Annotated in this window: 41 protein-coding genes and 1 pseudogene (2 of these 42 cut by a window edge); 9 read left to right on the top strand and 33 right to left on the bottom strand. The window is 41.7% G+C overall.

Annotated elements, in window-relative coordinates; all coding sequences use genetic code 11:
- From NSQ99_RS07635 to NSQ99_RS07585, 11 genes are all read right to left on the bottom strand, one after another.
- A protein-coding gene (locus NSQ99_RS07635) for a tRNA dihydrouridine synthase (protein ID WP_340838756.1) crosses the window boundary here: on the bottom strand, window positions 1-910 show its 5' portion. Its footprint begins 11 nt before the window's first position; the window shows 910 of its 921 coding nt (coding positions 1-910); its start codon is at window positions 908-910; its stop codon lies beyond the left edge, outside the window.
- 301 nt (window positions 911-1211) lie between these two features.
- Window positions 1212-1721 carry a YfiT family bacillithiol transferase gene (locus NSQ99_RS07630; protein ID WP_340836018.1) on the bottom strand — a complete coding sequence of 170 codons (510 nt, stop codon included), beginning with the start codon at window positions 1719-1721 and terminating at the stop codon, window positions 1212-1214.
- Between the two features lie 205 nt (window positions 1722-1926).
- On the bottom strand, window positions 1927-4071 hold the full coding sequence (locus NSQ99_RS07625; RefSeq protein ID WP_340836017.1) for a transglycosylase domain-containing protein: 2145 nt from the start codon (window positions 4069-4071) through the stop codon (window positions 1927-1929).
- Window positions 4072-4217: 146 nt separating this feature from the next.
- The gene (locus NSQ99_RS07620; protein ID WP_340836016.1) at window positions 4218-5267 is read right to left on the bottom strand and encodes an S-layer homology domain-containing protein; all 1050 of its coding nucleotides are present in this window, start codon (window positions 5265-5267) and stop codon (window positions 4218-4220) included.
- Between the two features lie 98 nt (window positions 5268-5365).
- Window positions 5366-8164 (bottom strand): cohesin domain-containing protein, encoded by a 2799-nt coding sequence (locus tag NSQ99_RS07615; protein WP_340836014.1) that lies wholly within the window; start codon window positions 8162-8164, stop codon window positions 5366-5368.
- 276 nt (window positions 8165-8440) lie between these two features.
- The gene (locus tag NSQ99_RS07610) at window positions 8441-9268 is read right to left on the bottom strand and encodes a carbohydrate ABC transporter permease (RefSeq protein ID WP_251668073.1); all 828 of its coding nucleotides are present in this window, start codon (window positions 9266-9268) and stop codon (window positions 8441-8443) included.
- Window positions 9265-10149 (bottom strand): carbohydrate ABC transporter permease, encoded by an 885-nt coding sequence (locus NSQ99_RS07605; protein ID WP_340836012.1) that lies wholly within the window; start codon window positions 10147-10149, stop codon window positions 9265-9267. Before NSQ99_RS07605 ends, NSQ99_RS07610 begins: the two co-directional genes overlap by 4 nt.
- 70 nt (window positions 10150-10219) lie before the next feature.
- The gene (locus NSQ99_RS07600; RefSeq protein ID WP_340836011.1) at window positions 10220-11554 is read right to left on the bottom strand and encodes an ABC transporter substrate-binding protein; all 1335 of its coding nucleotides are present in this window, start codon (window positions 11552-11554) and stop codon (window positions 10220-10222) included.
- Between the two features lie 146 nt (window positions 11555-11700).
- A complete protein-coding gene (locus tag NSQ99_RS07595; protein ID WP_340836010.1) occupies window positions 11701-12855 on the bottom strand; it encodes a response regulator transcription factor in 1155 nt (384 codons plus the stop codon).
- A gap of 17 nt (window positions 12856-12872) precedes the next feature.
- Window positions 12873-14678 carry a sensor histidine kinase gene (locus NSQ99_RS07590; RefSeq protein WP_340836009.1) on the bottom strand — a complete coding sequence of 602 codons (1806 nt, stop codon included), beginning with the start codon at window positions 14676-14678 and terminating at the stop codon, window positions 12873-12875.
- Window positions 14679-15145: 467 nt separating this feature from the next.
- Window positions 15146-17794, bottom strand: a complete 2649-nt coding sequence (locus NSQ99_RS07585) for an S-layer homology domain-containing protein (protein ID WP_445670490.1) — start codon at window positions 17792-17794, stop codon at window positions 15146-15148.
- 306 nt (window positions 17795-18100) lie between these two features.
- On the opposite strand from NSQ99_RS07585, the gene NSQ99_RS07580 reads away from it, so the two are divergent.
- From NSQ99_RS07580 to NSQ99_RS07570, 3 genes are all read left to right on the top strand, one after another.
- Window positions 18101-20527, top strand: coding sequence for a helix-turn-helix domain-containing protein (locus NSQ99_RS07580; RefSeq protein ID WP_340836006.1), 2427 nt, complete (start codon window positions 18101-18103; stop codon window positions 20525-20527).
- A 172-nt stretch (window positions 20528-20699) separates the two neighbouring features.
- Complete coding sequence (locus NSQ99_RS07575; protein ID WP_340836005.1) at window positions 20700-22331, top strand: extracellular solute-binding protein; 1632 nt, start codon at window positions 20700-20702, stop codon at window positions 22329-22331.
- Window positions 22332-22434: 103 nt separating this feature from the next.
- On the top strand, window positions 22435-23049 hold the full coding sequence (locus NSQ99_RS07570; RefSeq protein WP_251668391.1) for a PH domain-containing protein: 615 nt from the start codon (window positions 22435-22437) through the stop codon (window positions 23047-23049).
- A gap of 132 nt (window positions 23050-23181) precedes the next feature.
- Here the strand turns inward: NSQ99_RS07570 and NSQ99_RS07565 are convergent, their stop codons facing one another.
- The 4 genes from NSQ99_RS07565 to NSQ99_RS07550 all read right to left on the bottom strand — a co-directional run bounded on the left by NSQ99_RS07565 (window position 23182) and on the right by NSQ99_RS07550 (window position 27153).
- The gene (locus NSQ99_RS07565) at window positions 23182-24900 is read right to left on the bottom strand and encodes a copper amine oxidase N-terminal domain-containing protein (RefSeq protein ID WP_340836003.1); all 1719 of its coding nucleotides are present in this window, start codon (window positions 24898-24900) and stop codon (window positions 23182-23184) included.
- A gap of 210 nt (window positions 24901-25110) precedes the next feature.
- The gene (locus NSQ99_RS07560; protein ID WP_340838755.1) at window positions 25111-25911 is read right to left on the bottom strand and encodes a sensor domain-containing protein; all 801 of its coding nucleotides are present in this window, start codon (window positions 25909-25911) and stop codon (window positions 25111-25113) included.
- A 134-nt stretch (window positions 25912-26045) separates the two neighbouring features.
- Window positions 26046-26567: a methylated-DNA--[protein]-cysteine S-methyltransferase gene (locus tag NSQ99_RS07555; RefSeq protein ID WP_340836002.1), complete on the bottom strand. Its 522-nt coding sequence runs from the start codon at window positions 26565-26567 to the stop codon at window positions 26046-26048.
- Window positions 26568-26571: 4 nt separating this feature from the next.
- Window positions 26572-27153: a bifunctional transcriptional activator/DNA repair enzyme AdaA gene (locus NSQ99_RS07550; protein WP_340838754.1), complete on the bottom strand. Its 582-nt coding sequence runs from the start codon at window positions 27151-27153 to the stop codon at window positions 26572-26574.
- Window positions 27154-27290: 137 nt separating this feature from the next.
- Between NSQ99_RS07550 and NSQ99_RS07545 the strand changes: the two genes are divergently transcribed.
- Window positions 27291-28181: a DNA-3-methyladenine glycosylase 2 gene (locus tag NSQ99_RS07545; protein WP_340836001.1), complete on the top strand. Its 891-nt coding sequence runs from the start codon at window positions 27291-27293 to the stop codon at window positions 28179-28181.
- A gap of 144 nt (window positions 28182-28325) precedes the next feature.
- On the opposite strand, the gene NSQ99_RS07540 is transcribed toward NSQ99_RS07545, so the two are convergent.
- On the bottom strand, window positions 28326-29204 hold the full coding sequence (locus NSQ99_RS07540) for a putative RNA methyltransferase (protein WP_340836000.1): 879 nt from the start codon (window positions 29202-29204) through the stop codon (window positions 28326-28328).
- Between the two features lie 304 nt (window positions 29205-29508).
- Window positions 29509-30153 (bottom strand): TetR/AcrR family transcriptional regulator, encoded by a 645-nt coding sequence (locus NSQ99_RS07535; protein WP_340835999.1) that lies wholly within the window; start codon window positions 30151-30153, stop codon window positions 29509-29511.
- Between the two features lie 230 nt (window positions 30154-30383).
- Here NSQ99_RS07535 and NSQ99_RS07530 point away from each other — a divergent pair, with 230 nt between their 5' ends.
- Window positions 30384-30779, top strand: coding sequence for a VOC family protein (locus NSQ99_RS07530; protein WP_340835997.1), 396 nt, complete (start codon window positions 30384-30386; stop codon window positions 30777-30779).
- Between the two features lie 106 nt (window positions 30780-30885).
- On the opposite strand, the gene NSQ99_RS07525 is transcribed toward NSQ99_RS07530, so the two are convergent.
- The 3 genes from NSQ99_RS07525 to NSQ99_RS07515 all read right to left on the bottom strand — a co-directional run bounded on the left by NSQ99_RS07525 (window position 30886) and on the right by NSQ99_RS07515 (window position 32934).
- Complete coding sequence (locus NSQ99_RS07525; protein ID WP_340835995.1) at window positions 30886-31422, bottom strand: GNAT family N-acetyltransferase; 537 nt, start codon at window positions 31420-31422, stop codon at window positions 30886-30888.
- A 15-nt stretch (window positions 31423-31437) separates the two neighbouring features.
- A complete protein-coding gene (locus NSQ99_RS07520) occupies window positions 31438-32499 on the bottom strand; it encodes a phosphotransferase enzyme family protein (RefSeq protein ID WP_340835994.1) in 1062 nt (353 codons plus the stop codon).
- A gap of 162 nt (window positions 32500-32661) precedes the next feature.
- A complete protein-coding gene (locus NSQ99_RS07515) occupies window positions 32662-32934 on the bottom strand; it encodes a CD3324 family protein (protein ID WP_340835993.1) in 273 nt (90 codons plus the stop codon).
- Between the two features lie 632 nt (window positions 32935-33566).
- Here NSQ99_RS07515 and NSQ99_RS07510 point away from each other — a divergent pair.
- Window positions 33567-34403, top strand: coding sequence for a malate synthase (locus tag NSQ99_RS07510; RefSeq protein WP_340835992.1), 837 nt, complete (start codon window positions 33567-33569; stop codon window positions 34401-34403).
- Between the two features lie 94 nt (window positions 34404-34497).
- Here the strand turns inward: NSQ99_RS07510 and NSQ99_RS07505 are convergent, their stop codons facing one another.
- Entirely contained in the window at window positions 34498-34866 is a 369-nt protein-coding gene (locus NSQ99_RS07505) for a WGxxGxxG family protein (protein ID WP_340835990.1), read from the bottom strand.
- Between the two features lie 214 nt (window positions 34867-35080).
- Between NSQ99_RS07505 and NSQ99_RS07500 the strand changes: the two genes are divergently transcribed.
- Window positions 35081-36225, top strand: a protein-coding gene (locus tag NSQ99_RS07500) for an IS3 family transposase (protein ID WP_340835988.1) whose coding sequence is annotated in 2 segments (ribosomal slippage) — window positions 35081-35354 and window positions 35354-36225 — 1146 coding nt in all. Because the reading frame shifts where the segments join, the coding sequence is not laid out codon by codon here.
- An 84-nt stretch (window positions 36226-36309) separates the two neighbouring features.
- Here NSQ99_RS07500 and uidA read toward each other — a convergent pair.
- From uidA to NSQ99_RS07470, 6 genes are all read right to left on the bottom strand, one after another.
- Entirely contained in the window at window positions 36310-38118 is a 1809-nt protein-coding gene (gene uidA, locus NSQ99_RS07495) for a beta-glucuronidase (protein ID WP_340835987.1), read from the bottom strand.
- Between the two features lie 34 nt (window positions 38119-38152).
- Window positions 38153-39757 carry a response regulator transcription factor gene (locus NSQ99_RS07490; RefSeq protein ID WP_340835985.1) on the bottom strand — a complete coding sequence of 535 codons (1605 nt, stop codon included), beginning with the start codon at window positions 39755-39757 and terminating at the stop codon, window positions 38153-38155.
- A 3-nt stretch (window positions 39758-39760) separates the two neighbouring features.
- Window positions 39761-41458 carry a cache domain-containing sensor histidine kinase gene (locus NSQ99_RS07485; protein WP_340835984.1) on the bottom strand — a complete coding sequence of 566 codons (1698 nt, stop codon included), beginning with the start codon at window positions 41456-41458 and terminating at the stop codon, window positions 39761-39763.
- A 191-nt stretch (window positions 41459-41649) separates the two neighbouring features.
- Window positions 41650-42984 (bottom strand): ABC transporter substrate-binding protein, encoded by a 1335-nt coding sequence (locus NSQ99_RS07480; protein ID WP_340835982.1) that lies wholly within the window; start codon window positions 42982-42984, stop codon window positions 41650-41652.
- Between the two features lie 37 nt (window positions 42985-43021).
- Window positions 43022-43864 (bottom strand): carbohydrate ABC transporter permease, encoded by an 843-nt coding sequence (locus NSQ99_RS07475; protein ID WP_340835981.1) that lies wholly within the window; start codon window positions 43862-43864, stop codon window positions 43022-43024.
- 15 nt (window positions 43865-43879) lie between these two features.
- Window positions 43880-44821: a carbohydrate ABC transporter permease gene (locus NSQ99_RS07470; protein ID WP_340835980.1), complete on the bottom strand. Its 942-nt coding sequence runs from the start codon at window positions 44819-44821 to the stop codon at window positions 43880-43882.
- A 204-nt stretch (window positions 44822-45025) separates the two neighbouring features.
- Between NSQ99_RS07470 and tlp the strand changes: the two genes are divergently transcribed.
- A complete protein-coding gene (gene tlp / locus NSQ99_RS07465; RefSeq protein WP_251671563.1) occupies window positions 45026-45241 on the top strand; it encodes a small acid-soluble spore protein Tlp in 216 nt (71 codons plus the stop codon).
- A gap of 97 nt (window positions 45242-45338) precedes the next feature.
- Here the strand turns inward: tlp and rarD are convergent, their stop codons facing one another.
- The 5 genes from rarD to NSQ99_RS07440 all read right to left on the bottom strand — a co-directional run bounded on the left by rarD (window position 45339) and on the right by NSQ99_RS07440 (window position 56366).
- Window positions 45339-46229 (bottom strand): EamA family transporter RarD, encoded by an 891-nt coding sequence (gene rarD / locus NSQ99_RS07460; protein WP_340835978.1) that lies wholly within the window; start codon window positions 46227-46229, stop codon window positions 45339-45341.
- A 147-nt stretch (window positions 46230-46376) separates the two neighbouring features.
- Window positions 46377-46535: a hypothetical protein gene (locus NSQ99_RS07455; protein WP_340835977.1), complete on the bottom strand. Its 159-nt coding sequence runs from the start codon at window positions 46533-46535 to the stop codon at window positions 46377-46379.
- A gap of 110 nt (window positions 46536-46645) precedes the next feature.
- A complete protein-coding gene (locus NSQ99_RS07450) occupies window positions 46646-47851 on the bottom strand; it encodes an S-layer homology domain-containing protein (protein WP_340835976.1) in 1206 nt (401 codons plus the stop codon).
- Window positions 47852-47995: 144 nt separating this feature from the next.
- Window positions 47996-48565 (bottom strand): SF0329 family protein, encoded by a 570-nt coding sequence (locus NSQ99_RS07445; protein WP_340835975.1) that lies wholly within the window; start codon window positions 48563-48565, stop codon window positions 47996-47998.
- Window positions 48566-48764: 199 nt separating this feature from the next.
- Entirely contained in the window at window positions 48765-56366 is a 7602-nt protein-coding gene (locus NSQ99_RS07440; RefSeq protein WP_340835974.1) for an immunoglobulin-like domain-containing protein, read from the bottom strand.
- A 217-nt stretch (window positions 56367-56583) separates the two neighbouring features.
- Here NSQ99_RS07440 and NSQ99_RS07435 point away from each other — a divergent pair.
- Window positions 56584-56941 (top strand): annotated as a pseudogene (locus NSQ99_RS07435) (DUF1801 domain-containing protein).
- A gap of 92 nt (window positions 56942-57033) precedes the next feature.
- On the opposite strand, the gene NSQ99_RS07430 reads toward NSQ99_RS07435, so the two are convergent.
- Window positions 57034-57671, bottom strand: the end of a protein-coding gene (locus tag NSQ99_RS07430; RefSeq protein WP_340835973.1) for a hypothetical protein. It continues 1084 nt past the right edge of the window; the window shows 638 of its 1722 coding nt (coding positions 1085-1722); the start codon falls outside the window, past its right edge — the gene reads right to left on this strand; its stop codon occupies window positions 57034-57036.

The raw sequence follows: 57671 nt of genomic DNA, 5'->3' as shown, positions 1-57671 counted from the left end.
CATCCATATTATCTTCAGCGCTTTTAATCAATGCGCGAACTTCATCCGTAGACTTTGTGCTCATCATTTGATGTCTTAGCTCACTAGCGCCGCGGAAGCCTTTCACATAAATTTTGAAAAAGCGCTGAAGCCCTGACATTGCACGTGGCAGCTCCTCGATATATTGATCATGAAGATCAAGATGCAGCTTTAGAAGCTCCAAATGCTCCTTCGGACTGTGCTGCTTTGGCTCCTTCTCAAAAGCGAACGGATTACTAAATATTCCGCGTCCAATCATTATGCCGTCTACACCATACTGCTCTGCAAGCTTTAGCCCGGTTTCGCGATCAGGAATATCCCCATTAATAGTTAGCAGCGTATCAGGTGCAACTTCATCACGCAGTTTTTTAATTTCCGGAATCAGCTCCCAATGCGCTTCCACTTTACTCATTTCCTTCGTTGTACGCAAATGAATAGAAAGGTTCACAATATCTTGCTTGAAAATATGAGTTAACCACTCTCGCCACTCATCTACCTCGGAGAATCCAAGTCTAGTTTTCACGCTAACAGGCAGTCCACCCGCTTTTGCTGCTTGAATAATATCTGCTGCAATGTCTGGACGAAGAATAAGGCCACTGCCCTTCCCTCTTGATGCGACATTTGGAACTGGGCAGCCCATATTAATATCTATTCCTTTAAAGCCCATCTCTGCCATTCCGATGCTCATTTGACTGAAATATTCGGGCTTATCTCCCCATATATGCGCAACAATTGGCTGTTCATCCTCTGTAAATGTCAGACGCCCACGCACACTTTTGATCCCATCTGGGTGACAGTAGCTCTCCGTATTCGTAAATTCCGTAAAGAACACATCCGGTCTACCCGCCTGACTTACGACATGACGAAACACTACGTCCGTCACATCCTCCATCGGTGCAAGGACGAAAAATGGTTTCGGTAAATTACGCCAAAAATTATCTTTCTTATCTATCTCTATCACCCTTAGCTCATATCCTCTCGATTTGATTATATTAAATACAAATAGACCGCCCCGGCAAAGGAATCGGTCTATTTAGTCTGCTTGTAATTACAAATATGATAACACGCATGACTTTGCACTTTCAAGAGCTTCCCAGCCTTTTACTAGCTGTACCACATCTGCTAAACCGCACTAGTTTTACAAACGTATGGCTAATGGAACCGGGCAAGCTACTTCTATATACAAGGACTGATTATTTAGTCAAAGCAATTTTTATATGAGCTAAGTGATGCTCCTCATGCCAAGCTAGCTTTGCAACCTTTGTAGCTACTTTGATCTGACCGTTCGTTTGGTGCGTAAACACACGCTCCAGCTGCTCCTCAGTCAACGTTATCCCTAGCGCAACGACACGCTCGTTAATCCCCTCAAGCATTCGGATAGAGCTTTCAACAGGAAGCTCGTTATCCGGTAACAGCACCCACTTCTCTTCATCAAATGCAGGTACGATTGGGTTATCATCCGTTAGAGCTAATTTCAAGCGTTGATACATATTTAACTGAGAATCTGCAATGTGATGCACAAGCTGACGAACGGTCCATGCACCCTCGCGATAGGTTTTGTTCAATTGTTCTGCATCTAATGAGTCTACAGCCTCTCTCAATCGATGGGTATAGGAACCGATTTGCTGAAGCCACTCCTGAACATTTTGTTGCGTCACCTTGTCAGGAACCTGCAGCTTTCCAATTGGGAATTTCACATCCATTTTCAGACCTCATTTCTATATTAGTTTTACCGATTAACGTTTAATATACCAATCGTCCAAGCTAATGTAAACCTCCAGCACAACCTATTGTAAACCTTATCTCGACCACTGTAACCCTCAGCTTATCCCTGTGAGCAAGGTACATGCTCGTAGACATTCGCTTATAGAGGATAATGCCGCAGATGACTTTACACCGACAGTGTGCTTAATCATTATTATGCCTTTTCTTTCTCTCTTCTTCACGCTTCTTATTCTCTTCCTTCTTCTTCTTTCTTTCCTCTTCCCGCTTCTTCTTCTCTTTCTCTTTTTCTTTCTCTTTCTTCTTTTTCTCCTCCTCTTTTTTCTTCTTCTCTTCCCCTTTTTTGTTTCCCTTTTCCCCAAATATAGGACCTGCATTGTCTTTCGCTTTCTCGATTGTAGGCCGTGTAAACTCAGATATAGGTACGTCCTGTAACGCAAGGGACATCATTTCTCGGAAAATTATAGCCGGGTACTGCCCGCCGGATGTTGTTAAATAATGATTGCGATCCGTCTGATCGTAGCCTAACCAAACCGCCCCTACAAGCTCAGGCGTATAGCCGACAAACCATGCATCCTTAGCACCGCCAACTATGCCTTCGAACTGTTCGATTCGCGGAAGCTGCGTCGTTCCTGTTTTCCCAGCCATCGGACGATTGAGTGCGGCATTCTTTCCTGTACCTTCTCTTATTACATCTTGCAGCATCTCCGTCATCGCATAAGCGTTTTCTGGAGACATAACCGCAACCGGTTGGTGTTCAGCCTCAGCTAAAACCTGTCCGTCCACCGTTGTAATTTTCGTAATCGTATGTGCTTGAATCTGTTTGCCAAGATTAGGGAACACGCTATAGCCCTGTGCCATGTGAAGTGGAGACACCCCTTGCGATAATCCGCCAAGCGCCAAGCTTAAATTACGATCTTCCTCGACTAGCGGAATACCGAGCTTCTCCACAAACTCTATCCCGCTTTGAAGTCCAATTTCGTTCAACAGCCATACGGCCGGAATATTTCTGGAATAAGTAACCGCCTCTTGAAGCGATACTTCCCCTAACGTACGGTTATCTACATTTTTGGGACGGTAGCCTTGAATATCTAATGGGCCATCATACAGCCGTGAATGCTTATCGTAGCCTAATTCCAAGGCTGGTGCGTACACACTTAACGGCTTAAATACTGACCCAGGCTGCCTCACCAGCTGCGTAGCATGATTGAAGCCGCGGAAGGTATGCTCTCCTCGCTGTCCGACGATTCCGCGTATCCCCCCAGTCGATGGATCCAAGATGACGGCTCCGCTCTGCAGCAGCTGATCGGATGCACTTTCTGGGAACAGCGCATCATTGCGGTACGTTGCTTCCATCGCGTTCTGAACGACTGGATCCAGCTCCGTGTAGATGAGCAGATCTCCAGCTAACAGCTGACGCTCGGTAAATCCATATAAACGAATGGCCTCATCAATCACTTCATCCATATAGGATGCATATTGACCGAGCAAATGGTTAAGCTGCTCCTGTGGAATTTCCTCGAGCACTTGAATCGGTTCTGCCTTGGCATGCTGATATTCGGCTTCAGTGATAAAGCCTTCAGCCTTCATTAGACCAAGCACGAGATTGCGTCGCTCCAAAGCGAGCTCCTTATTCCTAAGCGGAGAATATCGGGTTGGAGCTTTCGGTAATGCTGCAAGCAATGCGCTTTCCGCCAACGTCAAGTTCTCCGTTTGCTTGCCGAAGTACCGCTTGGCTGCTCTTTGCACTCCCCACTGACCCTCACCGAAATAAATTTGATTCAGGTACATTTCGAGAATTTGGTCCTTATCATAAAGTGTCTCGATCTTAATGGCATAGGCAGCTTCTGTCATCTTACGGGAGAACGTTTTTTCACCTGTTAAAAAGACATTCTTAGCAAGCTGCTGGGTAATCGTGCTTCCCCCTTGTACTGCACCGCCTTCCTTCACGTTACGAAAGGCTGCGCGAATAATGCCGAAGACGTCCACTCCGGTATGATCATAATATCTTTTATCTTCTACTGCGACGATGGCCTGCTGAAGATGCTGCGGAACTTGATCGATAGACACATAATCGATCTTAGCAGTGGTGACCTCGGAGCTGACCTCACCGTATCGATCGATGAATTGTGTCGGAGCCGCTATTGGTACAGCTAGCTTAGCGATATCAAGCGAATGAATCCAATTAGCCCCGATTGCTACTAGTGACAAAAATAAGAGCACCATCGCGATGATCCATATTCGGAATCGCTTCATCAGCCTAAAGATATCGGATGGTCCGCGGCGTCTTCCCTCTTTTTTATGTAAATGATCTTTTTTATGTTTATTCATAGCTGCCTCCCATTGCAATAACACACTGTCTGAGCTGTAGACATTCTATTATAATGAGGAGGTTTTGAATGGTAGTCAAATTAATATTTTGTCATAAAGATATGCAAAAAGCTCAAGATAAGCTTGAGCTTTTTGGTTTCAGTATTCTAATTAACCTTGGATGTTGAAGCAATGTGGTCCACTATTCTCAAAAGCAAGGTAACAGCTTCAGCTCTAGTTGAGTATCCGCCTGGTGCAAATTTGTTGTTGCTCCTTCCCTTAGCTATACCTATATCCGTAGCTGCTGCAATGGCCGGGTATGCCCAATCTGGAATTTGGTCCACATCATCATACGTAAGCGTAGAACTCGAATCCTTCGTGTCTTCATAGCCTATTGCACGCATGAGCACGACCGTCATCTCAGCGCGGTTGATCCATTGAGAAGGTCTGAACGTTGCGTCATCATATCCTTTCACCAATCCAGCAGCAACTGCTTGCGATACGTGAGCTTTTGCAAACGGTGGAATTTGTGCATCATCCTTGAACGTTTGTGCTCCTTCAGAGGAAGCTGGCAATGCCAGTGCACGAGAAAGCATAGTAATAAATTCTGCTCGAGTAACCTCTTTGTCTGGAGCGAATCTCCCATCTGGGTAGCCCTTCACCCATCCCTTCGCGGTTGCTCTGTTAATGCTTTCCTCGGCCCAGTGACCTTCCGTATCTATATAGTTCGTCGATATACTAAGCTTCGATATTAAAGCTGGCTCAGATGTGATGCTGCTACCATCTCGGTCAACCAGTTTCACTCGCGTTAATTGAACGAGAGCTTCGCCTTGTCCAATAGCTTTGAATTTTAACGAGGCAAAATGCATTTTTCCATTTTCGCCTAAGGTATCACCAACCTTAGTATGAGCGAATATTATTATCCCGTCCTCAACAATCGGAGGAACCGTAAAGCCTTCCCAAGTCGTGGATGCTTGACTAAACTTCAATATGTTAGGGTCGTAGGATAGACGAAGCTCATATCCAAAAACGTTTTTCGTGCTATCGCCTTCGACCGATACTACTACTTCTTCGCCAACTATTGCATTGCTGGCGGAGCTATTTAATGTAAATGAGGAGTTATTCTCAGCATGTGCCATAATCGGTATCAAGGTAAATAGCAGTAGCACGGACAGTAGAAGCTTGGACAGCAGCAACGGCAATTTTTTTATTTTCAATTGAATCGTCTCCCTTGTTCATATAATGGTTAGGAGAGAAACAGGTCCAAGGGTATCGACTGCACTAAGCTTTGATACCCTTGGCTGTTTTTCAGTTATTAATTAGTCAGAATGAGACGCGCCAATGCGACAAGGTCTTCAATGTCGATTGTTCCATCATTATTGATGTCGTATTTCTTCACTTGATCCCAATCTGGGCTATCTGAAGATTTGCCATAAGCTTTCGCAACTAGAGCCAGGTCACCAACGCTTACTCTATCATCATCGTTGACGTCACCTGGTAGTACAGGCTTGCGAATCTCAACTGAATGCGTATCTCCATCAATTTCCGCCTCTACTCCTTCACCGTCTGCAAGCCCAACTAGCGTAACTGCGATATCCGCAATACCAGCTGTCTGCTTTGCTTTGAAGCTAAGCTTAAAGAGAGGTTGATTAGGATTATTTACGCCTTCATTTAAGTGAGTGCCTAAAATTCGAATACTTCCTTCTTGGCTATCTGAGCCTACAATTATAAACTGCTCAGAATCAACGGACACTGGCTGACCAACAAGCTCTAGCTTATCAGCGTCGTATGCGATTGTAATGTCTTGTGCATATACTTCCTGATTCAAGCTTTCAAGACCGTAGGTCACATCGAATGTTTCACCGAACTGCACTACCGCTGGACCTGACAACGTTGCTGAGCTGGTTATACTACCTCTGCTCTGTGCGAACATCCAATCAAAGATGTTCTTATCTGCATACGCTTCTTGGCTTGCACCATATCTGAAGCTGGCGTTTGATTGACCAAGAAGGTTGCTGTACACTTGGGCTTCGGTTTCGTGCGGCGTCCAGTCAAAGCCGTAGTAAGGGAAATTAAAGGCCTGGTTCGTTTCCAGAACGTTTACGTTAGCATTTGAATACAATCCGCTAGCGCCAGCGCCTGTACTGAAATACTGTGTCCATGAATTACCAGCGCCGTCATTCTTATGTGTATGCGCCCATATGGAGGTTTTTGTTAACTCAGGGTTCGCCGTAAGCTGTTCCTCAGTTGGCAAGCTGCCTCCTGCAAGCGGAACAATTGCTGCGAGAAACTCAGGATTGCGACTATAGAAGCCGAGCGTATACATGCTGCCCATCGAGAAGCCGGACATATAGATACGGTTCAGATCCACCTTGCCCTCATCGGCCAGTTTCTCGATATATGCCATAAGTGCCTCATTATTGGCCTGATTGTTTGCGTGGTTTTGCGTTGCTATAATGTGCGCGTTGTACTTGCCAGGGTTCTCCAGCTGACGCTTGGATAGTACGGCTGCTCCGTTCGCGGTTTGCACTGGAGCGAAGAAGTCCCCAGAAGGGCCTCCACGGCCGCCGCCATGGTTGTAAATAAACAGTGGGAGAGGACCGAGTTCTTCCCATGACTCGTCGATCGAGATCAGGATGTCCATGCTGCCTGTGCCGCTCGGGTTCGTTTTGTCAGGGACAAACTTGTCGAGCGCCGGGTTGACTACAGCTGATTGAGTGAATCTCGGGGTTATCGTGGTGCCGTCTGTCAGTTTGATCTCACGATCTACGTTGACGCGGTAATTGAGAAGTGCAGAGAAGGCGTTTTGCAAGTTGCCTGATACCATTGCGCCGGATGTATAGCCATTGGTATTCCAGAACTCAAATTCAATGATGATGTAGCGACCACTCTCCGGAGTATCCGTTACGAGGTCGTCGGAGCCCGGTGCGGGGGATATATAGCCAAGCGGCTCCGGAGCACTGTTTACATACACCCTAGTGATATTGCGCAAGCCGTCGAAAATCACGGTTGAGCCGTCAAGTCTTGTATTTCTAGCAGCCGCCGTGAACATATCGGAGCTAAGGTCAGCAAGGTTGGCCTCGTTGCCTTCGCCAAGGTCGATGATGACCGCTGTCGTGACGTTACCGACAGAGAATATATCGTTATACACGGTGAACGGTAAATCTGCTGCGTTTGTAAGAGGCTTGAATGTTACGTGGATGCTGATGCCGCTTTCGGTGACATTCCTTATTGTATATGTGTTGTCTGTAACAGCTACTTCTTCATTATTAACTGTAACTTTATCCACTTCAAACCCAAATGCAGGGTTTAACGTGAAGGTTACGTCTTCGCCATCATTTACCCAAACATGCCCTGCTAGGGAGGATGGACTTATACTGCCGTTCTCGCCAGATGATGTCATAACGTAGTGCTGAACGCCAACACTAACGTTTGGTTCATACAGTCGTAAAGCCGGTGATTCCTGCATCTGCTGAAGCAGTTGAGCAGCGCTCGTCGTGTTCGCCGCCTGGCTCTTCGCTGTGAAGCCGTCTTCCGTACTCGTCAAGGCAAAGTTCCACTGGTTGTTCCCACCCCAAATGTACAGAGACACGGTGCCTTCCTGTTCATCCAGTACATGCAGCAACATGCTTTGCTGGTTGCCATTGATCGCTGCGCCAGTCGTGTTGAGGGGTGCATGCTGCGCGTTGAAGCTGGATTCCCTTCTCAAAGGCTCCGTGCCTCCGCCTGCGCCGGGTGCGTCATTCAATACATAATAGCCTGGGCCGTCACCAAGACCGCCGGATGCCGCCGCAGTATTTGCACCAAGGCCAAACTGCCAGATCATGTCGTCCGTCACTTCGGATGTAATTAAACCCTCTTCAATCGTTACGGGCTTGGATGCCATACCAACCTGAGTATCGCCGGTCACATCGCCTGGTGTGCTGATTGTCGCTTGAGCGTTAGTAAGTGCTCCGTGCTCGGAGACAATAAGATAACTTCTGCCAATCTGGACATCAGCTGGGTCGACCTGTCTCCATGTTTCGTTCGGTTCCGCAGCTGTATCTGCCTTGGCCTCGGGTAAGTTAGATACCATTAGAACGGATACCATAAGAAAGCAAACCAAGAAAGACATCACGAATCTTGTTTTACGCATTACCTACAACACCTCTCTCTTATTCTTTGTCTCTTTGCCTTTCAGACGACATGACTATAAGATCGTCTACATCAAGAAAACATCTTAATCACCCCCCAAATTTGATAAGAGTCGTTAGGGAATCTTAAGATGTTTAACCGTTCTAGAATGTCCCTAAGACAGTTGAATATCATAACGGTAATGATTAGATCGTAGAGTATCGTTGCATAGGCTTTGGCATGCGTTTCGGTTATTCGACGCTTGTTAGTTTATTATCTAACCCTTGACAGCGCCGGCGGCGATCCCCTTGACGATATGCTTTTGCATAACAATAAAAAAGATGAATATCGGCACCAATGTGATAACCGTAAGTGTCATGAACATCGGCCAATTAACGGTAAATTCGCCTTTCGCTTTATAGATTTGCAGAACAAGCGTCGATTTGGACGCTGAATTCAAGAACAGCATAGGTGCCAAGAAATCGTTCCATATCCACATCGTCTGAAAGATGGTGCTCGTAATTGTAATCGGCTTCAGCAATGGAAAGATGATTCGCCAGAAGATCCCCCATACGCTGCAGCCATCAATGACAGCTGCTTCAGTCAGCTCCCGAGGAATCGTCCTCATATATCCCATCATTAGGAAGAAGACAAAGACAGATCCGCTCGTATACAGAGTAATCAAGCCGTATAGTTTATCGATTAGGTGCAAATCACTCATCAGCTGAAATAAAGGAATGAGTGTCGCTTGGAAAGGAATCATAAAACCGGCAAGCAAATACAGCATCGCAAACCTTGTTATTCGATTCGCATTGAATACAACCGGGTATGCCGCCATCGCACCAATCAAAACAATCAATGCGACAGAACAGACGGTAATGGTTAGCGTGTTCCAGAAGCTGCGTATAACCGAGGTGTCCTCAAAAACCTGAATGTAGTTTGTGAAGATCCATTTTGAAGGGAGAGCCATAGGGTTCTTTGCAGCATCCTGCATCGTTTTGAACGTGTTGACGATAATCATATAAAACGGGAAAAATGCGATTATTCCGGCCGGGAGCATCAATATGTCCAGAATCCACAACCGTTTTTCAGAGGTTTTCTTCATTGTAAGTCCTGCTCCCTTCGTTGCATTACTGTAACTTGGAAGATTGCAATGGTTAGTACGATTAAGAAAAAGACGAATGACATGGCCGATGCTAGGCCGTACTGTGTTTCAGATATTCCCCTTTGCACGATTACCTGGGTTATCGAGTAGGTTTCATAGCCAGGCCCGCCCTTTGTCAAGGCGAATGGAATCTCAAAAACTTTGAGCCCGCCGGTAAGCAGCAGCATGACGCTGACCGTCATTGCAGGTGCGAGAAGCGGAATCGTAATAAAGCGAATTTGCTGCAATCGGTTCGCTCCATCTATTGAGGCTGCTTCGTAATAATCTTTCGGAATGGATTGCAAAAATGCTAGATACAACACTGCATGCCACCCTGTTACTGCCCATGTTGCCACGACGATCGTAGATAGCTTCGCTAGTAATGGGTCGGACAACCAAGGCTGCGGCCCCATGTTAAACACTTCTCTAAGTACGGTGTTCAGTATGCCTGAACCGATCGGCGCCAGGATAAATCCCCAAATATAGGCAAGCAGCAGGCCGCTTGGAATAGATGGGAAGAAAAAAATTGCACGTTGAATGTTTCTAGTTAAAAACTTTTGATCCAATATTAAAGCAAGCGGAATCGCTAAAATCGTAACAAGTATTGCTTTGCCAAAAGTAAAAAATAACGTATAGGTAATGGCGGATGTGATCGCATCATCCACGAATATTCGCGCATAGTTTTTCAAGCCAACAAAATCATACACCTTCGTATATCCATCAAAATTAGTAAAACTTAAGAAAAACGATTTGATAAGCGGATAGATCGTAAACAATGAGTAGATCGCTAGAATCGGAAGCAAAAACAATTGAAACTGCAGCTGACGAACAAATTTGACCATAATTTGCCTCCCTTAAAAAGTGAGGAGAGGGGGTAGGTTTCCCTGTACCCTCTCCTTACCTAATCGAGGATTATTTATTTTCCATTTCTTTCAGTTTGTTGTCCAAAGAGGCTGTAGCTTCCTCCGGTGTTATTTTGTTAACGGCTATATCTTGAATGGATACAAGGAATTGGTTACGCAGCGCTTCTTGATGCCTATCCCATGAAACCATTGGCAAGTAAATTTTACCTGCAATTAGCCCATCTCTGTATGCTGGCTCATATGCCGGATGCACTGTACTATCATAGCCATGAACCGTAATGATTCCGCCTGTGCCTTCCTCGAATTGCTTCAGCCCTTCATGTGTTGTCATGTACTCAAGGAATAACATCGCTTCATCCTTGTTTTTTGTTTTACTGTTAATCGCAAAACCAACACCAGGCGCACCATTATAATATTTGTTGCCAGGTTCTTTACCTGGAATCGGCATAATTTCGAACTGAAGATCTGGATTCGTTTGCTCGATTGTAGGGATATTCCAAGGGCCGCCAGGGAACATAGCGACGTTACCAAGGGAGAATTCGTTAAGCACCTGGTCACTGGTCAATCCGATCATGTCTGGCGTCAAAATTTTATTGTCGATAAGTCCTTCCTTCCACATCGTTAACACTTCAGTCCAGCCTTCTGCGAAAGTTGTCTCGCCCTTAAATAGCTTCTCATCGAACGTTGGGTCCTTCGATAGCACATTACTACCGAACATAGCAGAATGAATGATTGTAATATCATGCATTCTGTCATAAAGCGGTAAGATGCCCGCTTCTTTTAGCTTCAAGCATGCCTCAATGAATTCATCCCATGTCTCTGGCAATTGAGTAATGCCTGCCTGTTGAAACAATTCCTTGTTATAAAACAAGCCGCCTGCCCATCCAGTTTGTGTAAAGGCATAGGTGCGTCCATCTTTACTAAGCATCGGCTTATTGCTGTCTAGCATCACTTCCATAAACGGTTCGTCCGTCAGATCAAGAGCGTAGCCGCCGTCTATGATCTCATTGCGGTTTTCTGCTGCGATGATGAATATATCAGGCGCCGTATCTGACAACAACATCGTCTGAAGCTTAGCAATGTAATCTGTTACAGGAGGCGCAAATTGAAAATCGAATGTAATATGCGGATATTTTTCAGTAAAGCCGTCGATCACAGGTTTCATTTCTTTTTCATTATTCCATGCCAGAATACTAAGCTTAACTGGTTTAGCTTCATTATCTTCCTTTGCTGCATTGCTCAATGAACTTTCATTGCTGGTGTTCTCTGAGTTGCTTTTATTACTACTATTGCTGTTGCTGTTACCGCTGTTATTGCTGCATGCGGCAAGTACTACTGACAAACAAAGGACAGTGATTAATAGCAAAAAGGACGATTTCTTCATGCTTGGCTTACCCCCATGTCATCATTTTTTATAATAAGCACTTGTTGTAAGCACTTACAATTAAAGTGTAGTATGAGCTCACTTTTATTTGAATTCATATTGTTGCATCATTTGTTGCCAATTGTTGCACTTGCAGCAAGTTCAGCTTAGTTCGGTCGAATAGGTGATGTGCGGTACTCTTTGGGTGTAACCCCGAAATACTTCTTAAAAGCTCGACAAAAGTGACTCTCATCTAGAAAACCAGTATGCTCTGCGATATTAATGTTCTTCCAATTGGTTGCAACGAGCAGTTCTGCTGCTTTTTTCATCCGCACCTGCGTCACATAAGCCCAATAATTTATTCCGAATTCCTGCTTGAATGCACGACTTAATTGATATTTGTCAATCTCAAAGCGATCAGCCACGGATTGCAAAGTCAAATCCTCATGAATTTCACTTTCTACATGCCGTTTAATGCGCCACACAGCATCCTGAAGCTTGGATATTGTTTCTGTAGCGGATGCCCGTACCGCCCGTGCGCTCTCAGCAATGAGCTGTGGCAGGGATGCCGCATCTTGCGCTTGAGCAATTGAGCTGATTCCAACAGTCAATGTGCAAGGCGCTGTTGTTACGGTTACCTTTTCTATTACAGCTTCACTAAGCTCACGTAGATGACGGCTAGTTAGCTCCTCTCCACCACCGACTAGCACCACTTGCTGCTCCTTACGGTTGTTACAGCACATCACACAGTCGATTCTCATAGCCGAATGCTCTTGCAGCAGGGCGGAGCATTTATTCTCCGAAGCGCTGATGCCCTCAAAGGTCACGATAGCAAATCTTTGGATGGAGAGTAGTGCTAGACCGTTTTGGAATTTAATCAACGAATCCCCTTCGAGCTGTTCAGAGTATAGCGTTCGTTCTAATTCAGCTTGTAGCCATTGCTTAGCTTCAGTTTTCGATTGGTGAATGAGCTCGCTTAAAGCATCCCTAAGCAGTCCGGCGTCGACTGGCTTTAACAGGTACTGGGAAACTTGAAGCCTAAGCGCTTCTCTGGCATAACTGAATTGATCGTAGGCGCTTAAAATGATTGTGCGTGGAATTTCATCCATGTGCTGGATTCGTTTTAACGATTCGATCCCATCAAGCAGCGGCATATGAATATCCATAATCATCAAATTAGGTCTGAGGGTTTCGATCATGTCGATAGCTTCTTCCCCGTCATATGCATGTTTCACATCTGCAATTCCTAGATCTGTCCAGTCCATCACTTTATCTAGATACCGATGCAAAGATAATTGATCATCTACAATAAGTAGCTTCATGCAACTTACCTCCCTATTCATATCATGGGTAACACGATGTAAACTGTTGTAAATACCCCCTCCATGCTTCTAATCTTCAAGCCGTAATCAGGTCCAAACTTCAAACGGATACGCTGATTAACATTGAATAAACCTATACTCTCAGCCTTAAAGTCAGGTTGTTCCAATTGTCTACTCAATTGACGAATTCTGCTTCTCGATATCCCTTTGCCATTATCTTTGATAACGATCAATATTCCTTTCTTGACTCTTACAACCTTAATCGTCATTTTTGCCGATTGTGGGTTTTCAACAAATCCGTGAAAAATTACGTTTTCTACCAGTGGCTGAAGAATCAACTTAATTGTTCTGTTTTTTAGAATCGATTCGTCCTCAATAAAAAACTCGATATCTATTCGATCATCGTATTTTTTGTTCACGATATAAAGGTAATCCCTGACGTTCTGAATTTCCTGCTCGAGCTCTACCATCTCCTCTGATTGCTTCATGGAATATCTTAATAGACTGCTGAGTGACAACACCAAATGGTTGGAGTCCTCGGTACTGCCACATACAATTTCAGTTTGCAGCAGTTGCAGTGTGTTAAATAGAAAGTGTGGATTAATTTGGGACTGCAGTGTTTTGAGTTCTACCTCCTTCAGTGCAATTTCCGATTGATAATTTTGTTTGATCAACGATTCGATACGAATGACCAATTCCCTAAATTTTTGGCTAATCAAATTCAATTCGCGATACTTGTATTTATTTTTAATGATATAAATGCTGTCTCCCCCAATCTTGTCCAATGTAGATAGCAATCGTCCAAATGGGCGGGATATTCGGGCAGTAATCAAGATGGATATAAAAATATTGAGAATCAAACAGAGATAAATAAAACCAATCAAATTTGATTTCAGCGAATCTGCTTGACCTTTGATGACGGACATGGGAACGGTAGAGATCATTCTCCAGCCTTGAACAGCAGTAGGGTGGAAGATGACAAGCGTCTCCCTTTCATCAAGCATGGTAACTAAGCTTCCTGAATCACCTTCATAAATTTGCTCGATACCAGTAAAGTTAATTTTTGTGCCAATTGCAGTGCCCTCTTTATGAGCGATGATGGTCTGCTGATCATCGATCATAAATATGCTTTCATCGTTTTGATAGGAGCTTAATTCAAACATGGTGTTGACTTTGGTCAGATCGACATTGGCAACGACAGCGCCTAACGTTTTATAGTTGTAATCCCTAACCGGAAGGGCAATCGATAATGTCGGCTTGTTATATTTTGAAATATTTTTTTCTAAGTAGTAATCCTGTTTATGAAGTCCAAGTGTAATGAAGCCTTTGCTTGGACGATCCGAAATTGCCTGCTTAAACCAAGTCTGTTCGGTGAAAGGATAATCCCACAGCAGTGATATTCTGCCATCAAGATTGTTTACGTACCCATTTTTGCCCAATATTAATACGTCACTAACTATCGATTGCAAGGATGATACGCCAAAAGCTACCTCTGCGATATTCCTCTCATGCTGGATCCGCCCCGCAATATCCATTTCCCTTCCCGGATTCATCATACTGCCAACCGAGTAATGACCTGCTAATAGAACGAGTGGGCGAGTCGCTTCTTCGAGACTGAAGCTCAGCCCTCGCGCTGCTTGCTCCATCACTTTGTAGCTGGATTGAGTTACTTCCTTTGTCAGACTTGTCGTTGAATCGCGAACGGATAACATTCCAAGAAGCAATAATAGAAGGATGTTCAATACGAGATAGGAAAACATAATCGTTCGAATGATGGTTTTCCCCGCTAAGAAACGAATTAAGAATCTGAATGTGTTGTTCATGATCCTTCACCCTTTCTTTCCCATTATTCTTTGATCGGAGAACACTTGCCTTCTGATCATAAATGAATGATGGGAATTTTTTGTTTTATATTATAAAACTACGTTCTCAAAGTATCGTACAAATTATCTCCACTCTCATTCCGTTCAATGGAAGTTAAGAGTAGAGAAAGACAATACAATCATGATCTTTGAGAGACGATTACTTAGGGGTACTTCCACAGATGACTAAGATTTGAAACCGCTTTCTTACTCGCTAGATAAATGATAGCAAATCCAAATTATGGTGTCTATCTTAAAGATATCTAATAGACAATCCTATCGTTTTCTATCTTTATCTATATCACCAGACCTTCGTGAAAAGAACGATATTTTAATTGATAGTGTTCATAAATTTTCTATTTAAGTGAGCACAAAAAAACTGACAACACATGAATTGTCGTCAGTTTTTTTGTTGATTTAGCTATCTATTACTTTGCTACAACCTGTGCAATGACACGATCATGTTCATACGTAACATTTACATCATAGCCATCTGCTGTTATGCTACTGAATTTACCATTAATCGCATCTGCAGTGATCAAAGTAATAGCTTTAGCACCCTCAAGCTTATAATTTGAGAAATCTAGCTTTAAGTCTCCACCGTCAATGTTTACTGCTCCCGCTGCTGTTATTTGACTACTATCGTCATCCATCACCATGTTCAGCTTACCAGCTTTCATCGTGAAGTCACCACCAAGCGCCAATGCTCCATCAGCATTTACTACAATTGTTCCATTCTCTACACGAAGCTCACCTGTACCAAAGGCAGTTGTTGATGCGGCTTCTAGCGTACCGGCTTGCAGTAATGTACCGCCAGTATAGCTATTATCACCTGTCAACGTAAGTACTCCTGTACCTTTTTTCGTAAGCTTACCTTGGCCTGTAATATCATTTCTCCACCAGTCCTGTGCATTGAAGCGACCTTTGGAAGCATCCATATCAACCGTTACATCCTTTAAGAATGCACCGTATCCATCGGCTGCCGTTACAAGGTCAAGTCTACCCCAGCCCTGTGACTCGTCGATTACAGGATAACCTGAATCAATGGAGGTCGTATATAATACATCTCTACGCTGCTCGTCTGTAAGATACGGTTGACGAGTTTCTAATAGAGCCTCTGCACCCTCTGGCACGACAGGCGCTAAGCCTTTAATTCCCGTTTGTGGCAAACCATAAGTAAGCTTCTCTCTATAGAACTTTTTATTCGCCTCGTGATCCTCCCATGCCGTCTCATCATAGGCACTTTCGAATGCATAATCCTCTGTTACCGTATGCGCATACTCATACAGACTCATGTTGTTAGCTTCTGCTAATGCACCGAACACATCTCCGGAATTTTTATAGGCTTTATCTAATACTTCTCTATTTTCTTCCTTATTGAGCGCATAGGCAGTCATAGCTGTAGCTTGAATTCTTGCACCGATTACATCAAGCGGTGAGTGCATTCCCGTTACAATTCTATTCTCACCCATTACGGCCGCTCTCGTTAAAAATTCAGAATAACGTTCAGGCGTTGCATATGCAAAACCAAAGGTTGATAGGTACGCTGCACTTGTATGTCCGCTTGGGAATGCTCCATCCTTGCCTCGACCATCCTCAGCGATTCTTCTTACATATTTTAATGCAGGAATGATCTCTACTTTTGTTTCATATTGCTGGTAGTGCTTCTCTCCTGTTGTTTTCTTTCCTCCTGAAGCTAATGGCTCTTCTTTCTTTTCACCACTGCCTAGCGTTTCCCATACAGGTAGTCCATTCCGATCGACGATCTCAACTACTTCACCGTTCGAATTCATTCTCCAAGGTCTAGGAGAAGAGTAGAAGTATTTAGCTGGATTAGAAGAAGCCGGTGTTCTGAATCTAATTAATGCAACGAGATCCAGCATATCAGCAAGCTCAGATTCCTCCCAATTTGCCCCCATGCCTTGGCTTTGGTCTTCTGCTGTTTCTTCTTCTAATACGATATTCATCTCATCCAACGTTCTTACAACATTTGTCGTTGGTTTCACGATATCTACATAAGCATTCGCTAAAGGTCCGAACGCCTCCATCATACTGTAGATCTTATCTCTTTGGTCGTCATAATATGCTGCTAGAGCCTCTTCATCTGTACGATTTTGAGTAACCTCTTCTACATATCTGATATTAGCAACCCAAGTCGCTGCATTTCTAATTTCCTCATTCGCATATGTGTTTTTATGTGCAACTACTGCGTTTTTATCATTTTTATAGCCATCGTAATATGGTGTCGGCCCATCTCCATATTTGGCAGTCTCTCCATTTACGCCAGGCTTAGTTAACGCTGTTCCGTCTCTCCAGGCTGGTTGGTTTAGCGACCACACCTGATCAAACCCGTCTAAAATTTGTATAAATGGATTCGTTGCCGCGATATTTTTCAATGTCGCATCATCCGCATTACCACCATACTTCACCGCGGATAGAGGAGACTTAACAAAGTTAAACGCATTGTCAAGTGCAGCAACCGCTTCTGCACGAGTAATTGGATTCAGAGGCTTGAAGCTTCCATCGGTATACCCAGCCATAATTTCTTCTATGGCTACAGCACCGATTGCACCCTTGCTCCAATCTGCAATAGAGGATGAATCAGTAAAAGTATTAGAAGCATCTATATTACTCACCATATCTTTAATCTTCGTGATCATGATGGCTGCTTCCTGACGCGTAATCGGAGCTTCCGGCTTCACCGTTTGATCCAAATAGCCATCAATATATCCCGCTTCACTAGCAATTGCTACGGCATCGTAATACCACGCATCCTTAGACACATCCTTAAAGCTTACAGGTGCTTGTCCTGAATAGCCAAAGGCTTGATTGACCATATGCATAAATTCTGCTCGTGTAATGATCTGGTCAGGTCTAAAGGTACCGTCCGAATATCCATTGATCAAGCCTTCATTACTCCATGCTAGAATCTGTTCTTCTGCCCAGTGTCCCTTAATGTCAGAGAACTTCTCCTCCTGCTTCGCAGCGTAGCTCTCACCAGAAAACGTTGGGATTGCAATAGCTAGCATGAGTAGTAATAGTAATGCCTTTTTTAGTTGTCTCTTTGTACTCTGCAACAACATGATCCTCTCCTCGATAACTTGTTTTTGGTTTGCACCATTACTGTAGCATCAAGGCAGCTTGGGCATCTATAGAACAATTTCCGCTTTATATCACAATCGTACGCTCTGGCTTATCGCATAGACAACATATCATTTTTTCTCCTGTGCGAGAAATATACACGCCTGCCTATTATTAAGAAATGATTAACGCGCAGCGTATTAAAGCCTTCAAATGTTAAATTATGATTAAGACGATCACCAGTTCCGGTGCTATTGTATAATGATGTTGTTCTGAAGCTAGATGTGAAGGAGGAGAAATCGATGCGCAAGCCATTTCAATCTGTATTGTCCAAAATGGTCCTGTCCTATCTTGCTGTCGTGCTTGTCATTGCGCTTCTTCTCAGTTCATTCTTCTATCTATTCTTCGCTCGCCAATATAGTGAAGAAATTAGAATTAACAACGAGATGATGCTTAACAATACGGTCAATCAGATCGAGAGCTCCGTCATTCAGAGAGTCCATCAAATCTATCTATCTCTGGCACTCGGAAGCCCCGTTAATATTCATATGGATACCCTAAATGGGAATCACAGCAAGGTTGTAGACATACAGCAGCTGCTTAATAACCAGGTGCATAATTATTCTGATTTAATCCACGCGATTCATCTGTATGATGCGGAGAAACGTTTCATCATCTCATCTGCACATGGCCTGCTGCTCGAGGATCGTATCTCTTCTGCTGCAGGAACTTCGGTCGCTTCGGTTGTGGGTGCTTCTAGTGTAGATGCTTCTAATATAGATGCTTCTAGGGTAGATGTTTCTGGTACGGGTGTTACAGATCTAGTCACCTCTGATGCTGACAGCATGCATGCTTGGATAACGGCGATGCAGGATCGCGAGGAAAGCTCCTTATGGCTACAAACTCGTTTGGTACCTCAGGATCCTTATCTACAATTAACGAAGCAAAGCAGTATGATACCGTTAATGACCTACGTCCGCAGCTATCCGTTTCAAGCTGCAGGGCGAGACTCTGAGCTGCTGCTAGCCATTGATGTTAAAGAAGCGGCTATTAGCGAGATCATCGAGACAATGATCCCTGCGAGTTACGATCATACCTTTATAGTCGATCAGCATGGGATCGTAATTTCTGCTGCGGACAAGTCCTTGCTCGGTAAGCCGGCGCAGGATCCTTCACTAATCCAATCGTTGCACTCCCACACTTCGTCAGATGGGAGTCTCACGAATACATTTGACTATGACGAATACGTTGTTTCCCATAATCAGATAGCTGGAAACGGGTGGAGTATCTACACGACAACTCCCACTTATAGCTTCTATTACAAATTAGATGGGTTAAAGGATGGCGTATTTATCCTCTGCTTGCTCGCTGTCGCAGTTGGCATTGCGATGTCTTTCGCGTTTTCGGCTGCCGGCTACAGCCCGCTTAAGCGAATTTTAAATACAATCAAAAGCCGGCAAGGCAGCTCCGTTAGCTTGAAGCAGAATGAATATCGATTCATCGATACTGCAATTAACAGTCTAACCAATCAAGTGGACAGTCTTGAAGAAACATTACAGGCTAATCAAAAGGTCATTAAGCATAATATTATTCTCAATATGCTGAATAACCGTTATACGTCGGATGAGCTGACAGAGCAGCTGCATTCTATTCAGGTGGAGATGGACTATTCCCGCTTCCAATGTATGCTTATTGACCCAGTCAGTGAAGGGTGGAAGGAGCTACAGCCCAAGCAGCTGCAGCATATGACGTACAGTATCATTCAACAGCTAGAGTCATTAGATTTCGAGGAAACTCAGCTGCTTGCGGAGGAATTGCAGGATCATAAAATTGTCGTTATTCTGTGTACGAACAAAACGGATAACTCTTTCTCCAAGCAGATTGCCGATTTCATTCTCTCCGAGGTGAAAAGCAGATTCGGCCTAGAACTCGGCCTATCATTAGGAAGCTGGGCAGAGCAGCCGATAGAGATACATACGAGCTATCGTGAAGCTAAAACGTTAATCCGTTACAGCTACTTCTTCCCTGAACAGCCTATCCTTTGCGATCTTAAGCTGCTAAGCAGAGAAAGCAGCATCCTTGAGCTGTCCGATTCGTATCTGGCAAGCTTCGAGAAGAAGCTGCAAGCCCGTGATCTTACTGGCACCGTGCAAGCGATTGAGGACTTGATGCTTGAGCTCAAGAATGGGTTGTATTCAGCAGAGTACAGTCACATCCTATTATTAAAGATGGTCTCGATCTACTCTGACTGCATCAGTGGAGTGCGATGGCAGCCTGTTGAGGCAAGCTCATTAGATCTGTACAAGCAGTATCGGTCGATCTACCATATTGACCGATACTCGGAGTGGATGATTAATCTCGTGACCGAGTTTATTCACCATATGGAAAAACGCAGCCAAGTAAGAAGCATTGATACGATCACAGCGGTGAAAGCCTACATACGCAACAATCTATCCGGCGATCTCACGTTAGATCATGTCTCCGAGCAGGTGTTCATTAGTCCAAAATATCTAAGCAAGATCTTCAAGGAAGAAACTGGAGTATCGTATTCAGATTATGTAACGAATCAGCGGATGGAACGGGCACGGGAGCTTATGTCCGAGCGTGAATTAACGATCGAGCAGGTTGCTAGCACTGTTGGCTACAGCACGTCTGCTTATTTCATAAAGAGATTTAAAGAAATTCACGGCTGCACACCAAAGAGCTTCATGCGCGGCCTAATGAATTAATGATGTCAGTCTATGACTTTGTATGAACACGTATGACCATGTACGACTACGGATGACCATAAGTCACTAGATATGACTGTACAATGAACACCATGGAATGGAATGCGTACGTAGGTCAAACCTGCACGTATGACACGATTCATCAGTTAAAGCATGTTAGGAAGGATAGTCTATGAAACTCACCCCTTCAAAAGCAATAATTCTATGTGCTGCATCGCTTATGATACTTGTATTCATAAGCGGTTGGAACGTTATCGGAGGAGAACTAGAGGATAGAGTACAGCAGCCAATCGCCCTCGTCAGCGACAAGGAAGATACAGCTGAACCTTATACGATTAGCTGGACGATGCATCAAAACATCGCTGTCCCTGAGGATGCGGAGATGATCGCATATATCGAAGAGCTCTTTCATGTCGATCTGGATATATGGAATCTTGAGAACAAGCACTATGAGGAGCTGCTCGACTTGGAGCTTGCTCAAGAAAGAATCCCTGACCTGTTCCGAATTAGGCAGTCGCATGATCTGCTGAAATATGAGATGCAAGGGGTGCTTGCGGACATTCCTGAGGATGTTCTGAGAGAGCATGCGCCTAATATTGTGCAGCGTATCGAAGACTTCGATCCCCGTTACTTGGAATACGGTAAGATAAACGACGCGCTATATGGCATACCCGTCATCAATCAGACGAACGTATACCGAATCCCTATCATTTATCGAGAGGACTGGCTACAGCAGTTAGGACTAGACGTCCCCGAGACACTAGATGAATTTGAGACCGTTATGTATGCATTTGCAAGCGATGATCCTGATGGGAATGGTAGAAAGGATACGTACGGTCTATCCAAGGAAGGCTTAAATGTTGTGTTCGGAGCCTTTGGACAGGCTGTATTTACAGAGCAGCTGTACTTTAATAAGAAGGATAATGAGCTAATTATCGGCGCGTTAGAGCCCGAGATGAAGGAAGCGCTAGCCTATCTCCAAAAATGGTATCGTGACGGGATTATCGATCCTGAGTTTATAACCGGTGAGAACAAGGGCGGCTATAAGCATTTGTCCCACGCATTTATCAATGGCAGAATTGGAATGACCTCGAAGGGCAACTATTATCACTGGATTGAGGACGGTGATTATAGCGTGATCAATGAGCATGATGAAGAAGTTCCGATCAAAGCCACATTCAATGTGTATGAGCTGCAGCAGAAAAATCCAGCTGCCAATGTCGTAATCGGTCCCCCTGTTATTGGACCTTATGGACATAGCGGTTCACAGGCTTATAATATGCTGATGAGCTTTGTCGCCATCGGTGCTAATGCTGTAAGTGAGCCAGGGAAGCTCGAAAAGATTCTCGAGATACTCGATTATGTCAGTGCCAACACCGATCCGGTAGAGCAGATCAAAATGCTGCACGGCCTCCCAGGTAAGCACTGGAGCTGGAGTACTGAATTTGCAGGTGAATATCATATTCTTCCACCGTTTAATCGTATGGATAACTACACCAATAAGATTGGCTCCAGCATTGGCATGGCGGTACCTAGCCAGCTTTCAGAGCGCCGAGAAAAGTGGGCTGCGACCTTGGGGCTGGATCAGCACGGTATATATAATCGTCTCGAGGTGGCAACGCCCTCCCTCATTCAATATACTCCGGAGCTGATACGGATGAGAGATAAAGCATACATCTCGATCATCACTGGCGACCAGCCTGTCGACTACTTCGATACCTTCGTCGTTGAATTCATGGAGGCTGGCGGTAAACAAGTGCTGCACGAAGCTAATGAATGGTATAAACGTCACACCATCGAATAAATTAGTCTTATTGAATGATTGTGGTATTAACGGTCCCTCTGCTACAATGACAACGGGCAACGGAATCATTCTAATTATGTTCGATGGAGAGGATGTTGATATTATGTTTAAGAAATTAGCATCAGAGGCACTCGGTTTAAGCGATATTGGTAAGGTTATTGATCGTAAAGACTTCGATAAGGTAGATACTGATGATTATGTCATGCATGAAGACGGAGAAAAAATCTACTTCATTATTAAGTCTAAAAAGGATGAATATTGCTTTACCAATCTTGCGTTAATCCATCTAGATGGTGAAAGTGCAATTAGCAGCAAGCGAGTACTGAAGCGCTATAGCTATTCTTCTCATGAAATTTCGAAAGTGATGCTAGAGACAGCAGGAACGGTCGATCTAGATGTCGAGATTAAGTTTCACATCGGCAGTGAAAGCTTCTCCATTGATGTCGATAAAAAGCAGCTAGAACAAATTAAGGATCTCTACAAAACGCTGTACAAAATTTCTGAAATCGTCGCAACCAACGAGAAGCTTTATGACTACGCGGTGTCTAGCGTACATATTGCGAAGGAAAGCCTTGGCCGACTTTCTACGCAGGGCGCGTCAGCAGCAGAGCAATTCACAAATATCAATGAGTATGCCTTTGATTGGATGAAGGCTAAGCATGATGAATATAAAATCAAAGACTTTGGCTTCGTATTCGAGAAGTATATTAATCAGTAAACTTCAACGTATATGAAAATGAGCAACCAAAGGAGAGGCTCGAAACCTCCTCCATGGTTGCTCATTTTAGTTTTAAACGCTTTAGCTTACTTCTTGCTTGTAATTTATCCCTCGACTGAGGACTTAGATCTATTATCGATACGGATTAAAAATCCAAAATTCCAGCTCAGCGCCATCCAAGGCATCATCTCCTGCTGTCGTCTTTAGTTCGCTCAATACAAGGTCGGGATAACGATCCCATTCCTCCTCTAGTAATTCAGCTGATACAATAAATACAGCCAGCAGTTCAGCAGATTCCCCTGCCTTCAATACAGAATTAACTTTAGGCGATAGACTCGGCGATGATTGCAGATACCCAGCGTCTACCCAGATCACGCTTTTTAGCGTGGACAAATCTACATCCGACGAGGATTGGTTGTTAACCGTATACTTTGCTGTTATTGCGACGATCACTCCGTCACCAATGCCCTTGAAGGATGAGACGTAATCTGGACTAATGTCGAGCTCCGCCCATTGATAGCCGTCTAACGTAATGGCAATGCTGCCTGTTTCCTCTTTGCTTTTCGGTAATTCCTGATGAATGTTCTTCTTCACTGCAATTTTGTCGGTAACTAGTAGATCTTTGTACGGTTCCACAGTCCCAGCAGAATTCTCTGTGGATTTGGGCGGTGTGCTAGGCTGTTCGTTAGGATCATAAGAATCATCGAACAGGAAATCCCTCCCCCCGATCTTCAGCATCCTCTCGTTCCGGTCAGGACGGAAGAACATATAGACTTCCTTCGTACCATCATTATATTCAAGCAAGATCGTGTAATTAATAATCGTATATCGACCAGCAGACTGAGACTCATCCTGAATCGTGAATGAAGTGCCGGAGCCATCTCCAGTCACATCCGAGCCGCTTGACATTACACCAATCCAGTAGTCATCAATGAACGTGCCATCTGGTCGAAAGATCATCGTGTTGGATGAAGAAAAACCAACACCCAGGTTACCACTAACATAGCTAGAAGCATCATACTTTCCATCCAGCTTCATTCGATGCAACGGTTCGTGCTTGAAATAATAATCCCCATCGAGATAAAGTCCATCTTCTTTCACTTCTATTGAATACGTACGATCATTTTCGATAATTAGTTTTCCGTCCTTCATACTGTAAGACAAGCAGGTGTCCTTCGCGCAATCAACCGTGTCCCAACCATTATCAGGCATCTTCTTCACTAGCTGATGATCATTAATAAAATATATATAGTCCCAGCACATCCCACGGCATCCTTTGTAGCCTGTCAAATCTGCCGACGAATGCACATAAAAGCCTCTTAATGAATTTGCTGATGCCTTCGTATCCCAAGTAACACCGGCATTGACCCGCTTCTGTGCTTCAGCTCTGGTGATGCCTAGAATCTCAATATATTCGCTGCTGAATATGCTAATCGTTCTCGTCTTCCCATACCAGCCTACGACAGCCCCTGACGCTTCGCCAATGAAGCGTAGAGGAACCAAGGTATGGCCATTCACCACTCTGCCAGGCACCGCAAGTTCAACCTGCTTTCCATTCACTGTCGCTGTTCGTTGACCGATCGTCAGGCTGAACGAAGAAGCTCCTTTCTTCCCTGTCACCGTCTTGGTGCTGGCATTCCACTTCACCTCAATGCCAAGCGATTCAACTAACGGACGAAGCTGCACCAGCGTTGTCCCGTCTTTGATTGTCGGTTCGACTGAAAACGGAACCTCATTTTTATCTGTATAAACCGAGCTCGCTGCAGATACAGTTTGAGCATTCAGAAGTATAAACGTAATGGCAGCGACCGTAAACAATAGTCCTGTCATGAACCACTTGTTCAATTTCATTCCTTGAAAATAGTTGAATTTGATTCAAATCTCCTCCTTATATCGATGAGTAATCATCGAAAATTATGCGTGCGTGTCGCATCCAATGTATAATAATGTAAAAATTGGATGTCCGTCAATAAACAAGAAGTAACAAATCCGCGACTCCGCATAGGTGTATAGCCCCTTAGTTAAATGAGTAAAGTCGCATTTAAACGAAAAAAGAGAGCTCTAAAGCTCTCTATAGGTTGGCTGCATAAATTCTTGAGTCGGCTGTTCCACAGTCTGCTCATAATATGGTGGCGGTTGAACCGACGATTGCATTTGCTCATAATAGGGATCTGCCTGTTGAGCTTGCTGGTATGGTTCATCTACATACATCATTTTGCGTTGAATTTGCATTAGTCCGTTTACGACACGAAGTGCAATCCAATACAGCACGAGGCCAGCACCTACGTAAAATAGATATTGCTGATTGTAGGTCCAATCAATATGAAAATAAGTGAACAAGCTATGCTCTAATATATCAAGCTTAATTTCATTCATTAATATAATATGCACGACAGGCAATGCAATAAAACCAAGCGCTAGTGCAATAACCGTTACTGTAATTGAAAAGAACACAATGCCCGTTACAAATCTTAATAATACGAGCAGCAGATTTCGAATGAATAACCCGCCATCGAAGCCTCTCACCATTCGCATAAACCAGCCTTGTCCTTCTACAGACTGCTCATTGCTAATATAAGGAGCAGGGGCAGCTGGTAAGCCTAATATCTGGCGAATCATGCTTTGTTCAAAGCTTACAATCCCATTTAGCAGCTTTGCCACTCCGAAAAATAGAGGAATTCCGATAAATATCGGAGTTAAACCGATCGATAGAGTAAGTCCAGTAATCGCTATCGTAAAATAGATAATCCCTAACGGCAATGCCAGTAAGAAATAAAGAATGGTTGCATACGTTTTAGGATTAAAAAGCACCCAATTTACTTTACCTGTCGGTTTTTGGGCACTCGCTTCCGATGACATCATCATTAAACACTTCCTTTGGATTCATTAGCTCACGCTCTTAGTTATGAACCCATTATAACCGTCCGATCAGGCTAACATAACCGTCTTAAGAACAGTCTAAGCCCCGCCTTAAGCCTAGGAGTTAACCAGCCCTCTTAAAGTAGTTGTGCTTCCATATCTAGTAGCTTCTCCTTCATATCTAAGCCGCCTCTATACCCGGTAAGTGCTCCTTTTTTGGCAATGACCCTATGGCAAGGTACTGTAATTAAGAGTGGGTTTTTACCAATCGCTGCCCCTACTGCTCTTACTGCAGACGGTCTACCAATTTGGCTAGAAATATCTGAGTAGGATCGAGTTTGACCATAGGGAATATGAAGAAGTGCTTCCCATACCTCTCGCTGGAACGCCGTTCCTCGAAGATCCATAGAGATCGTAAAGCTTGTTCTTTCGCCCTTAAAGTACTGGGCCAATTGATGAACATACGGCTCACATTTTACGTCATCTCTAATCAGCACACCATCTGGATTCCGCCTGCTTACCCATTCTGCCAAATCCTTATCGTCCATATTGGGTGACCCAACGAAGCACAGTCCATCTTCTGTAGCTGCTATAATTAATTTCTTCTCCTCGTATTTAACCCAAGACCAAAACACTGTAAATTTACCTGCATCTAGCATTAGGTTACCTCCTATCCGTCTGAGCATTTCTATATAAATATCGATATTCGCCCGGTGTGTTGCCCGTCATTTTTTTAAATAAGGTGATGAAATAAGGAGTATTCGGTATCCCTACCGACCTGGAAATTTCATGCACCGATTGATTCGTTTCAAGCAAGGCTTCGATGGCTTTCTCGATTCTTCGTCGCTGAATGTACTCCGTAGGAGTGATTCCACTAATTCGCTTGAAGGTTCGATGCAGATGATGAGGACTACCGTGGCACATGTCAGCGATTGTTTGTAACGTAAGTGGTTCTGTGTAATGATCATGTATATACTTCATAATCTGATTCACCCATGCTTGATCAGGCAGATGCTCATCGGTTGGCTTACATCTTTTGCAAGGACGGAAATTTGCCTCGAGTGCATCGGTCGCATTATGAAATATATAGACATTTTCCATATTAGGAATCCTCGACTTACAGGATGGTTTACAGAAGATCCCTGTTGTGACGATTGCATAAAAAAACTTATTGTCGTAGGAGCCATCATTGCTTACGATCGCGTTCCATATTTCACTTGATATTCGTTCGGGCTTCACCATCATCACCTCATAGTTATTATACCCGTCGCTGTCCACGATGTAAGTCAATAGGAATATAAAAGCAAGATATTGAAGCGATATGTTGGAGCATTTATGTTAAAACATGTAGTAAGGGGTATAGAAGCAAAGGAGGCCTAATCATGAAAGTAAAGCTACCTAACGATTTCAACTTCACGCATAACCTAGACTACCTCTCTAGTGCCAAGGGAGAATGTCTCTACGTAATCAAGGATGGGCGAATTTATAAAGGGTTACAGCTTGGGCAAGAGGCAGCTGTGGTCGAGATTAGCTACGATGACAAGCATTGCTTTAGGCTGCGCTTTCTCGGACAGCCTGATATAACTCCTCGATATCAAGCGATTAGAGACTATGCGGTCCGATATGTAATCGATTGGTTCGATTTACATACCGATCTGACGCCTTTTTATGAATTAGCACTTGCTGATGAAATATTACATATACCGGTCCGTAGATTTCACGGACTTCGCAACATCGGCATACCCGATCTATTCGAGGCGATCTGCTGGGGCATTATCGGACAGCAAATCAACCTTACTTTTGCCTATACGTTGAAAAGACGATTCGTTGAGAGATTTGGCACCTTTGTTGAGATTGAGCACGAACGCTTCTGGAGCTTTCCTTCCTCTCAGAAGGTTGCTTCGTTGTCTGTTCAAGACTTGATTCCCCTTCAGTTTAGCGCTAGAAAAGCGGAATATTTAATCGGTGTGGCTAAGCATATGGAGAGTGGCACACTATCACGGGAAGTACTACAAAACTCAGCATATGAAGATGCAGAAAAGCAGTTAACCAGCATAAGGGGCATTGGCTCGTGGACGGCCAATTATGTGCTCATGCGCTGTTTGCGGTTCCCTATGGCTATCCCTATAGCTGATGTAGGTTTACACAACGCGCTTAAATTCGCAATGAACGTAGAGAGTAAACCTTCAATTGAACAAATCAAAGAAATTTTCTCGAAATGGAATGGGTGGGAATCGTATGCCACCTTTTATCTGTGGCGATTACTCTATTAACAGAGCTCTCATCCGAGCTGAATCAGAAGGCAACATTCTGAAATCGACTTGTGTTAAACTTTGACATTATCTACACCGGTTGCCGCTCGCAGGAAAAGGCGCATGGAATACATGCGCCTTTTCTCCTTCTACATACACCAGCAATCATTTTCTACCAAGCATAATTGAAAAGTCAAAAGTGATCTCTAATTTATTTTTAGCCAAGGCTTGCTGTACAAGCTCTGCCGGTGCACCCCAAGATAATGGAGTCATATGCACCAATTTTTCAATATCCTCATGCTCCATCGTCACCCTGTATTGAACATGCTGGAAGTCAACAAGGTTAAAATTACGTTTAAAATGCTCTATCGTATGCTCATTTGAATAAATTGATCTATCAGATTGTTTATATAATATCGCCCTTAGCTCTTGAAGATACTTTCTCTCGGGGATTACCTTTACAACCATCCCCTCATCGTCAAGCATTCTATGAAACTCAGAGTAGTTAGCGGGTGATAATATATTTAGGATGAAATGGAACGATTTATCGGAAAACGGACTTTTTGCAAGATCCCCCACGCACCAAACTGTATCGGAAACTCCCCATGAGGCAATAGTTATTCCTTCCTTGGCAATATCTATCCCTACCCCGAACACCTCACGATCAGCTTTCTCTATTAATTTCTGCAGAGTATACGTCAGATGTGAACCTTCACCGCAGCCAGCATCCAATATCTTTATTGGTGATTGTGAATCCGTTAATAATTGCTCACTTGCCATCATCACACAAATGCGATCCAACAACGGCTCAAAAAAACCTTTTGCACTAATTGCTTTACGTGCTTCAAACATCGCCTTGTCATATTTTGTTTTTAGGGAGTGAGTTAGAAGATTAACATACCCCTTCTTATTAAGATCAAAGCAATGATTGTTGGTACAAATGAAACTCTTCTGATCTACAAGCGACATCGCGTTCCTACATATCGGGCATTGAAATATATCTTCATATTTTGAGAAAAGAACTGTCCTTTCGTTTTTAGACAACACAAAAAACACCTCATTCATTCGAATTGTGCAAATGAAAAAGGCACAGCTAAATAAACCCAAGCGTCATAGTAAAAAATGACTTGAGCTTAACAGACTGTACCTCTCATTAACGCAAACGAATGAATTTGATGATCACGAATAACACCTCATATGACTCATAATAAAGAAAGCATCTGGCGCCTTCATCACTAAGTATAACGTTAATTCCACATAAACGAAAGAATAGAGTAGGGCGAACTCAAAGCTTCTGCCTACTTTATCTGATGATGTTATCGACATGGTTATCTCTTATTGCGCGAATTTATAACGACTCATTGCTGTCTACCTTGAATATACGTTCACTAATTACTCGCAAAAATTGTGCCCACTTTTGCTGGAACTCAGGATCCTCAGCATGATAGCCTGTGATCATTTTTGTTACGTTACTATATATGGTGGGATAGATCGTCAGGCTGGATATCATCAGAGTAATCAGTGATGGATCCAACTCCTGTGGAACAAGTCCCATTTCTTGTTTGAACTTCATATCCTCATTGTATGAATGAAGCACATGTCTTCTGCTATCCTCACCGTTTTTGTTCTCAGGTAGTTTTTCGACGGCTTCCCAAGCTGTATATTTCAGAAAATCCAATAAACTGGAAATGTTGGCCTTATATCGAAATTCTGCAATGTCTACCGGATTAACAGGTAATGTAAAAGTACCCAATGGCATTGACTGTATAAAATCAGTAATGGTTTCGTTCATTAACTCGTCCTTACTCTTAAAATAATGATAGATTAATTGCTTGTTTATACCTGCGCGTTTAGCTATAGATTCAATTCTCGTTCCATTGAACCCCTTCTCGAAAAACTCCTCTCTCGCAGCTAAGAGTATCGATTTACGTGTACGTTCAGCATTACGAATTTCTCCCATTACAATCACCTTTCCGTTATGTCTTCCTGTCATTTTAATGGATACGCCCCCATAATTCAATTTAGTTTTAAATCTATACAAACACTACTTTACAACTGTAAAGTTATGTTATAAAATCCAATTATAACTTTACAGTTGTAAAGTTAAATACATGTGAAGGGGTTATCTTTAAGATTAGAAGGTAGTGTGGTTCATTGTGTCAAAGTGATTTTGTCGTATGCCATGAAAGTCAAAAAAACAAAAGTAAAGGATGGTTAGTATTTATGGGAGTACAACTTAACACATATTTGATGTCAGAGGATGCAAGAAGTCAGGCGAATTTTTACATTCAATCACTTGGTGGCGAAATTCAATTTCTTACTACATTCGGTGAAACACCAGGAACACCTGAGGCGATGAAGGATAAAGTTATGCACTTAGCTTTAACAATAGCGGGAACAAATACGCTAATGATGGCTGACTCCTTCGAACCGGTTAACTATAACCGAAGCATCAGCATTTCTTTGAGCTATGATGATGTAACAGAAGCATCAACGGCTTATGAAAAGCTAAGCGAGAATGGGGAGAAGAGGTATCCTTTCGCTCTACAGCCTTGGGGTGCACATTATGGTGAAGTCACAGATAAGTTTGGTGTCACTTGGATGATTACTAAGCAATAAATCTTTTAGTCAAGCTCTTTCAAGAAAGGAACCCTAGGGGATGACCGATCATCTTCATAACTTATATCTCCCCTAGGTTTTTAATAACTGATATGGAGTCCGGTATTTAGTTAGTAAAGCGAAATATTATTTTATCTTCTGCGTCCGGATACTCCCCACTCACTTCTGAATATTGTCCATTTGTGTAAGCATTTAACGTTTTACGCCAGAACATTTGTGCTCTCACATTTCGCTCCATTTTGGCTGTCTGAACTTCCCAATTCCCTCTAAACCGATTAAAGACCTGCCTAGCTGCTTCTTCCCCCACTCCACTACCGCGGAAAGGGCGTAAGAGGAAAAATTCATTCAAATAATAGTTGATATTCGGCGGGCATGGTATATATGGCGGGGTTGCAACGAAAGCAAGTCCCGCGGGTACATCATCAACCGTGATCAGGAATGGAAACAATATTGATGGCTTCTCCCACCAGATATCAAACACTGTATTTTGCTCGGTCAACGTCATCATATCGTTATCTTCATATATGCCAAAACGATTGGGCTTGTTCCCCCATATTTCGGATAAATCGTGCAAATAGAGTGGGTAGATGTTATTGATAATAAACTTATTATCAGCAGTACTGAGTTGAAGGTTAATATTCATATTGAGCTCCTCTTTCTATTTTTCATTCTCGTCGCTTTCTATAGGCGTATTACGATTGCTATTTGTGCTAACAGGCTCGACCACCTTAAATAAAAATGACCTCCCATTCAAATACTCTCTTAAGTACGCTAGAGCGTACTGTTGTTCCTCGATTAAACTAGCTATTTCTCTTGGATTTGAGGCATGATGGCTATAATTCTCAATCATGAACATGATGAAAAAACATTCCAAATCCTGAGTATAGTCCGATTCCAACTTTCTAACACTCTCGTAGCCTTGGATAAGCATCCATCGATGTTTAGGCCATAGCTCTAATAGGGTGCCTGCCATATCGTAGAGATAATACCCGTAACCACACCTGCCGAAATCAATCGGATAGGGCTGATTTTCCTTAAAGACCATATTACCGGTATGTAAATCAGCATGAATGAGCCCATAGTTATGTTCACTTGGATGCATAGTAGCAAGTTGGGACACAACCTTCTTGGCTCCCGCTCGATATAGCTCCCATCCCTCTTCGGATAAAAAACGTTCATAATAACATTCCAACTTAGCCATATCACGTTTAAAGCTTTCTACTCCCCAAATAGGTCTTACAAAATCAGAGGGTGAAACAAAATTTCTGGCTGCTGCATGGAGTCTACCAATTAATACGCCGATGTTATAAGCACAGCTATCGGTAAAGTCTCCTGTTGCATGTTCGCCCTCTATCCACCGCATCATCGTTACATAAGGGCGTCTATATCCTATTTCTGTTTCGATGTCCAATACGTAATTACCATCACAACTAGCTATTCCTTCTGGTACATATAAACCTTTCAATTCGTTCAGTACTTGTAAAAGTAGGAGTTCCGAAAGGATTTCCTCTCTGCTCAATCGATCCGAATGGATACGAAGTAAATAATTTCCAGTTGTGTTGGTTTCAATTTTATACGTAATCGTGCCGGATAATTGAATAAATTGAATACGCTCCCATTCTAAGTCATACTGCTGAATTGCTGATAGAGCGACTTTCCTTGCTCTGACTAATAGCGCCCGTCTTTCTTCATCGGTATCGAATTTAAAAAAATCAATCATATATTCCCCCCTGCCCCTTTGGTCTTTTATAAAGTAAATTAACTTACATCTACTATATGTGATAATAACGAGAGCAAAGGGTTAGATATATATAGCAAACCATTTAAACTATTTTTTATACAAAAAAGCCACGTTGGAGTTTCTAGCCAACGCAGCTTTTAATTAAACTATTTTTTTTGAGTAAACAATTTTTTTAATACTATCAATAGAAAGACAAAATTGGTCCGAAAGTTGTTCGATTGTGTTACCACCAAAAAAACTTTGCCGGATTTCATCATTTCTAACATTTAAAATTTCTCTGCTGCCTGAATTTTCTCCCCATTTCTTATGCATACCTTTTGGTTTAGGGACATAAACCATTCCACCTTGTATATACTTTTGTATTTCGATCAGTAATTCTTCTGGGAAGATGATATCAGCATTTACATATTTCATGATAGCTCCGCTCCTTAAAATTGTTAAATTTTAAAGGTAGCAAAGTCTACACTACAACATTTATCACTGTAACGACGATTTAAGCGGTCACTTCATCTTATTAGCTCTATACAAACAACCGCTATTGTTGTTTATAGAATAGACTTTGCACAGAGCATATCTTAAATCTTGCCAATAGTACTTCTCCCTCCTAATATAAAGTTAAAATGCAGAATTCATAGCTGGGCTTATTACATACAACTATACAAAAAATGGATTTTTTGTTCATTAGAATTATAATATCATCCTAGTTGTAATATTACTAGACAAAGCTGCTCGATTCGATCATTATGACGCTATGGATGAAATAATGCTGGGCTTCATCTTTATTGCTCTTTCGCACCTTAAACGAAAAATATTTAATTATACGATACCGAATAATCCCTGTCAATATTAAGATTTGAAAAAATTTAAATTATATGGTAAGATAGTATTATATGAATTTTGAGATAATATTCGCTAATCGTGCACAACTTCTTCATGACAGAATTTGAGTGCGGTTTTTTTGATTTAGAAAACCATTTTCACACTCCATTTCTTCAAATTTCAATTAAAACAAGCTTTCAAAAATATTATATGAGGAGAGTGGTTCTGTGAACTTAATAAATAAAGAAATAACCCATAAGGTCTTTGGTAATGGCAATATCGTGGAACAAAATGATTCCGTCATTACTGTTCATTTTAATGATGGTATTAAAAAATTTGTATATCCCGATGCCTTTGAGACGTTTATTAGCCTAAATGACCAGGATACCGCGAAGAATCTACAGAAAATCATTGCCGAAAAGGAAATAGAAAAACAAGCATTAGAGAAAAAACTGAAAGAGGAAATTGAGCAGCAAGTGCTTGAGCAGCAGCGTAGAGACAAAATTAAGAACCTTAAAATTCACGAGAGCTCGCAAATTGTGCTATGGCTGGATGAAGAAGAACAGCAGGTTGTATTTAACGATTGGCAAGTGTCTAGTGGCAAGGTTCAAAACGGAGCGAATCAAGGTCAGCCAAATAAAGTCGCTCGTTTGCGTCCGAATAGTGCCTGTCTCCTTACTGCAAGAGATTCGGACCAACCGGAAACAGAGAGACGAATACTTGGCCTCTATATGGTAACTGAATCATTTGTCGGCGACGAGCTTAATGATGGAATGATCCCAGCTCATGCTGAATTTAGAATCAAGCTCTCAGAACAGGAAGCAGCGACAATGTACTTCTGGAATTATTACGTTAACAAGAACTTTCCTCATAGAATGACTTGGAATTCTGGTAAGTTCCGTTACTTCGATAATGTTTGGACTGCTCAAATTTTAAAGGATATCATCGCATCAAGTTCAGATAAAGAAAACATCGAACAAGCAGAACGCTTTCTGGAATACTTCTGTGAGATGAATCAGCTTGATATAAACAACATCCCTGATAAGAGTGGAGCTTTAGTGTAATAACTGTTTATACAATATACAGGGACGGAGTCCGAATCATCTAATCATTAGATGAACAGACTACCGTCCCTTTTTTGTTACCTCGTATTAATGGTTAGGTACGCTCTCTCGAACGACTTCTCAAACCTAACAGACCAGTCAGACCAAGAAGACCAAGCCAGCCCCAATCCGTGCCTCTGTCGTTATCTACAGCAGTAGCTCGGTAGTTAGTCGAATTTGCATTGTATCTACCCGTTTGATTATTCATCATATTGTTATTGTTGTTCGCTCTAAGTTCATTATTAGCATTTCCATTAACATTACCATCGTCATTTGCTCTGTAGTTATTCATGTTGCTCTTCGTTGAATCTGACGCTCTCGATTGCTTATGATCCATTGGATTGTTATTCGATGCATATGCCGAGATTGATGTTAAAGAAAAAACTAAAGCAAAGACAACAGCTAAAGACCATACTTTTTTCATTATCTAATTCCTCCTAATTTTTTTTGCTTGCCCTAATAAGATTCCCGTAAGCAAGGCGGATATTCTGAAAATTTATTGGTAATGAGATGTGTACAATACAAAAAAATCCTCAGAGCATAGGGAACTGACCCCATAACGTGAGACACATCAAAACACCTTCAAGAAATGTAAATCATGTCGTAAGATATGAGTACAACTTGGAGGTGTATTTTTTATGAGCACAAGAGTAAGTTATCCTGTTGAAGTTAAAATGAAAGCAATAGAAATGAGACTTCAGGGGTTCCCTGTTAAACAAGTGATGGAAGAACTGAACATCCGAAATAGAAGTCAACTAAAAATATGGATGAAATGGTATCGTGAGGGTCAGCTTCACCGTTTAGATCAGCCTGTAGGGAAACAATATTCGTATGGAAAAGGTCCGGAGTTTGCTTCTGAAACGGAAAAATTACACGCAGAGATTCGGTTCTTAAAGCAACAAATAGACGTGCTAAAAAAGTACAAAGCGTGGGAAAGGACGTGGATAGAGAGGTAGCCACTAGCTTTATCAAACATCATGTAGAGCTGCCTGTTAAACTAGTTTGTGAGATATTAAACATATCAAGAGCGACGTATTATCGTTGGAAGAAACATCAGAAGAGCGAGCAAAATGAAACACTTGTTATGCTTATTCGTCAGTACTGTATGTCACATAAATTTAGATTAGGTTATCGTAAAATTACAGCGTTGATCAATCGGACCATTCATGTGAATCACAAAGTTGTACAACGTATTATGCAGCAATATGGCTTACAATGCCGTGTAAAGCCTAAGAAACGCAACCTAATTGGACAACCATCCACCGTGGCAGAACATATACTTAAACGTGAATTCAAGGCAGAACGTCCCCTTCAGAAACTCGTTACGGATATTACTTACTTGCCATTTGGACAGCAGATGTTGTATCTTTCGAGTATTAAAGACTTGTATAACGGTGAAATCATTGCCTATACCATCCGTTCGAAACAAGATACAGATTGTGTACTTGATACACTGAATCAGCTTCCAGAGTTACCCTCCGATTGTTTATTACATAGCGATCAAGGTTCGGTATACACATCGAATACTTACCAAGATGCGGTAAAACAAAAAGGCATTACCATGAGCATGTCCCGTAAAGGTACACCCGCTGATAATGCCCCCATTGAATCGTTTCACGCCTCTCTAAAGTGCGAAACATTCTATCTCGACCGTTTGACCTGTACGACGACTGCAATCGTTGAACAGACAGTCAGAGAATATATTTATTATTATAACCATTTTCGCATTCAAGCGAAACTAAATAACCAGTCTCCGATTGAATTTCGGAAACTGGTTGCATAGAAGGTGTTTTGATCCCTGTCTCAAAAACGGGGGTCAGTTCCTAGTCTCTGAGGATTTTTATTATTGATAATAAATTTGTGCTCCCTACTTCATTGGTTTATATCCGAAGTCTGGAATATCTGTCCAACGTTTGCGTAATTCATGTGCTGCTGCCTTTGGTTTTCTTTCACGAGTAAAGACGCCTTTTTTATTCCCATTCACCCTGCGAATGCTAGCGCTAGTTGCAAAATCAGCAAAATTCCATACATGCTCGCCGATAAAGGTGTCGATACCGTCGAATACCTTATGGCTCATGCGAAGGTAATCGCATTGGAACTCTTCCGTAAATAATTCACCATTCACTTCATGCATCCCTGCGACCGTGTCTGCGCCATATTCCGTCATAATCATTGGCTTATTAGGATAGCGCTTCTTCCAAGCCTCAAGCTCTGCTCGAAGCATCACTTCGGCTACCTCTAAATCAGCGGTATAATCATACCATCCGTAGTAACGGTTAAATGCTAAAACATCAATGATATCGGAAATTTGATCACGGTCGATCGTGGAGCCAATATAGGTTACAATCGTCACAGGTCTAGACTGCGGGTCCGTATTTTTGGTCAGATCAACAAGCGGTTTGAAATATTCATAAGCTCCAACCTCTTCTGTTGCCGCTTCATTAGCGATCGACCACATAACAACACATGCATGGTTTTTATCACGCGCAATCATATCCCTCAGCACATCCTGATGATGCTCAAAGGTTTTTACTCTTTCCCAAGTGCCTTCACCTTTTCCGACCATCTCTTCCGTCGCATGGAAATTAAAATGTACACCCACAGCAGGCGTTTCATTAATAACGACAAAGCCCTCTCGATCAGCAAGCCTCATTAATTCTTCTGAATAAGGGTAGTGAGAGGTACGGAAGGAATTGGCTCCCGTCCATTTCATAAGGTTGAAATCCATCACGTTCACTGCTTCGGCAAATCCACGTCCATGAATCGGCGAATCCTCGTGCTTACCGAAGCCCTTGAAGTAGAACGGTTTTTCATTGATATAAAATTGCCCGTTCTTTACTTCGACGGTGCGCACTCCGAAAGGCTCCTCATAAACATCGACGATACCTCCACTCTGCAGAAGTTCAACCTTCAGCGTATATAGATACGCCTGTAATGGCTCCCATAATTGAACATCGTCAAGCTCTAGACGCCCCTGAGCTCCTTCTCCCGATGCCAATAGATTCCCGGCTTCATCGATGATCGCCACCTTTACAGTAGCGTCTTCACCTACTTGAATGACGTTGTAATTGACAATCCCTTGTTTGCCTTGATAATCGGTTGTAATCACTACATCTTGAATATACGATCTTGGCGTGGTGTAAAGCTTGACCGGCCTCTGAAGACCTGCATAGTTAAAGAAATCAAAATTGGGAATGTTTCGTACTACTTTGCCGATCCCTTCATATTCCTCTTCTGTATAAATGCCAACGGGCAACGTCGTTTCGTCTATAATATTGTTCACAGCCACTGTAATCCGAAGCTCGTGCTGGTTGATAAAATCATTGACTTCTAGTTCAAAGGGCAAAAATCCCCCCTTATGCTCTAACACGAAGGTTCCATTCAAGTATACTTTAGCCAAATGGGTCGCTGAACCGAAACGAAGCACGATTCTTTCACTTTGCAGCACAGCAGGGACACTGATTACCTTCTCGTACCACACCCAGCCCACATGATCGTGTATTTCCTTCGTCACCCCAATATCGTTATAAGAAGCAGGTACAGCCATCGGAATCGTATCCGTTAATTTCCTACGAAACCATTCTTCTTGAAAGCCTGTACCCTTGTCCAGCTTAAAATTCCATATCCCACTTAGATCAATGACGCTTCGAGTTGCTGTATTTATCGGATATAACATTATATTCTCTCCTCTACCTCATATTGGATCCATTCTATTCGATGCGGACACCTTGTCTATACTCAACAGGAGATGTCCCATAGTATTTCTTGAATACCTTTAAGAAATAACTTTTACTCTCAAATCCAAGCTTGTCCGCAATGGATTCAACACTTTCACTCGTATGATCGAGTAGCTTTTTAGCTTCCTCCATCTTCATGTGATTGACATAATCAACGAAGTTCATATTCGTATGCTGCTTAAACATTCTACTGAAATAGCTTGGATTCAAGTGCAGGTGCTCGGCCACGTCACTTAGCGTAATTTTCTTATCCATATTTAATAAAACATACTTTTGAGCTTTCATAATCTCCGTTTTTTTAGGCAAATGATTAATTTCTTTCATTCTCATGACATCATGGCTAAGTCGGTCCAATAATCTTTTCGTCAGCTGCTTGGCCGTTTTTGATCGGTCAATGGAACGATGTACAACGGAGTCTATTGAGTCAGATTCGAAGTTTTGCAACGATTGAAGCATCTTCTCCAGATCTAGCAACAGACTTAGCACCCATTTCTTAACGAGATTCGGTTGAAATTGATGTGCGGAGATAAAAGTAGCCCAGTGATAAACCCAATCCTGAAGCCCTACCTGATCCTCCCGAATGAGAAGTCGTTTAACCTCTTCATTCATATCCATGGAATGTAACGGGTAATGCGTCGAAAAACGGCTCTCGTTTAGCTTAGCGATAGAGCCATGTGCCAGATAAAATCTTTGCTCAGATGAATCAAGCATGGTATTCAATTCATTGCTCAAGCCTTCAGGAAATGTACATGCGCTGCCTATAATTGAAGTGATGCTCAGCTTCAAGTAGCTGCGCAGGTTGGCATTAATGTCTTCAACAGCTTGTCTCGCGTCTAATTCAGATACATTACCGTCCTGAGCATAAATGATAAAGAACGTATCCTCCTTATGAAACAGACAAAATCCTTTCCCTGTTCTACCCACTGTCTCAGTAATGAGGTTATCTACGGCAAACTTCAATGTATCCGCTGAAAACCTCGATGTAACAAGTTCTTCGTAATCATCAATGAACGATATAATAGGAATACAATTTCTATAGGTGAAGTCCAGTTCAAGCTCATGCTCATGTTTCTTAAGCCAGTCAGCAATTACTCTTGAATCCCCCACTAGTAAGCGTTCTAATAGCTTGCTTCTAAGTAAGGTTAAGTTTTCTTTGATTAGGAACTTCATATTGTTCAATGCTTTATGATTAAACTGCGTTTTATCCAATTCCGACTTTAGACGTATCATCATCGTTGTAATACTTTCGGAATCCATCGTTTCCTTCAATATATAATCAAAAGAACCTAAGCGAATAGCTTCCTGTGCATATAGAAAGTCATCGAAGCAGGTTAAAAAGATCGACTTTACCTTTGGATGTTCCTTATTGACCTGCTTTATAAGGGTTATTCCGTCCGTATGTGGCATGCCTATGTCGGTCATAATAACATCTGGTTGTTTTTCTGCAACCAAATTCAACGCCTGTTGACCGTCCTCGCATAATCCAACCACCTCAAACCCTAAATCGCCCCAAGGAATCATCTTATTCAAATATTCTAAGACGAGGTAATCATCGTCGGCTAATAAGATTTTGTACACATTCTACACCTCGTAATGTCCTGGAATGAAAAACATGATCTGCGTTCCACCGCTAGGATTATTTTCGATCTCCATCCTAAATTGATATCCGTAGATTAATCTCATCCGTTGAAATACATTCCCAATCCCGATACCGGTAAAGGAGGACTTAGTTTGCTTCGTTACTTCGGAACTCGTCGCTTGCAGTTCATTTTTTAGATGCTGTAATGCTTCTGCAGATAATCCTTTGCCATTATCGGCGACTTGAATAATCAACCCATCTCCAACAAACCTTGATCTAATTGTAATATTCCCATTTTTGTTTTGAAGCCCATGAAAAATGGAATTTTCAATTAGGGGCTGGAGGAAAAAGCATGGAACATTATAATTTAACGTATCCTGTGCCACATCTTCTACAAGCTCAATTTTGGAGTTGCTCTTAAAGTTCATTAATTGTATATAATGTCGAACGACTTCGATTTCATTTTGAAGCGTAACGAACTCATCCTTGCGATTAAATGTCATGCGCAGCAACAAAGATAAGGATTGCAGAATTTTCGAGCTTTCATGATCTCCATTTAGCGTTATTTTTAGCCTTAATGAATTCAACGTATTAAATAAGAAGTGCGGGTTGATCTGAGCCTGCAGCATCTCTAACTCGGCCTTTCGTTTACTCTTTTCTACATTTTTAATTTTTTCAATCATTTGCTCAACGGTATCCATCATCTTGTCCCAAGATTGGCCTAATTGCTCGATATCCCCTCGACCTGTAAGCCCTGACCGAGCACGCAAATTTCCTATCTTTACTTGCGCGATTACTCTATAGAGCGTCTTCAGCGGCTTCGTCAATAGACTAACAACTAAGATCAACAATAATAGAAAAATGATAAAAAATATAACTATCGTAAATAGCGTATTCCTCATAATTTTCTGGATGTTCCCGATTGCTGTCTTTTGCGGAATGAGGCTAACGATACTCCACTCTCCGTAGGTAAACGGTTGACTCACCATGACGTACTCCTTCTGGTTATAATGTACGACATGATGTGAACCTCCCTCTTGCATTTCTTCATAAAAAGGGAAGGGCTGCTGGGTAAGCTCTTGATTATTGTGAGAAACAACGATCCCATTGGCATCAACCAGCATTATCTCTTGCTGAGTATTAAAGATCCTTTCATTCATTAACGAACGCAGCTCTTCTTCGCGGACGCTAAGCAGCAGAAAGGCCTTATGATTTTTTGTTAGTTCTAATGCTCCTGCAATAGAGACGACATAAGGTGATTCTGTGTTCTCTGCTTCGATATAGTTCGGATGAACGCCAATCCAGTGAATACCATAACTAGGCTTGTCTATAATCTCCGCATATTGTTCTGTCCAAGACTGAGCATTCCACTTTACATTTGGAAAATTCGTATACGCGTAGCCGTTATCGATTACGATGGACAAGTATGAGGGAACTAATAAGTTTGTCACTGCTTCTAAATTTCTCGATATTTCAATATCACTAAGCGCTTGCAGATCGACATTCGTTGGATCTTGCTTCGTTCTTTCGATCGTGTGAAGTAATATTGCTTGCAAGCTGTCATTGAACTGAATGTAGTTGGATAAATACAGAAGATTATCAAAATAGTCGGTCATTTGGATATCTAACACTTCTAACGTTTCGTTGGATTGTACAACTGAATTATGCACCAGCTCTTCTTGAACGAGACGATTCATCATGATAAAAGAGAAGATCAAGGGTAAAAGGACACAAAAAACTGAAGAAATGATCAGCTTTCCCCTCAATGATTGATTTCTCCATGCTTGCTTCAGACTTCTCATGACTTCACCTCGTCCACTTCTCAATCTCCAACTAAACGTATAGAGAGAGAGATTTCTCTCTCTCCCTCTTCAACTTCAAGCTTTATCCATTACTGATTACGATCAATAACTTTTTGAACTTCTTCAGTAGCACCTTTCAATGTTGTATCCAAATCCTGTTCACCTAGCATGTACTTATCGACCTCGGCTTTGAAAGCATTATATACTTCAGTCATGTAACCTGCAGGAAGGAACTGTTGTGCTTCCTCACCATGCTCAAGGACATATGCTAGAGATTCTACATCAACAGCTTCCGGCTTTGCCGTTGTCGATACAAGATTATTCAATACTTCACTGATATCTGTTTCTTTCCAAGATGGGATCGCCTTGTTCTGAACAAGCATGCCCTCCGTGGACATCCATCTCATAAATTTATATGCTTCTTCTTTATTGGCTGAATTTTTTCCAAGTGCAATCATGTCTGCAGATGTATAGCGGTATTGTGCATCATCTGCTTGATCCTTAGGCCATGGTGCCCAAGCAATCGTAAATTCTGGTGTAAAACCGCCCCATTCTGTCACCATATAACTTGGAATCGGAATCATACTTGCTTTCTCTGTAAAGAATTGCTGACGGTAATTTAGCTTCTGGGAGATGATATTTGCGTACGGCTCAGAAGACTGATCGATTCGCTCCAATTCATTACGTAATTGTAAGGAGGCTCTAACTGCAGGGTCATCCATATTTGATGAACCATCCGCCTTGATCAGAAGATTCTCTTCCCCTTTGCTAAATAGCTTTAACGTATCAAAGATTGTAGCCCAAGTGTGAAGGTAAGAACCATAATGCTCATCAGTCGTTAATTGCTTAGCATACTCTTTATAATCATCCCAAGTCCAATCTGTTGGTACAGGCAATCCCGCTGCATCCAAGTGATCCTTATTCATCATAATCAAATACGTATTGTGTTTTGTAGGAAGTGCGTAATAAGAGCCATCCTCACCTGCTGGTGAAGGTCCCATATTATACAATTCCTCAACGTCTATTCCTTCATTCTCAATGTAGGTATTAATTGGCTCGACCATACCTGCAGAGATTCTCTTCGCTAGATCCTCCGAGTTGGAGAACATTAATAGATCTAATTTGTCACCAGCTGCTGCTAGTAAATCAAGCTTTTTCAAATAATCATCGGCATTCATATTTTCAACAAGTGCATTAACGTTTACTTTAACATCTGGATTAGCTTCCTCATAGGCAGCAATCGTTTTTTCCCAGTTTCCGTTCTCCTCGTTGATCCAAGTGTAAAGATTTAGCGTTACTTGTCCATCATCAGCTTGATTTTGTTTTCCTCCTGCTGCATTATTGCCACTGTTACCACAACCAGCCAGCACTAGGCTAATAATCATAATAACAGATAGCAATGTAACAATTGATCTTTTTCTCATACGAATCCCCTTTTTCTTTAGTTTTTTTGTATTTTCCTTATCCTTTTACGCCTCCAAGCGCAATTCCTTCAATGACTTGCTTTTGACCAATAATGAATACAACAAGCAGTGGAACAATGGCTGAAACAGCTGCTGCCATCATCAAAGAATATATGGATCCGTGAGCATCGGCAAACTGCTTAATGCCAATTTGGATCGTATATTGCGTCTCAGAGCGCAAAAAGATAAGCGGATTTTGATAATCATTCCAGGTCCAGATGAATCGAAGGATCGCATAAGTTGCAAGCGCTGGCTTCACTAGTGGAAGCGCCATACTAAAGAAAGTACGGAAATGTCCTGCGCCGTCCATTCTTGCCGATTCAATGATTTCATCATTCACAGAAATAAAAAATTGTCTAAGCATAAAGGTACCGAAGGCACTGAAACAGTTCAATAGTATTAATCCAAGATGCGTATCTATCAATCCGCTCGAAGAATAAATGAGATATTGCGGAATAATAATCGCTTGTGGTGGAATCATATAGGTCGCCAGTACGACCAAGAAAAGCATGTCTCTACCCTTAAACTGAATTTTAGCAAAAGCATAAGCAGCAAGACAGGAAAAGCCTGCTGAGCCAATGGTCGTTAATACTGCAATTTTGATTGAATTCCAATAGTACAAACCAAAGGATTTTGTTCCAGCCCAGACCTCTGAATAGTTTTCTACAGCGTTCCAAGTCGAAGGAAACCATTCGATAGGAAATTTAAGTACATCTGCTTCTGTCTTAAAAGATGATGATATCATCCAAAGAAATGGCGTGATAAAAAGTAATCCAATTATGGCAAACAAGAGGGTTGCGAACACTTTAGGCCATTTGATAGTCTTTAAACCCGTCTCCATCCTTCGCCCTCCTTTCTAGTAGTTTACCCACTTCTTCTGTCCAATCCATTGTAAGAAGGTAATCGCGATTAAGATAAGGAACAAGATAACAGAAATTGCCGAAGCATAGCCCGTTTTCAATTCCTCAAAAGCTTGCTGGTACAAATACAGCACCGGTATGGTAGATGAATTTGCTGGACCGCCTTCTGTTAGAACGATGATGAGGTCGAACACTTTGAATGTATGGACGACACCCTGGATGAGCAACAGGAAGGTGGTTGGTGTTACAAGTGGCACCGTAATTTTGAAAAATTGATACCACTTCGACGCTCCGTCGACATTCGCTGCTTCATACAATTGCGCAGAAATATTCTGTAGTGCAGCGATATACATAATGATTTGAAAACCGATCTGGGTCCAGACGATAATAATCATGACCGAGATGAGCGACCAATCTGAGCTGGCAATCCAGCCTGGTACGTTTTCTATTCCAAGAGCCATAAGGATCTGATTAATAGGTCCTGCAGTTGGATGAAATAGTACTTGGAACACTAAGGCAATCGCTACCGTACTAGAAATATACGGCATGAAATAAATTACCTTAAAGGTGTCCTTGAAATATACCCCTTTGTTTATGACTACTGCTAGAATAAGCGAGATCGCTAATCCAAACGGTACAACCAATAACAAAATAAAGTTATTGGTAAGCCCTTTCAAGAAGATTGAATCTTGAAATAGAGCAGAAAAGTTATCTAACCCTACGAAGCTTGCTCCTCCTAATCCGGTGACGAAATTCCAATCGGTAAAGCTTAGGAAGAACGAAGCAATGATAGGGAAGAGAATTAAAACAGCACTTCCTATTAACATAGGTGCAATAAATAGATAGCCTGCTACATTATTTCTCAAATCATTTTTGCTAATTTTTCTACTTTTAGTAGCAGGCTTTTTTATCGCTGTATCAGTGGCTATTTGTTTCATTGGAACCTCACCTCCTCGATATGAACTTATTATAGATTTCTGAAAAACCATCAACAATGCAATATCATTACTGTTTCGGTAAAATCTTTACCACTTACAAAAAGCTTGTTTGTTTTTCAAGGCTTGTCGCGAATCTGTAGGAATAACCTCTATTCAGAATGGTTACGTTAACAAGGTACTAATGCATGAAAGGAGGTTTATACTGTGACAAAGCCAAAGCCGGATAACCGTGAGGATAATAAAATTCATCTGCAGCAGCACATTGAAAACACAAAAGCTAATATGCAAGAGGCTGAAGAGTATTTATATGAGTTGGCTGATGAATTAACTGCTTCTGAAAAGCATGAGATTAGGGAAAAAAATGAGCGTAGAAAACAGAGTATTGAAGGTTTTAAAGAAGAATTAATGGAAGAGCAATAGAAGAGCTTTAAAAAATGGCAGCTCCGCTCCTAATCATTCTAGGAACCGAGCTGCCATCTTGTCGTTCTTATACAAAAAACTTCTATTGTGGTTATGCTTAAGCAGCTTCACTTAGCTGCTTAGATGCTTTTGCTTTTCTAAACGAAACGAATGTATAGATAATTAATGCAAACCAAATAAATGTAAAGCTTACGAGCTGTGCCTCTGTGAATTCCTCACCAAATACGAAGATAGCGAGCAGCAGGCTAGTTGTAGGCGCAATATATTGGATAAAGCCTACCATGGAAAGTGGCAGCCTCTCAGCTGCTTTAGCAAACCAAAATAAGGGTAGTGCGGTGAACGCACCAGACAACAGCAAGAGCACCATAGATCCACCAGATAAAGTATGAACAGTTGCACTGCCATCAACTTGAATGAAAGTCAGATAAATCATTGCAATCGGAACGACGATCATCGTTTCCCAAGTAAGACCCAATAGGACATCTAATTGAGCAACCTTTTTAGCTAATCCATACAGTGCGAATGATACCGCGAGCACAATAGCGATCCAAGGCACATGACCATATTGAACAGCCATTAACAAGACTCCAATCCCAGCAATAATAATCGCTGCCCATTGACCTGCGCGAAGCTTTTCCTTCAGGAACAACACTGCAAATACTACACTAATTAATGGATTCATATAATAGCCTAGGCTTGTCTCAATGACATTGCCACTATTAACGGCCCAGATAAATAATAACCAATTACAGCTTATAAAAATCGAGCAGAGCACAACAGCCCATCTGCTTTTGCGGTCTTTAACAACACTTTTAAGCTGCTTCCAGCGCTTAGCCACTGTCACAAGCACAGCAACGAATACGAAGGACCATAGGATGCGGTGAGCTAGTATTTCGCCTGCTGGCATCGAGTTAAACAATTTCCAGTATAAAGGAAGCAACCCCCACGTTAAGTAAGCTAATAAACCGTATATAATACCTTTCTTCATAAAGAAAACTCCTCTAGCTGTTTCATTTAAAGCCATCAGAAAAGTATATAACAATACACAGCGTATTGTAAATTACAAATAAAGGCAGGCTGACCCACTTGATGTGGTCTAGCCTGCCTTCTGCGTTTTTTGGAGTATTCATTTATGCTAGCTTTGGTTGCGATTTACAAAAGGCACCGTGACTTCCTCCGGATGCTCGATTTGCGAATCGCCATAAAATTCGCGATCCATTCGAATATTAGCTTGCTCTGTCTCAGTCTTGTCAGACAGGCGCTTCTCCTTGGGAGTATCTTGCTCACGCTCCATGGCTGTCCCCTCCTTTAAGGAGGTAGTATATCCATTTGAAGAAATACTATGTTCGCCAGCTTATCTTGCTGAGGGATAGAATCGAAATAAACGTATAACCTCGCATCCCATTATTCCTCATAAACAAAAGAGGATATAATTTGCTGTCTATTGAATGATCCTCCACCACCTGGCGTATCTAAGAAACCCATTACCCGTCCATACATTTTTCCGTTCATGTTATTCTTAGTTAACTCGAGTTTAAAGTTTTTAGAAATGATTTTCATACCAGTATGTTCACTTGATTTGTCATCACGTATAAGATATAAGTTATTTCCTGAAATCTTGTCTTGCGTCCGATCAAACCCATATATATTAAAAAACATATCATCTAAGTAAGATTTATTGTTTTTGTGTATCAGTTTTGATTTCAGCACAATAATATAATAATCACTTATTTCTTTTAGCTTTTCTGTCTTATATTTCTTCTCTTCTTCTATAAAATATTCAAAATACAATTTATCTATCGGTGGCAGCAGCTTTCGATTCGGATCCTTCGGATCAGAAAGGTCAATCGCTACAAGCTCCTCGAGCTCTGCCTTGTAGTTGCCGTCTCTTGAGGTCAACGTTAGTCGTGACTCGTTCCAATAATTAATATCCGTAAAAGGTACAGATGTTCCACCTTGATTGAACAATTCAGGCGCAACCGTGTAGATATTCGTTCGATGCCAATAAATTTCTGCTGCCGCAACCGCATACTTGTCTACAGGCAGCTGCTTCCCCGCATTCACCGATAACATCCGCTCGATCACTACGATTGCTTGCGCACGCGTCGAGAAACCGTCTGCACTTATCTCTCCAGGAGACGTGCCTCCAATCAGTCCCTTGCTCGTAGCAAGATACAGCCCTTGTTTCGGCTCGACGTCCTTTACGCCAGTCGCACGAACGACGACCGTAGCCATCTCTGCCCGTGTCAGCGACTTCTCGTAGGCTTCATTCGCAAAGTCTCCTTTCTTATATATTCCTTCAGCAATTGCAGCGTCTACATACGGCTTGTACCACTTTTCACTGCCGCCTGTTTTCGTTTCTAGTCCAAGTGCTGCCACCAGCATCTTCATAAATTCTGCCCTAGTTAATGAGTTTTCCGGTCGAAAACTCCCGTCCGTGTAGCCATTCACATAACCTTGTGTAACCGCATTGTTAATGCTAGATTCTGCCCAATGTCCTTGTATATCCGAGAACGAAATAGTCGCTGCATGCACTGGTGTTCGTCCTACTTGAATGGACAGTGACAGAAGTAATGCCACAGATAAAACGATGCTCAATACTTTTTTCAAATTTACTCCTCCTATTCGACAACTGAAAGATAGTTAAATATTCCTGTTTTTCTCTTAAACTTCAACAAAATTAGTTCTGTTTTCATTTTTCAAATATTATTATATCAACATATTTATGATAAAGTTGTCGAATATCGGCAAATATTAAAGCGTACTAAGCCTTAGTTCATAAAAATATTGAACAATGGGATGCTTTGCCTTCATGCTCTCACGCATGTTTAAGATTCGTTTTTTCCCTACTCGTCGGTCTACCAACGCGAGAATATTCAATAAGATGTCGTCACTCTCGATGCTTTCCTCTATGGAAAGGGATAAAAATGTATTAGCTACTGTAACAAAGTTTGACTTACTTAATGATGCTTGTGCGGATAATAGCTGCTTGGCATGTGTTGATATTTTTCTCCCTCTTGCAATGACTGCTAGACGCTCCTCTGGAACGTTCCCATTGCTAGCTTTTCTTACCGCATCAATTTCTGCATCGCTAATAGGGACTTGAATATCAGGATCATTTTTAATTTCTAAGTCTGACTGGTACCACTTGATTGTCGTCGTTGCATCTCTCATATTGAATATGTTCTTTTTATCTACAGCTATATAACAAAGGCCTGCTTTATCAGGTGAATAACGATAGCCCGTTGGTCGATATTCAACCCTTCCAACTAATGCAGGAGAAAGAAAACTTTCTAGCTGCTGCTTCAATTTGCTCCAGGACATGTTTGCCTCCTATAAAGCCTGATTCCCGTATTTTTTCTATCAGACTATCTTTTTGAAAGTATACCCTGTTCAATGACTACATAGCAAATAGCAGCCTCCATGTTCCGATATAAGCCATTAACCATCTCAGGTATTGTAGTCATAAAAAAGACCTTCTAGCTATCCACCAGGACAGCTAGAAGGTCTTCTCAAGCATCAATTAGATTAGATCAAGTTCCTTCAGTAAATTGTAGATAACTGAAGCTGCTTCTCCTCTTAATGTCGGGCTTTGAGGAGCAAACTTGTTGCCATTTCTACCAATCATAAGCCCTAGCTTTCTTGCCGTATAGACATCCTCGAATGCCCATCCGCTTATTTTCTCTGTATCGGAGAACTGAGCAATCTGTTCTAGTTCTTCTGCAGTGATGTCGATATCCTTGTATTTCTTAAGTGTTCTAATAATAATTGCAGCCATTTCTTGTCTCGAGACGACACGCTCAGGCTCGAAGCTTGTCTCACTTACCCCTTTTACAATACCGAAGTTTTGTGCAGTTATAATATAAGACTCGTACCATTTGTCCGATACATCAGCAAACTGGCTATTAGACTCATTCATTGGAAGATTAAGCATTCTTACAATTAATGTTGAGAATTCAGCTCTAGTAATACCAATGTTAGGATTGTAGTTTCCTTCATTATCGCCTGTAATAATTTGTCTAGCTGCTAGCAATTCAACAACATCTTTTGCCCAATGTCCATCAAGATCTTTAAAGACAACCTTATTTTCCATTAGCGCAATAGTTGCTGGAGAATCCAACATAATGGTAACTATATTATTTTTAGCATCAATAATGCCACCAACAGCTACCCAACGTTTCTCAGCCTTGTTGTACGTATATACAGCTAGCTGATTCAGATTCGTAATGTCGCTTGGATCATAGCTAAACTGTACTTGAATTGGACCAGTCGTATCTTTTGATACGGCTTCTACATTGTACACTTCGCCGACCAAACGCATTTTCGGTTCTTTGTTTGCTACAATTGCTTGATCCTTGTTCTCTTTAATAATGTAGCCACTATTTTTGCTATCTACAATAACAACTGGCAATTCTGGCTCCTCTTCAACCTCTTCCTCTGGAGTCACTACCACTACATCATCATAGCTAGCTTCTAGTACGACTACTTCTCTTGTAATTTCAGATTGATTTCCATTAGCATCGGTAATGATATAACGCAAGATATATGTGCCAAGCTTAGTTGAATCTACTGCACCAATCATAATGACTCGGCCCGTAATATCACCATCTTGGTCATCTGTAGCCATTACACCTTGCTCTTGATACGCATTACCCTTTTGCACGTAAACAACACTTGGGCCAGTAAGCTTAATGACAGGTTTTTCTGTATCCGAGGTTACAGCCTCATACTTGTTATTCACGCTGGTCGTTACTTGCTCGCGCAGTGAAGGATATTGATAGCCACCTGTTGGCTTTTTAGTGATAATATCTTCCGCTACAGCATCCTTGTGCACATCAGTAAATTCAGCATACTTATCCATTGCATCTTGATCAAAGTCCATATCTGGATCTTCAAGAATGTTGCGAACTTCTTTAACTGTAATATTTTCTTTGTTCAAAATATTAGTAAGCTCTGCCTGTTTTTGTTCCTTAGTGGTCGCCATAACAGAGTAAATACTTAAATGATTCGTTAACAAACTCATGTTACCAGATTGTTCATCATAGCTGCTTCTAATGTACTCCCACTCTTCCGATGTCTCGTTGAAGTAGAACGTCATAAAGCGCTGCTGCTCGTTCATATTCGTTCCAATGAAAATATTCAATACGATATCTTCTGTCGTTTGGAAATTTTCAATGTCCTTTTCACTGATAACATTTCCTTCAGAATCTTCTTCAATCACTCTCATCTTGAAGTCGAAAATTTTGTTATCATAAATCGCAAGGTCAGCATTCATCTTATCAATAGCTGAAACGATGTTTTGGTTTTGTTCTTGCTCGACATCTACTTTCTCAATCACTAACTCTAATCTGGAATTTCCTTCTAGAGTAGTAAGATCAAGCTCACCAACTGGTACAATAATGGAAGCATTGCCCGATTGGAGCTCAATTTTAGTGTTTTGTTCATTAGCTGTTCTCAGCTGTTCTTTGCTGATGCTAACTTTAATAGGTGCACCATACTCTGCTACTTCCGTCGTTACAAGTATGATTTTACCAGTTTTACTCTTTTCAGCTTCAAGGAGTGCTTCTCTGATTTTTTGATCAGTAACACTTTTATCGCCATCTACTTGGACAACTGTGCTAGCCGGTGTTGATGGTTTAACTACAGTCACCGTACGTTCTACTTGAGCGATATTCCCAGCTAGATCTGAGACCGTATAGATCAGTGTGTATTTACCAATTTTTTTAGTATCAATAAAGCCACTCATTACAACTCGATCTGTAATATCTCCATCCATGTTATCAATTGCTTGTGCACCAAGCTCTACATAGATTTGACCTTGTTCTACAATTACATTACTGCTGCCAAGGAGTACCACTACAGGCTTAATTGGGTCAGCGACAACAACTACTGTGAAGGTCTTTTCTAACGTGTAATCACCTTTAGTGATTGTTACCGTTAGCGTTACCTCTGTATCTACTGTAGGAGGTGTAACTTTACCTTCTGCGGATAGAATATCCTCATGACTGCTGCTCCATTTCACATCACTTCCGTAATATCCTAAGTCAGTTAGTGAAATATCTTTAGATACCCAATCAGGTCGATCTCCTGGAGCGAACTCAATTCGCAAGGCTTCTGTGTCTTTATCTACAGATTCTTTATCATTGTCTACTATAAATCTAACAACCGTACTGTTGCCTGCAGCATCAGTTAGTCTCAAGGTATATTCGCCGTTAGCTTCAATGGTCGTGCCACTTTCAAAAGGTTGTCCATTTAGAGTAGCTGTTCCTTCTTCAAAGCTAACCGTAGGGTACTCCTTATACGTTTCACCATTTTCAATACCTGTTACTACTGGAGGCGTGTTATCAACGATAACAGTCTTTTCACTAGCCAGTGAAATGTTTCCAGCTTTATCAATAATATAGAACTTATAATTCCCATCCAATTGTGGTGTAACAATTTTCGTTGCATCACCAGTTACCTTAGTCATTGATCCACCCTCAACGAATGAAACCGTTCCTTCAGGTGCCAACCAAATCGTATCCTCAACGTCCATGGATGGTTGAATGGAGATAAATGTGTTACCTTTCGTTAAGACATCCTCTGCAATGATCTGATCTTGATTAACAGGCGGAGTTTTATCAATATTTACTGTTTTTGTAATGCTGACTTCATTGCCTGAACGATCTATGATCATGATTTCAATTACAGTTTGGCCTTCCTGTCCAATAACAAATGGCTCGTTGTAAGGAACAAATTGATCCATACCTGGAAGCTTGTAGTATATCTCAGCATGCTCAGCTTCAGCTTGATCTGCTTCATCAAATGTTTTTGAGATCACAACCGTTACATCCTTATTGCTAAGCCCTTGATCAGGTGAGATAGATACACTTGGAAATACAGAGATTTCTTTATTAATTACAATTGTCCGTGTCGTAATGTCACTAACATTACCTGCCAGATCGTATGTTCTTGATTCAATCGTATACGTACCTTCTTCAGTAAGTACAAGCGGCTCCGCATAAGAAGTCCAATCTTGACCTGCTGCCCCTACGATACGATATTCTGTATTAATTACTCCGGATAATGCATCTTGACCAGGAATAATAGAGAACGTGTACTCATTATTGTAGAAGTCTCTATTAGGCTGAAGATCGATAGTAGGTGCTGTTGGTTTTTCCTTATCGATATTGGAAACGTGGATGATATCGACTCGCTCGTTACCTGCAAGGTCACGAACATAAACCGAGTAAACCCCGTTCACATTAGCTTCAAACCAATAGTCATTAGCTTGAGTTCCGTTAGTATTAAAGTAATCTTCTTGCTGGAAGCCGTATGCGTATTTTACCTCAGCTATCCCGCTACCATTATCATCGGAAGCATTAATCCATACTAAAACAGGATGATTGACCCATTCTGTTGTACTTGGAGTTAAAGAATTTATCGTTGGTAGCTGATTATCAACAACAATAGAAGCTTGAGTTGGCTCAGAAATATTGCCTGCTGCATCTACGATATAAATATAGTAGGTGCCGTCTGCCTCTGGTGCAGTAATAGACGTGTAATTTCCTGCAACACTCGTAATGGTTTCGCCATTAGCTACTAAATCTTGAAGCGGCGTTCCATATGGCGCTATAAATACCTTCTCACCATCTCCAGCTGCTGAGTCAAGTGAAATGGTTTTGCCCCCTTGTACATATCGAGAGCTTGTAAGCACATCATTCTGTACATTAGGTGAAAGCGTATCTTTGAATAACGGTTGAGTGATCTCCATGCTTTCATTACCCGCAGCATCAATCACCTTCACACTTACTGTAATCGTGCCATCAACTAATGAACTAATATCACTAGGAGGGATGCTCCATGCACCATTCTCGTCAGCAAACGCGACGATAATAACGGTGTTATTTTGTTGATCAATAAAAGTTACTTCAACCTTAGCATGTGCTTCAGCTGTACCAGAGAGAGTTACCTCTTTTGACTCTAGATTATTAATCGTGTTGTCCCCAGCGATTGGCAATAACATCATTGCCATATTAGGTGGAGTGTTATCGACAATAACAGCATACTCCGAAGCCATCGATACGTTACCACTTTCATCCACCACATACAGGTAGTATGTACCCTCTGCAGCAGGCGCTTCGATTTGATTATTCGTTCCATCACCAACTAATTTGGTAATAGTTGTCCCTTCCTCGAAGGTTGTCGTACCAATTGGTGCCAACCAAGCTGTCTCTCCCTCAGCAGGTGTACCAGATATAATATTAACTACTGTGCCAGGCTGTACAGCTTGAGCTTCAATGCTTGGTCTGCCTGGAGGTGTAGTATCTACAATTAGTGTATCCCACACAAAGTCTTCAGACAGATTCACATTCGCATCATTCTCGTTGCTGTCTTGAATCGTTCCATCTGCAAGCTGTAATGCCTGCTCAGCTGCAATACGAATTTCCTCTGTATCGTCACCAGGCTGGATCGTATATTCAAAAGTTAGCTCAGTTGTAGAGCTGCCACCTGTATATTGTGCTTGACGAGTAGGCTCGCTACCGAAATCAAGTGCTAACTCAGGCACACCGTTAACGGTTACTTCTTCGTCAAAGGTAACTCTTATGATGATTGTGTCACCTGGCTTATAACGAGTTTCTGGATCTACAACCTCAACATTTATTATGCTGGGTGGTGTAAAATCACTAACCGTAACTTGGAAAATTTGAACAGCTTTCTTTCCGCTTGGATCCGTAGCTTCAATCGTTATATCCGCTGTTCCTGAAGCACCAGCAACTGGAGTGAAGCGAATCGTGCGATTTTCACCCGTACCACCAAGCTCAATGCTAGCATCTTCAATTAACTCTTGATTAGAAGAAGAAGCCGTTACTGTAATTAAGTCAGCTGAGATAACCTCATCGCTAATGGTGAAGTTAATCTCCTCAGAAGGAGTGCCGATGTTAACGCTTTGGTTCTCGATGCTGCTAATTGTAGGAGCACTCTTCTCAACGATCGTAACCTTAAATGTTTGCACAACCGACATATTACCATCAGTTGCTGTTAATGTAATCGTTACTTCGCCTGCTTGTCCAAGAGCTGGTGTGATAGAAACAACTCTATCCTTTCCATTGCCACTTACTACAATATTCTCATTCGGAATCAATGCCGAATCTGAAGTTGTACCTGTTACCGTAACACTATAAACACCTGTCTCTGCATCCTCTACTTGAAAAGCAATCTCTTTCGTTGTTCCTTCTGTGATTGCTTGCTCACCGATACTCGAGATCGTAGGTTCATGATTAGGTAAAATGTTCAGAAAACGACTAAAGGTTTCTGACCAAGTACCATGCTCGTTCTTCGTTCTAAGTGAAATTCTATACGTACCTACACCTTCATCTGCAAAATCTAGCTTTGGTGAGTTACCTTTATAGATTTCCTCAGATCCTTTGTACACTGTCCATTCGTATTGACTAATTGAAGCACTACGAGGATCGTAGCTAGTATCTTCAATCTGAATCGTACCAGACGGCCAGATCAATTCATTCGCGCTAAGCTCGAAATCAGAAATTGGCTTACCTGCACCAGACTGAGTCGATTGATAGCGTGAACGAGCAATACTCCACGTTCCTTGATAGTCTTTAACCAGAAGTTGGATAATGTAATCCTCATTAGGTACAAAGCTGCTTGGCTGCCCGCTTATCCAAGCCTCATCTGTCGTGCGCTTCCACTGCCAGATTGCTTCCTGAATCCCGTTATTTTCGCTTGGCGTATCTAGATCATAGGATCTGCTTGTTAGTACAACCTCATGATTTTCACTAACCTCAACATCAAAGCGACTGACCGGTTGTCTGTGTACGTAAAGGGTTTTAACAAGTACATCAGTGTAATAAATATCGTATTTTCCGACTTTACTAAAAGTAGGGTTGAAATCATCCAAGTATTGACCGCTGTACGGAACAACACCAGTGTTGCTAGCGTACACTTCAGGATCATGCTCAATTCTCCATTTACCATTTGGCCAACTTTCATCCTTCGTATTCGAAAGCTCAGAAGCTGGAGAAACGATTAGATCATAGTTTTGACCCAGTTCTAAATATTCATTGTTGGCTTCATTACGTGATTGACTAGCAATGTAATCCGCCGTTTGCTCGATTTGCTGCTCATAGCTTGAACCAACTCGATTAATAAATGTACCTAAACCATTATTTTTATTAATAAATGATTCGGCTTGATTCTGTGTTAAATCATCGCTTCCGCCAAAATCACTATCCTCGCCCCAACCAATATAGTGAATTTGATCATTGTTCATTCTTGAAGTAATCTCACCTAAAGCAATGGAATCATCAAAGTCAGGCACCGTTTCATCGTTTAAGTTAACAAGATACTTTCTAGCTGTAGGTCTCCAGTTTGGTTCACGCAGAACTTCCATGAAGTCCTTAGAAATGATTTCGACCTCTTTACCAGCGAAAATCGTTCCATTGTTAAAGTGAAAGTCCCATGAATCGTCGTTGCGCTTAAAGCTACCAAAATAGAATTTTTCTTCTACAAAGCCAGTATGACTAATAAGCTGTTGTTCGTTATCTTTTACTATTTTGTATAAATACATCGTAGTTTCTGCGACACCATTGTATGGATTGATATATACTTTAAGCTCTGTAATATCCGGTGGGATTGTGTTTAAGCTTAAAGCAATAATTTCTCCAGTACCGCCAGACGTATCGTCATAGTCCAATGTACTTTCATATACTATCTTTTTTTCATAAGATAGTTCGTCTACCAGTTCTATATCATTCCAGAATTCAACATGTGAATCCATGTCAATGCGACCTGAAGCTGGCCTTTCCCATTTTAAGTTCAGTTTAAATTTACCTTCTAAAATATTCGTTTCATTTACTTGCACCGCTTGAATATTAAGATTGCTAGCATTTACTCCTCTAGCCTCTAATGCCCGTTCTAAGTCCTCCTTGTAGCTGTCTATATTTTGCGTAGAATTATCCAACGCTAGCACGACATCTACATCGTAGGCTTTCTGTACATTGATACCAATCTCTACTGCTTCAGCTTCTGCATTCACATGGACTGGCATTGCTACTGTTACTAATGAAACGACTAATGTAAAACTAAGTATGGAATTTCCAAACTTTTTTAACCATCGTTTACTCATCAATGATGCCCCTTTCTGTCTTAAATTGTGCTAAAACTAGTAATTTATCAGTAGTACTTTTCTATTGTACTTATCTCCTATCAACAAATAATAAACAATTATTAAACATTTATAATGTAGGGAATCGACTAGTAATCTAGAATGTAATAATAAAAATAATGTTAATAATAATTATGAAATCACATATTATTCAGCCAACGGAAAGGGGTATGCATGAATGTACGAGCCGAAGATGAAGGAAACGGATAATAGTGTAATTGAGTTTATTGAACGCGTGGAGAATGAAAAGAAGAAAGCCGATGCCTATCAGTTATTAGAAATCTTTGAAAGGGTAACTGGTTATGAAGCAAAAATGTGGGGACCCAGTATTATCGGGTTCGGCAGCTATCATTACAAATATGCTTCAGGACATGAAGGGGATGCGCCTTTAGTAGGTTTTTCACCAAGAAAGGCAAAAATTAGTCTTTATTTGTCCGACTTGTATTTATGTAAATAAATTAGCTGATATTGATACCAACGTTTTAGAGGAGCTCATTCGATACACATTAGACGAATATCAAACTCAAAACCAGTGAAATTAAAATGGGATGAAATCTGAATAGATTTCATCCCATTGCGTTTATATGAAGCAAGTGTACTGTTCCAGCCTCATAGAACTATCTTTGCATTAATCCAGCATTGTTTTATCGCCAAATATTGCTTCCCAAGCAGTTTTACGCTCATCAATGATCGCTTGACCGCCTGATTTCAGGTAATCATCCATGCCAGAATCATATACTTCGTCAAATTTGTCAACAGGTGCTACAACAGCTTTGTTCAAGATCGTATCACGTTTTTCTTTCAGTGCTTGACCTTGACCATCTTCTGCCTTGATTTCACCCACATTGACGTTCTGTCCGATACGTCCTTGATTCGTTGTAATCTTGTGTGCTACTTCAATCAATCTAGAGTCAACACCAGCATAACCGTTAGCAATTGATTTAACTGTCAATTCAGGATCGCCAAGGTCAAGACCATTACTTGTAATCGTGTAGTCAATGTTTGCTGGAGAGTTCATAATTTTTTCGCCAGTTGCTGCAATTGTCTTCAAGGAACCGTCCTCTAACTTCTCGTGAGTAACGCCTTCCTCTCCAAACTGTAGGAATACGCGATTTTCAAGCTTGGAAATCCAATTCACATAAAGTAGAGAAGCAAGTGGTTCTTTGTTCGTTGCCGGGAAGAATATTTTACGGTCAACAGGACCTGATAAGAATTTCTTATAAACACCAGCATCGTTCGGGAATGATTCAATAGCAACATAAGCTG

This window comes from Paenibacillus sp. FSL W7-1287 (genome assembly GCF_038004245.1).
Lineage (GTDB): Bacteria > Bacillota > Bacilli > Paenibacillales > Paenibacillaceae > Pristimantibacillus > Pristimantibacillus camelliae.
This window is presented reverse-complemented; position numbering and strand designations above follow the sequence as displayed.

Bases quoted from the DNA above. Each gene is read 5' to 3' on its own strand.
- NSQ99_RS07610 (WP_251668073.1), bottom strand. From the start codon at position 9,268: ATGAAGAAAACCTCTGAAAAACGGTTGTGGATTCTGGACATATTGATG.
- NSQ99_RS07570 (WP_251668391.1), top strand. From the start codon at position 22,435: ATGTTTAAGAAATTAGCATCAGAGGCACTCGGTTTAAGCGATATTGGT.
- NSQ99_RS07605 (WP_340836012.1), bottom strand. From the start codon at position 10,149: ATGGTCAAATTTGTTCGTCAGCTGCAGTTTCAATTGTTTTTGCTTCCG.
- NSQ99_RS07575 (WP_340836005.1), top strand. From the start codon at position 20,700: ATGAAACTCACCCCTTCAAAAGCAATAATTCTATGTGCTGCATCGCTT.
- NSQ99_RS07530 (WP_340835997.1), top strand. From the start codon at position 30,384: ATGGGAGTACAACTTAACACATATTTGATGTCAGAGGATGCAAGAAGT.
- NSQ99_RS07445 (WP_340835975.1), bottom strand. From the start codon at position 48,565: ATGTCCTGGAGCAAATTGAAGCAGCAGCTAGAAAGTTTTCTTTCTCCT.
- NSQ99_RS07590 (WP_340836009.1), bottom strand. From the start codon at position 14,678: ATGAACAACACATTCAGATTCTTAATTCGTTTCTTAGCGGGGAAAACC.
- NSQ99_RS07525 (WP_340835995.1), bottom strand. From the start codon at position 31,422: ATGAATATTAACCTTCAACTCAGTACTGCTGATAATAAGTTTATTATC.
- NSQ99_RS07480 (WP_340835982.1), bottom strand. From the start codon at position 42,984: ATGAGAAAAAGATCAATTGTTACATTGCTATCTGTTATTATGATTATT.
- NSQ99_RS07625 (WP_340836017.1), bottom strand. From the start codon at position 4,071: ATGAATAAACATAAAAAAGATCATTTACATAAAAAAGAGGGAAGACGC.
- NSQ99_RS07505 (WP_340835990.1), bottom strand. From the start codon at position 34,866: ATGAAAAAAGTATGGTCTTTAGCTGTTGTCTTTGCTTTAGTTTTTTCT.
- NSQ99_RS07470 (WP_340835980.1), bottom strand. From the start codon at position 44,821: ATGAAACAAATAGCCACTGATACAGCGATAAAAAAGCCTGCTACTAAA.
- NSQ99_RS07485 (WP_340835984.1), bottom strand. From the start codon at position 41,458: ATGATGAATCGTCTCGTTCAAGAAGAGCTGGTGCATAATTCAGTTGTA.
- NSQ99_RS07555 (WP_340836002.1), bottom strand. From the start codon at position 26,567: ATGCTAGATGCAGGTAAATTTACAGTGTTTTGGTCTTGGGTTAAATAC.
- NSQ99_RS07455 (WP_340835977.1), bottom strand. From the start codon at position 46,535: ATGGAGCGTGAGCAAGATACTCCCAAGGAGAAGCGCCTGTCTGACAAG.
- uidA (WP_340835987.1), bottom strand. From the start codon at position 38,118: ATGTTATATCCGATAAATACAGCAACTCGAAGCGTCATTGATCTAAGT.
- NSQ99_RS07520 (WP_340835994.1), bottom strand. From the start codon at position 32,499: ATGATTGATTTTTTTAAATTCGATACCGATGAAGAAAGACGGGCGCTA.
- NSQ99_RS07600 (WP_340836011.1), bottom strand. From the start codon at position 11,554: ATGAAGAAATCGTCCTTTTTGCTATTAATCACTGTCCTTTGTTTGTCA.
- NSQ99_RS07550 (WP_340838754.1), bottom strand. From the start codon at position 27,153: ATGATGGTGAAGCCCGAACGAATATCAAGTGAAATATGGAACGCGATC.
- NSQ99_RS07475 (WP_340835981.1), bottom strand. From the start codon at position 43,864: ATGGAGACGGGTTTAAAGACTATCAAATGGCCTAAAGTGTTCGCAACC.
- NSQ99_RS07595 (WP_340836010.1), bottom strand. From the start codon at position 12,855: ATGAAGCTACTTATTGTAGATGATCAATTATCTTTGCATCGGTATCTA.
- NSQ99_RS07515 (WP_340835993.1), bottom strand. From the start codon at position 32,934: ATGAAATATGTAAATGCTGATATCATCTTCCCAGAAGAATTACTGATC.
- NSQ99_RS07630 (WP_340836018.1), bottom strand. From the start codon at position 1,721: ATGGATGTGAAATTCCCAATTGGAAAGCTGCAGGTTCCTGACAAGGTG.
- rarD (WP_340835978.1), bottom strand. From the start codon at position 46,229: ATGAAGAAAGGTATTATATACGGTTTATTAGCTTACTTAACGTGGGGG.
- NSQ99_RS07565 (WP_340836003.1), bottom strand. From the start codon at position 24,900: ATGAAATTGAACAAGTGGTTCATGACAGGACTATTGTTTACGGTCGCT.
- NSQ99_RS07440 (WP_340835974.1), bottom strand. From the start codon at position 56,366: ATGAGTAAACGATGGTTAAAAAAGTTTGGAAATTCCATACTTAGTTTT.
- NSQ99_RS07560 (WP_340838755.1), bottom strand. From the start codon at position 25,911: ATGATGTCATCGGAAGCGAGTGCCCAAAAACCGACAGGTAAAGTAAAT.
- NSQ99_RS07615 (WP_340836014.1), bottom strand. From the start codon at position 8,164: ATGTCTTTCTTGGTTTGCTTTCTTATGGTATCCGTTCTAATGGTATCT.
- NSQ99_RS07545 (WP_340836001.1), top strand. From the start codon at position 27,291: ATGAAAGTAAAGCTACCTAACGATTTCAACTTCACGCATAACCTAGAC.
- NSQ99_RS07580 (WP_340836006.1), top strand. From the start codon at position 18,101: ATGCGCAAGCCATTTCAATCTGTATTGTCCAAAATGGTCCTGTCCTAT.
- NSQ99_RS07535 (WP_340835999.1), bottom strand. From the start codon at position 30,153: ATGACAGGAAGACATAACGGAAAGGTGATTGTAATGGGAGAAATTCGT.